Origin of the sequence: Microbacterium sp. 22303 (genome assembly GCF_052045265.1) — a bacterium.
Lineage (GTDB): Bacteria > Actinomycetota > Actinomycetes > Actinomycetales > Microbacteriaceae > Microbacterium.
In genome coordinates, this window is record NZ_JBQEOQ010000004.1 from 1 (window position 1) to 57,671 (window position 57,671).

45 protein-coding genes and 2 pseudogenes (1 of these 47 running past the window's edge) are annotated in these 57,671 nt (G+C 70.3%); 26 read left to right on the plus strand and 21 right to left on the minus strand.

The features are described from left to right. The 5 genes and pseudogenes from ACTJI8_RS11900 to nrdH form a co-directional block, all read right to left on the minus strand. Positions 1–354 (minus strand): annotated as a pseudogene (locus ACTJI8_RS11900) (hypothetical protein); the annotation flags it as partial. Positions 355–717: 363 nt separating this feature from the next. Then, positions 718–1,695, minus strand: coding sequence for a class 1b ribonucleoside-diphosphate reductase subunit beta (gene nrdF, locus ACTJI8_RS11905; RefSeq protein WP_440733657.1), 978 nt, complete (start codon positions 1,693–1,695; stop codon positions 718–720). A gap of 36 nt (positions 1,696–1,731) precedes the next feature. Then, a complete protein-coding gene (nrdE, locus tag ACTJI8_RS11910) occupies positions 1,732–3,909 on the minus strand; it encodes a class 1b ribonucleoside-diphosphate reductase subunit alpha (RefSeq protein WP_440733658.1) in 2,178 nt (725 codons plus the stop codon). Next, positions 3,891–4,328, minus strand: a complete 438-nt coding sequence (gene nrdI / locus ACTJI8_RS11915; RefSeq protein ID WP_440733659.1) for a class Ib ribonucleoside-diphosphate reductase assembly flavoprotein NrdI — start codon at positions 4,326–4,328, stop codon at positions 3,891–3,893. The genes nrdE and nrdI overlap by 19 nt, the downstream gene beginning before the upstream one ends. Before the next feature lie 19 nt (positions 4,329–4,347). Further along, entirely contained in the window at positions 4,348–4,581 is a 234-nt protein-coding gene (gene nrdH / locus ACTJI8_RS11920; protein WP_045273567.1) for a glutaredoxin-like protein NrdH, read from the minus strand. 458 nt (positions 4,582–5,039) lie between these two features. Between nrdH and ACTJI8_RS11925 the strand changes: the two genes are divergently transcribed. Both ACTJI8_RS11925 and ACTJI8_RS11930 read left to right on the plus strand, forming a co-directional pair. After that, positions 5,040–6,203 carry an MFS transporter gene (locus ACTJI8_RS11925; RefSeq protein ID WP_440734087.1) on the plus strand — a complete coding sequence of 388 codons (1,164 nt, stop codon included), beginning with the start codon at positions 5,040–5,042 and terminating at the stop codon, positions 6,201–6,203. A 124-nt stretch (positions 6,204–6,327) separates the two neighbouring features. Next, positions 6,328–7,695: an aspartate aminotransferase family protein gene (locus ACTJI8_RS11930; protein WP_440733660.1), complete on the plus strand. Its 1,368-nt coding sequence runs from the start codon at positions 6,328–6,330 to the stop codon at positions 7,693–7,695. A 100-nt stretch (positions 7,696–7,795) separates the two neighbouring features. Here ACTJI8_RS11930 and ACTJI8_RS11935 read toward each other — a convergent pair whose 3' ends face one another. From ACTJI8_RS11935 to ACTJI8_RS11965, 7 genes are all read right to left on the minus strand, one after another. Continuing rightward, positions 7,796–8,356, minus strand: coding sequence for a dihydrofolate reductase family protein (locus ACTJI8_RS11935; protein WP_440733661.1), 561 nt, complete (start codon positions 8,354–8,356; stop codon positions 7,796–7,798). 127 nt (positions 8,357–8,483) lie between these two features. Beyond that, positions 8,484–9,416 (minus strand): RNA polymerase subunit sigma-70, encoded by a 933-nt coding sequence (locus tag ACTJI8_RS11940; RefSeq protein ID WP_440733662.1) that lies wholly within the window; start codon positions 9,414–9,416, stop codon positions 8,484–8,486. 23 nt (positions 9,417–9,439) lie between these two features. Further along, entirely contained in the window at positions 9,440–10,363 is a 924-nt protein-coding gene (locus tag ACTJI8_RS11945; RefSeq protein ID WP_233311385.1) for an ABC transporter permease, read from the minus strand. Next, on the minus strand, positions 10,360–11,250 hold the full coding sequence (locus ACTJI8_RS11950) for an ABC transporter permease (RefSeq protein ID WP_440733663.1): 891 nt from the start codon (positions 11,248–11,250) through the stop codon (positions 10,360–10,362). The genes ACTJI8_RS11945 and ACTJI8_RS11950 overlap by 4 nt, the downstream gene beginning before the upstream one ends. Next, on the minus strand, positions 11,243–12,436 hold the full coding sequence (locus ACTJI8_RS11955) for an extracellular solute-binding protein (protein ID WP_440733664.1): 1,194 nt from the start codon (positions 12,434–12,436) through the stop codon (positions 11,243–11,245). The genes ACTJI8_RS11950 and ACTJI8_RS11955 overlap by 8 nt, the downstream gene beginning before the upstream one ends. Then, positions 12,436–13,596 carry an ABC transporter ATP-binding protein gene (locus tag ACTJI8_RS11960; RefSeq protein WP_440733665.1) on the minus strand — a complete coding sequence of 387 codons (1,161 nt, stop codon included), beginning with the start codon at positions 13,594–13,596 and terminating at the stop codon, positions 12,436–12,438. The genes ACTJI8_RS11955 and ACTJI8_RS11960 overlap by 1 nt, the downstream gene beginning before the upstream one ends. Before the next feature lie 158 nt (positions 13,597–13,754). Continuing rightward, positions 13,755–14,027 (minus strand): metal-sensitive transcriptional regulator, encoded by a 273-nt coding sequence (locus ACTJI8_RS11965; RefSeq protein WP_440733666.1) that lies wholly within the window; start codon positions 14,025–14,027, stop codon positions 13,755–13,757. A 52-nt stretch (positions 14,028–14,079) separates the two neighbouring features. Here ACTJI8_RS11965 and ACTJI8_RS11970 point away from each other — a divergent pair, with 52 nt between their 5' ends. From ACTJI8_RS11970 to ACTJI8_RS11985, 4 genes are all read left to right on the plus strand, one after another. After that, a complete protein-coding gene (locus tag ACTJI8_RS11970) occupies positions 14,080–15,354 on the plus strand; it encodes a DUF445 domain-containing protein (protein ID WP_440733667.1) in 1,275 nt (424 codons plus the stop codon). 332 nt (positions 15,355–15,686) lie between these two features. Continuing rightward, the gene (locus ACTJI8_RS11975) at positions 15,687–16,508 is read left to right on the plus strand and encodes a DUF559 domain-containing protein (RefSeq protein ID WP_440733668.1); all 822 of its coding nucleotides are present in this window, start codon (positions 15,687–15,689) and stop codon (positions 16,506–16,508) included. Positions 16,509–16,769: 261 nt separating this feature from the next. After that, positions 16,770–17,672 (plus strand): agmatinase family protein, encoded by a 903-nt coding sequence (locus ACTJI8_RS11980; protein WP_440733669.1) that lies wholly within the window; start codon positions 16,770–16,772, stop codon positions 17,670–17,672. A 7-nt stretch (positions 17,673–17,679) separates the two neighbouring features. Further along, the gene (locus tag ACTJI8_RS11985) at positions 17,680–18,054 is read left to right on the plus strand and encodes a DUF2568 domain-containing protein (RefSeq protein ID WP_440733670.1); all 375 of its coding nucleotides are present in this window, start codon (positions 17,680–17,682) and stop codon (positions 18,052–18,054) included. 13 nt (positions 18,055–18,067) lie between these two features. Here the strand turns inward: ACTJI8_RS11985 and ACTJI8_RS11990 are convergent, their stop codons facing one another. Further along, a complete protein-coding gene (locus tag ACTJI8_RS11990; protein WP_440733671.1) occupies positions 18,068–18,715 on the minus strand; it encodes an SDR family oxidoreductase in 648 nt (215 codons plus the stop codon). Positions 18,716–18,768: 53 nt separating this feature from the next. Beyond that, positions 18,769–19,764, minus strand: a complete 996-nt coding sequence (locus tag ACTJI8_RS11995; protein WP_440733672.1) for a LacI family DNA-binding transcriptional regulator — start codon at positions 19,762–19,764, stop codon at positions 18,769–18,771. 176 nt (positions 19,765–19,940) lie between these two features. On the opposite strand from ACTJI8_RS11995, the gene ACTJI8_RS12000 reads away from it, so the two are divergent. The 4 genes from ACTJI8_RS12000 to ACTJI8_RS12015 all read left to right on the plus strand — a co-directional run bounded on the left by ACTJI8_RS12000 (position 19,941) and on the right by ACTJI8_RS12015 (position 25,215). After that, positions 19,941–21,206 (plus strand): sugar ABC transporter substrate-binding protein, encoded by a 1,266-nt coding sequence (locus ACTJI8_RS12000; RefSeq protein WP_440733673.1) that lies wholly within the window; start codon positions 19,941–19,943, stop codon positions 21,204–21,206. A gap of 2 nt (positions 21,207–21,208) precedes the next feature. Then, positions 21,209–22,345 carry a carbohydrate ABC transporter permease gene (locus ACTJI8_RS12005; RefSeq protein ID WP_440733674.1) on the plus strand — a complete coding sequence of 379 codons (1,137 nt, stop codon included), beginning with the start codon at positions 21,209–21,211 and terminating at the stop codon, positions 22,343–22,345. Continuing rightward, positions 22,342–23,220, plus strand: a complete 879-nt coding sequence (locus ACTJI8_RS12010; protein ID WP_440733675.1) for a carbohydrate ABC transporter permease — start codon at positions 22,342–22,344, stop codon at positions 23,218–23,220. The genes ACTJI8_RS12005 and ACTJI8_RS12010 overlap by 4 nt, the downstream gene beginning before the upstream one ends. A gap of 135 nt (positions 23,221–23,355) precedes the next feature. Then, positions 23,356–25,215 carry a glycogen debranching N-terminal domain-containing protein gene (locus ACTJI8_RS12015; RefSeq protein WP_440733676.1) on the plus strand — a complete coding sequence of 620 codons (1,860 nt, stop codon included), beginning with the start codon at positions 23,356–23,358 and terminating at the stop codon, positions 25,213–25,215. A gap of 35 nt (positions 25,216–25,250) precedes the next feature. On the opposite strand, the gene hutI is transcribed toward ACTJI8_RS12015, so the two are convergent. The 3 genes and pseudogenes from hutI to hutH all read right to left on the minus strand — a co-directional run bounded on the left by hutI (position 25,251) and on the right by hutH (position 29,739). Further along, a complete protein-coding gene (hutI, locus tag ACTJI8_RS12020; protein ID WP_440733677.1) occupies positions 25,251–26,414 on the minus strand; it encodes an imidazolonepropionase in 1,164 nt (387 codons plus the stop codon). A 103-nt stretch (positions 26,415–26,517) separates the two neighbouring features. Next, a pseudogene (hutU, locus tag ACTJI8_RS12025) lies at positions 26,518–28,205 on the minus strand (urocanate hydratase). Next, positions 28,198–29,739, minus strand: coding sequence for a histidine ammonia-lyase (gene hutH, locus ACTJI8_RS12030; RefSeq protein WP_440733678.1), 1,542 nt, complete (start codon positions 29,737–29,739; stop codon positions 28,198–28,200). The pseudogene hutU and the gene hutH overlap by 8 nt, the downstream one beginning before the upstream one ends. 290 nt (positions 29,740–30,029) lie before the next feature. On the opposite strand from hutH, the gene ACTJI8_RS12035 reads away from it, so the two are divergent. From ACTJI8_RS12035 to ACTJI8_RS12070, 8 genes are all read left to right on the plus strand, one after another. Continuing rightward, a complete protein-coding gene (locus ACTJI8_RS12035; RefSeq protein WP_440733679.1) occupies positions 30,030–31,364 on the plus strand; it encodes a purine-cytosine permease family protein in 1,335 nt (444 codons plus the stop codon). Between the two features lie 86 nt (positions 31,365–31,450). Beyond that, positions 31,451–32,998 (plus strand): hydantoinase/oxoprolinase N-terminal domain-containing protein, encoded by a 1,548-nt coding sequence (locus ACTJI8_RS12040; RefSeq protein WP_440733680.1) that lies wholly within the window; start codon positions 31,451–31,453, stop codon positions 32,996–32,998. 1 nt (position 32,999) lies between these two features. Then, a complete protein-coding gene (locus ACTJI8_RS12045) occupies positions 33,000–34,103 on the plus strand; it encodes a DUF917 domain-containing protein (protein ID WP_440733681.1) in 1,104 nt (367 codons plus the stop codon). Further along, complete coding sequence (locus ACTJI8_RS12050; protein ID WP_440733682.1) at positions 34,100–35,194, plus strand: DUF917 domain-containing protein; 1,095 nt, start codon at positions 34,100–34,102, stop codon at positions 35,192–35,194. Before ACTJI8_RS12045 ends, ACTJI8_RS12050 begins: the two co-directional genes overlap by 4 nt. A 103-nt stretch (positions 35,195–35,297) precedes the next feature. Next, a complete protein-coding gene (locus ACTJI8_RS12055) occupies positions 35,298–36,305 on the plus strand; it encodes a DUF917 domain-containing protein (protein WP_440733683.1) in 1,008 nt (335 codons plus the stop codon). Beyond that, positions 36,302–37,891: a PucR family transcriptional regulator gene (locus ACTJI8_RS12060; RefSeq protein WP_440733684.1), complete on the plus strand. Its 1,590-nt coding sequence runs from the start codon at positions 36,302–36,304 to the stop codon at positions 37,889–37,891. Before ACTJI8_RS12055 ends, ACTJI8_RS12060 begins: the two co-directional genes overlap by 4 nt. A gap of 89 nt (positions 37,892–37,980) precedes the next feature. Then, positions 37,981–38,718, plus strand: coding sequence for an IclR family transcriptional regulator (locus ACTJI8_RS12065; RefSeq protein WP_440734088.1), 738 nt, complete (start codon positions 37,981–37,983; stop codon positions 38,716–38,718). A 58-nt stretch (positions 38,719–38,776) separates the two neighbouring features. Continuing rightward, entirely contained in the window at positions 38,777–40,240 is a 1,464-nt protein-coding gene (locus ACTJI8_RS12070; RefSeq protein ID WP_440733685.1) for a glycosyltransferase family 39 protein, read from the plus strand. Positions 40,241–40,368: 128 nt separating this feature from the next. Here ACTJI8_RS12070 and ACTJI8_RS12075 read toward each other — a convergent pair whose 3' ends face one another. Further along, positions 40,369–41,154: a helix-turn-helix transcriptional regulator gene (locus ACTJI8_RS12075; protein WP_440733686.1), complete on the minus strand. Its 786-nt coding sequence runs from the start codon at positions 41,152–41,154 to the stop codon at positions 40,369–40,371. 153 nt (positions 41,155–41,307) lie between these two features. Between ACTJI8_RS12075 and ilvD the strand changes: the two genes are divergently transcribed. Then, on the plus strand, positions 41,308–43,164 hold the full coding sequence (gene ilvD / locus ACTJI8_RS12080; RefSeq protein WP_440733687.1) for a dihydroxy-acid dehydratase: 1,857 nt from the start codon (positions 41,308–41,310) through the stop codon (positions 43,162–43,164). 124 nt (positions 43,165–43,288) lie between these two features. Here ilvD and ACTJI8_RS12085 read toward each other — a convergent pair whose 3' ends face one another. Beyond that, positions 43,289–43,954, minus strand: a complete 666-nt coding sequence (locus ACTJI8_RS12085) for a TetR/AcrR family transcriptional regulator (protein WP_440733688.1) — start codon at positions 43,952–43,954, stop codon at positions 43,289–43,291. 93 nt (positions 43,955–44,047) lie between these two features. Between ACTJI8_RS12085 and ACTJI8_RS12090 the strand changes: the two genes are divergently transcribed. After that, positions 44,048–45,532 carry an FAD-dependent monooxygenase gene (locus ACTJI8_RS12090; protein WP_440733689.1) on the plus strand — a complete coding sequence of 495 codons (1,485 nt, stop codon included), beginning with the start codon at positions 44,048–44,050 and terminating at the stop codon, positions 45,530–45,532. A gap of 18 nt (positions 45,533–45,550) precedes the next feature. Here ACTJI8_RS12090 and ACTJI8_RS12095 read toward each other — a convergent pair whose 3' ends face one another. Beyond that, positions 45,551–46,561: a LacI family DNA-binding transcriptional regulator gene (locus ACTJI8_RS12095; RefSeq protein ID WP_440733690.1), complete on the minus strand. Its 1,011-nt coding sequence runs from the start codon at positions 46,559–46,561 to the stop codon at positions 45,551–45,553. Between the two features lie 111 nt (positions 46,562–46,672). On the opposite strand from ACTJI8_RS12095, the gene ACTJI8_RS12100 reads away from it, so the two are divergent. Beyond that, on the plus strand, positions 46,673–48,118 hold the full coding sequence (locus ACTJI8_RS12100) for a purine-cytosine permease family protein (protein WP_440733691.1): 1,446 nt from the start codon (positions 46,673–46,675) through the stop codon (positions 48,116–48,118). A 34-nt stretch (positions 48,119–48,152) separates the two neighbouring features. Then, positions 48,153–49,808 carry an amidohydrolase gene (locus ACTJI8_RS12105; RefSeq protein WP_440733692.1) on the plus strand — a complete coding sequence of 552 codons (1,656 nt, stop codon included), beginning with the start codon at positions 48,153–48,155 and terminating at the stop codon, positions 49,806–49,808. Here ACTJI8_RS12105 and ACTJI8_RS12110 read toward each other — a convergent pair. Next, complete coding sequence (locus ACTJI8_RS12110) at positions 49,796–51,358, minus strand: glycosyltransferase family 39 protein (protein WP_440733693.1); 1,563 nt, start codon at positions 51,356–51,358, stop codon at positions 49,796–49,798. The two genes, ACTJI8_RS12105 and ACTJI8_RS12110, sit on opposite strands and share 13 nt — an antisense overlap. A 151-nt stretch (positions 51,359–51,509) precedes the next feature. On the opposite strand from ACTJI8_RS12110, the gene ACTJI8_RS12115 reads away from it, so the two are divergent. The 4 genes in view from ACTJI8_RS12115 to ACTJI8_RS12130 are tightly spaced (at most 25 nt apart) and all read left to right on the plus strand, a layout consistent with a single transcriptional unit that may run on beyond the window. Continuing rightward, on the plus strand, positions 51,510–54,041 hold the full coding sequence (locus ACTJI8_RS12115; RefSeq protein ID WP_440733694.1) for a CDP-glycerol glycerophosphotransferase family protein: 2,532 nt from the start codon (positions 51,510–51,512) through the stop codon (positions 54,039–54,041). Between the two features lie 25 nt (positions 54,042–54,066). Continuing rightward, positions 54,067–55,362, plus strand: coding sequence for a hypothetical protein (locus tag ACTJI8_RS12120; RefSeq protein ID WP_440733695.1), 1,296 nt, complete (start codon positions 54,067–54,069; stop codon positions 55,360–55,362). Next, positions 55,359–56,438, plus strand: coding sequence for a hypothetical protein (locus tag ACTJI8_RS12125; RefSeq protein WP_440733696.1), 1,080 nt, complete (start codon positions 55,359–55,361; stop codon positions 56,436–56,438). Before ACTJI8_RS12120 ends, ACTJI8_RS12125 begins: the two co-directional genes overlap by 4 nt. After that, positions 56,435–57,671 carry the 5' portion of a hypothetical protein gene (locus ACTJI8_RS12130; protein ID WP_440733697.1) on the plus strand. The gene runs 398 nt beyond the window's last position, so 1,237 of the gene's 1,635 nt are visible here — the first part of the coding sequence; its start codon is at positions 56,435–56,437; the stop codon falls past the right edge of the window. The genes ACTJI8_RS12125 and ACTJI8_RS12130 overlap by 4 nt, the downstream gene beginning before the upstream one ends.

Sequence of the window (57,671 nt, forward strand, 5' to 3'; positions counted from 1 at the left end):
GGTGGCCTCGCTTTCGCCCGTCACTATGGCCTCGTTTTCAACCATCGCCGACATCATCTCGACCCACCGCTCCGAGTACTCCTCGAACCCCATCGACCTCGCCTTCTCAGCAGCAGCTTCGGCACGATTCTGTGCCGCCACGACCGCCGGTGGCTTCCACTGGCCGAGAGAGATCTTGGTGTGCGCGGCAGCAAGCCATGTGCGAGCGTCCGTCTTTGTGACGAAGGTGAGCGCCTTGTCGTCGTCAGTCCGAGCCGTGTATATCTCTCCATCAGGCCCGGGATAGCGCGCTTGCCAGCGACCGGATGGGAGCCTGCGCAGACTGCCCCACGGCTCTCGCTTTGTTGCGCTCATCGTGCCCTCCCGTGGACTCGAATGGACCCCATTGGGCTGTCGTGCCACTCCGTGCCACTCGACGCCGCTGAGGCCCAGGATCCGCATGCTTCCGCGGATGCTGACGAGTCGCCTGCGACGCGTGTGGCACGAAGTGGCACGCCCGAGGCGTCGCGCTGACCCCAAATTTCGGGTGGCGGACCTCCTCGCTTCCATACGGAAGGTGCGCTCGTGCCACCCGCGTGCAGCGCCGAACGGATACTCCTGGTCATCTCTGTCCTCCTCTGTCTTGGTGAGGAAGGCACGGAAGAGGCCCGAACCCGCGAGATTTCGCAGATCCGGGCCTCTGACCAGCTGTTTAGCCGGAACCTCGGAGAAAGACTCTTAGAACTCCCAGTCCTCGTCCTCGGTGGCCTCGGCCTTGCCGATGACGTAGGAGGATCCGGATCCCGAGAAGAAGTCGTGATTCTCGTCCGCGTTGGGCGAGAGCGCTGACAGGATCGCAGGGTTCACGTTCGTCACGGTCGAGGGGAACATCGCCTCGTAACCGAGGTTCATGAGCGCCTTGTTCGCGTTGTAGTGCAGGAAGCGCTTGACGTCCTCGGTGAGGCCGACCTCGTCGTACAGGTCCTGCGTGTACTGCACCTCGTTGTCGTACAGCTCGTAGAGCAGCGAGAACGTGTAGTCCTTCAGCTCGTCCCGCCTGGCCTGGTCGAGGGTCTCGAGGCCGCGCTGGTACTTGTAGCCGATGTAGTACCCGTGCACGGCCTCGTCGCGGATGATGAGGCGGATGAGGTCGGCCGTGTTGGTGAGCTTCGCCCGCGACGACCAGTGCATCGGCAGGTAGAACCCCGAGTAGAACAGGAAGCTCTCCAGCAGGGTCGAGGCGACCTTGCGCTTGAGCGGCTCGTCCCCGCGGTAGTAGTCCATGACGATCTGAGCCTTCTTCTGAAGGTTCGGGTTCTCCACCGACCAGCGGAACGCCTCGTCGATCTCCTTCGTCGAGCACAGCGTCGAGAAGATCGAGGAGTAGCTTTTCGCGTGCACCGACTCCATGAACGCGATATTCGTGTAGACGGCCTCCTCGTGCGGGGTGATCGCATCGGGGATCAGCGAGACGGCACCGACGGTGCCCTGGATCGTGTCCAGCAGCGTGAGACCGGTGAACACCCGCATGGTGAGCGTCTGCTCCTCGGGGGTGAGCGTGTTCCACGACTGGATGTCGTTGGACAGCGGCACCTTCTCAGGCAGCCAGAAATTGTTCACCAGTCGGTTCCAGACCTCGAGGTCCTTGTCGTCCTGGATCTTGTTCCAGTTGATCGCCTGCACGCGGTCGACCAGCTTGAGCGGTTCGGGGGTCATGTCTCTTCCTTCAGAAATCCCAGATCGAACGACGGATCACAGCGTGCAGCTGACGCATTCAGCCATGTCGGTGCCCTCGAGGGCCATCTGACGCAGACGGATGTAGTAGATCGTCTTGATGCCCTTGCGCCAGGCATAGATCTGCGCCTTGTTGATGTCACGCGTGGTGGCGGTGTCCTTGAAGAACAGCGTCAGCGACAGGCCCTGGTCGACGTGCTGCGTGGCAGCGGCGTAGGTGTCGATGACCTTCTCGTAACCGATCTCGTAGGCGTCTTCGTAATACTCCAGGTTGTCGTTCGTCATGAACGCCGCCGGGTAGTAGACGCGGCCGAGCTTGCCTTCCTTGCGGATCTCCACTTTCGCCGCGATCGGGTGGATCGAGCTCGTCGAGTTGTTGATGTACGAGATGGATCCGGTCGGCGGGACGGCCTGCAGGTTCTGGTTGTAGATGCCGTGCTCCTGGATCGACGCCTTGAGCGCCTTCCAGTCGTCCTGTGTCGGGATGTGGTGACCGGCGAACATGTCCTTGACCTTGTCGGTCGCGGGCACCCACTCCTGATCGATGTACTTGTCGAAGAACTCACCCGACGCGTACGTCGAGTCGGCGAATCCGTCGAAGGTCTCGCCGCGCTCGATCGCGATCCGGTTCGACGCGGTCAGCGCGTGGAACAGCACGGAGTAGAAGTAGATGTTGGTGAAGTCGACACCCTCTTCGGAACCGTAGAAGACATGCTCGCGGGCGAGGTAGCCGTGCAGGTTCATCTGGCCCAGGCCGATCGCGTGCGAGCGGTCGTTGCCGTCCTCGATCGAACGGACCGAAGCGATGTGGCTCTGCTGGCTGACCGCGGTCAGTGCGCGGATGCTCATCTCGACCGTCTTGGCCAGGTCGCCGCCGTCCATCGCCAGGGCGATGTTGAGCGAGCCCAGGTTGCAGGAGATGTCCTTGCCGATCTGGTCGTACGAGAGGTCCTCGTTGAAGGTCGTCGGCGTGTTCACCTGCAGGATCTCGCTGCACAGGTTGGACATGTTGATCCGACCCTTGATCGGGTTGGCCTTGTTCACCGTGTCCTCGAACATGATGTACGGGTAACCCGACTCGAACTGGATCTCGGCGAGGGTCTGGAAGAACTCGCGCGCGTTGATCTTGGTCTTCTTGATGCGCGGGTCGTCGACCATCTCGCGGTACTTCTCGGTGACCGAGATGTCGCCGAACGGCACGCCGTAGACGCGCTCGACGTCATACGGGGAGAACAGGTACATGTCCTCGCCGTTCTTGGCGAGCTCGAACGTGATGTCCGGCACGACCACGCCCAGCGACAGCGTCTTGATGCGGATCTTCTCGTCGGCGTTCTCGCGCTTGGTGTCGAGGAACCGCATGATGTCGGGGTGGTGCGCGTTCAGGTACACCGCGCCGGCGCCCTGACGCGCGCCGAGCTGGTTCGCGTACGAGAAGGAGTCTTCGAGGAGCTTCATCACGGGGATGATGCCCGAGGACTGGTTCTCGATCTGCTTGATCGGGGCGCCCGACTCGCGGATGTTCGAGAGCAGAAGCGCCACGCCGCCGCCGCGCTTGGACAGCTGCAGGGCGGAGTTGATGCCGCGGGCGATCGACTCCATGTTGTCCTCGATGCGCAGCAGGAAGCAGCTGACGAGCTCGCCGCGCTGCGCCTTGCCGGCGTTGAGGAAGGTCGGGGTCGCCGGCTGGAAGCGGCCGGAGATGATCTCCTCGACCAGGCCCGTCGCGAGCTTCTCGTCGCCGTCGGCGAGAGCGAGGGCGGTCATCACGACGCGGTCCTCGAAACGCTCCAGGTAGCGCTTGCCGTCGAAGGTCTTCAGCGTGTAGCTCGTGTAGTACTTGAACGCGCCGAGGAACGTCTCGAAGCGGAACTTCTTCGAGTAGGCGAGATCGTTGAGCTTCTGGATGAACTCGAACGAGTACTTCTCCAGGACGGCGCCCTCGTAGTACTCCTTCTCCACGAGGTAGTCCAGGCGCTCCTTGAGCGAGTGGAAGAACACCGTGTTCTGGTTGACGTGCTGCAGGAAGTACTCCCGCGCCGCGCGCTTGTCCGCGTCGAACTGGATCTTCCCGTCCGCGTCGTACAGGTTCAGCATCGCGTTGAGGGCGTGATAGTCGAGCCCCTCGTACGCTGCGTTGGCCTTGAACGCGATCTCGCCCTTCACCGGCGCTGAGTCCTTCACTGCTGCTTCCACCATCGTTCCAATCCGTCGCTCACGCGATCGACATCGTCCTGTGTGCCGTAGATCTCGAGCCGGTACAAGTGGGGCACGTGGCACTTGCGGCTGATGATGTCACCGGCGGCGCAGAACGCGTCGCCGAAGTTGGTGTTGCCTGCGGAGATCACTCCGCGGATGTGTCGCCGGTTGCGCTCGTCGTTGAGGAACCGGATGACCTGCTTGGGTACGGCGCCCTTCTCGACGCCGCGACCCTGCCCGCCACCGTAGGTCGGCGTGACCAGTACGAAGGGCTCATCGATGACGAGCGGCTCCTCCGTGCTGTGCAGCGGGATCCGCCGCGCCTCCAGGCCCAGCTTCTCGACGAACCGGGCAGTGTTGCCCGAGATGCTCGAGAAGTAGACCAGCAGCGGCGCGGCGGTCGCGGTGGCGGCGTTCATGAGATCGCCTCCTCCGCGATTACGCCAGGCGAGCGGCGAGCTCGTCGATCTTGTCGGGACGGAAGCCCGACCAGTGGTCCTCGTCGGTGACGACGACGGGAGCCTGCAGGTAGCCGAGCGACTTCACGTGCTCGAGCGCCGCAGCGTCCTCCGAGACGTCGTGGATCTCGTACTCGATGCCCTTCGCGTCAAGCGCGCGGTAGGTCGCGTTGCACTGCACGCAGGAGGGCTTGGTGTAGACCGTGATGGACATGTATTGCGCCTCTTCTTTCCCCTCAGAACCCGACTATCGGGCAGGTGGCCCCGCCGGGAGTTCAATACTACATATAGGTACGGACATTCAGGTCGACCACAAGGGCTAGTAGTTACAACCCTGTAGTTTTCCACCGTATTCCACCGCTTCGCCACAGGTTCTCCACGCTTTTGTCCACAGCCCCGGGCGGCCGCGGAGCACCCCCGAACCGCGATTTCCTGCGGGTCGCCGACACCCCGACCGGATCCCTCCACAGATCCGACGCTAGGACGGGCCGCGGACATTCCTCAGCCTGTGGAAATCGCCCTCCGGCGTGTCGTCGGCGTGTCGCGCCGAGCCCTCCCTTAGCCGCGCTCGATCGGCCGGGAGGCCTGCTCTCCGCACCGCGAGACCTGTAGCGTTGGTCCGTGGCTGGATCGGGATACAAGGAGCTTCTGCGCGTACCGGGAGTCGGGCGCATCATCGCCGCACAGCTGACGGCGCGATTCCCGAACGGCATGGCGAGTCTCGCGATCCTGCTGCACGTGCAGCACGCGACCGGATCCTATGGAGCGGCCGGGCTGGTGCTCGCGGCGTCGTCGATCGGACAGGCCGTGTCCGGGCCCGTCACCAGCCGCTGGATGGGCCGGTGGGGCATGCGCCCCGTGCTCACGCTGACCCTGTCGATCTGCGTGCTCGCCTTCCTCGGGCTGGCGTTCTTCTCGTTCCTGCCGCTCGCCGGCTACGTGGTGCTCGGCCTGATCGCGGGGCTCTCGACCCCGCCGATCCAGTCCGCCGCGCGCACCATCTACCCGAAGCTCGTGAACTCCTCACAGCTCACGCCGCTGTTCTCACTGGACGCATCGCTGCAGGAGATCATCTGGATCGTGGCCCCGGTCGTGATCACGATCGTCTCCACGCAGATCGGCACCGTACAGGGCCTGCTGCTCGTCGCCGCCGTGCTCGTGGGCGGCGGCGCCTGGTTCATCCTCTCCCCCGAGGTCGGGCGCGTGCGCATCCCGCGCAGCCGCCGCGGTTTCGGCGCCGTCGTGCTGAAGCCGCCGGTGCTGCTGGCCACGGTCGTCGGGTTCCTCCTCATCGGCGCCTGCGCGGCCGTCGAGGTGGGCGTGGTGAAGACCTTCGACCACGGGGGACTTTCGGCAGGTCTGGTGCTCGCGGTCTTCTCGGTGGGAAGCCTCGTCGGCGGTCTCGCCTCGGGCCAAGTGCCGATGGGCCCCTGGGCCATGGCCCGCCGGCTCACCATCGTGACCGTCGGGCTCGCGCTCACGATGGTGTCCCTCAACGTGTTCTGGCTCGGCGGCACTCTGCTCGCCGCCGGCATCGGGGTCGCGCCGGCGCTCGCGGTGCTGTTCGCGATCACGTCGGCGAGCGTGAAGTTCTCCGAGACCGCCGAGGCGTACGGCTGGGTCGGCACCGGCCAGCTGATCGGCGCGGCCGCCGGATCAGCGATTGCCGGCTTCCTCATCGACAGCATGCACAGCCCCACCGGGGCCTACCTCGCAGCGACGTGCTTCGCCGCCGTCGCGCTGATCGTCTCGGTCGTGTTCGTGCGCTTCTTCCCCGACCTGCGCGGCCGCGACGCCGCGCCGATGCCGGACACCGAGGCCGTCTCCCTGCCCTGAGCGGTCGTCCGACCCACCACACGAGCCCTGCCGTCGGAGCCTCGACCTCGGAATCCGCAGGATCCGGGGATCCCAACCTTCGATATCTGTTGTCATTTCCGATTTCGAGTGACAAGATCGGAGCATGAGCGCCGATCTGCAACAGAAAGCACACGATCACCTCTGGATGCACTTCACCCGGCAGTCCACGATGGACCGCAACGGGGTGCCGATCATCGTCCGGGGTGAGGGACACCACATCTGGGACGACACCGGCAAGCAGTACATCGACGGGCTCTCGGGCCTGTTCGTCGTCAACGCGGGCCACGGCCGCAAGCGCCTCGCCGAGGCCGCGGCGAAGCAGGCCGAGCAGCTGGCCTTCTTCCCGCTGTGGTCGTACGCGCACCCCGCCGCGATCGAGCTGGCCGACCGCCTGGCCGACTACGCCCCGGGCGACCTGAACCGGGTCTTCTTCACCTCGGGCGGCGGCGAGGCCGTCGAGACCGCCTTCAAGCTCGCCAAGCACTACTGGAAACTGCAGGGCAAGCACACCAAGCACAAGGTGCTCTCCCGCGCGATCGCCTACCACGGCACCACGCAGGGCGCGCTTGCGATCACCGGCATCCCCGCGATGAAGGCCATGTTCGAGCCGGTCACCCCGGGCGGCTTCCGGGTGCCGAACACGAACATCTACCGCGCCACGGAGATGGGCGCGCCGACGGATCCCGAAGCGTTCGGCGTCTGGGCGGCCGACCGGATCGAGGAGATGATCCAGTTCGAGGGCCCCGACACGGTCGCCGCGGTCTTCCTCGAGCCGGTGCAGAACTCAGGCGGCTGCTTCCCGCCGCCCCCCGGATACTTCCAGCGCGTGCGCGAGATCTGCGACCGCTACGACGTGCTGCTCGTCTCGGACGAGGTGATCTGCGCGTTCGGCCGGATCGGACACATGTTCGCCTGCGACGCCTACGGCTACGTGCCCGACATCATCACCTGCGCCAAGGGCATCACGAGCGGATACTCCCCCCTGGGCGCCGCGATCGTGAGCGACAAGATCTACGAGCCGTTCGCGCACGGCGACATGTCGTTCCCGCACGGCTACACCTTCGGCGGACACCCCGTGTCGGCCGCGGTCGCCCTGGAGAATCTGGACATCTTCGAGGAGGAGAAGCTCAACGAGCGCGTGCGCGAGAACTCGCCGCTGTTCCGCGCAGAGCTGGAGACCCTGCTCGATCTGCCGCTCGTCGGCGACGTGCGCGGCGATGGCTACTTCTTCGGGATCGAGCTGGTCAAGGACAAGACCACGCGGAAGACGTTCGACGACGACGAGTCGGAGCGCCTGCTGCGCGGGTTCCTCTCCGGCGCGCTGTTCGATGCCGGCCTGTACTGCCGCGCCGACGACCGCGGCGACCCCGTGATCCAGCTCGCGCCGCCGCTCACCATCGGGCCGGCGGAGTTCCGCGAGATCGCCGGGATCCTGCGCGGCGTGTTGACCGAGGCCGAGTCGGTTCTGTAGTCGCTGGGGACGCGACAGGGGGAGGGCGGATGGGGATCCGCCCCCCCTTTCTTCTGCGCTCGCGCCGCGCTCGGCAGTCTGCGATCGTGCCGCGCGAGGCTCAGCGCGACGGCGTCGCGATCACCAGGCTCGTCGGGCCGACCTGCTCGACGCTCACGAGGTCGAGCGCCGCGCCGTCGGGGAACAGTCGCCGGCCGGCGCCGGTCGCCGTCGGGAATACGCGCAGACGGTACTCGTCGACGGCACCGGCCGCGACGAAGCGCTCGACGAGCGAGCCGCTGCCGATCACGATGACGTCGCGCTCCGCCGCGGTCTCCCGCGCCCAGCCGACCGGATCCGTCTCGACCCGCCGGGAGTTCTGCCACCGGGCGAGGTCGATGTCGCCGCCCGTGACGACCGCCTTGTCCGCGGCGTTCAGCGCTCGGGCGAACGGATCCGTCTCGTCGCGCGGCGGCCACAGGGCCGAGAAGGCCTCCCAGGTGCGGCGTCCGAACAGGAAGATCCCGGTCTGCAGGATCGGGCCGTAGTGGAACTTGTCCCCCGAGATCGCCTCGGGACCGTGCCGGAAGCACCACCCGCCGAACGGCGTACCGTCGGATCCGTCCGGATCCTCCACGATGCCGTCGAGAGTGATGAACTGCGCCACGATGATGCGTGCCATGTCGTGCTCCTCGCCTCGTGCCCCGATGCGGATCCTCCGCGGAGGGCTTCATGAGGGTGTACGGGCGAGAGCAGCCGAAGTCATCGGTGCGGGCGGAATCCGTGCGGGCGGGATCCGTTCGGACTCGTCAGACTGCGACGATGCCCTCGCGCTCGAACAGGGCGAACAGCGCCTCGTCGCGGTACACCAGCACGTGCCCGATCCGGGTTCCCGTCACGTCGGCTTCGAACAGCTGCACCGTGTGCGGGTGCGGGCCGTCGTCGTCGACGCGCAGGAGCAGGAAGCCGTGCTGCCCGTTGGCCGAGATCGGACGGGTCTGCCAGCCAGTCCCCTGCCAGTCGAACAGGTGCGCCATGAACGCGGCGTACGTCTCGCGCCCGATCGACCAGAACGGCACGGGCGGCATCTCGAACAGCACGTCATCGGCGACGAGCTCCGCGAGCGCGGCGACGTCGGCCTGCTCGATGGCGCGCGCATACCGCTCGACCGTCTCGCGCCGCAGCGGGGCGGGGCGGGAGGATCGCTCTGCGACAGCTGCCTTCGCGCGCTGCAATGCCGAGTTCACCGACGGCACGCTCGTCTCCAGGATCCGGGCCGTCTCCGCCGCGGAGTGCCCGAGCACTTCGCGCAGGATGAAGACCCCGCGCTGCTTCGGCGGCAGCGCCTGCAGCACGAGCGTCACCGCGAGCCGCACCCCGGAGGCTTCGGCGACCGCCCGCTCCGGCTCGGAGTCGGCCCACCAGCGGGTCGGCGCCGGCACCAGCCAGGGCACGTCCAGTGCCGGCACCAGGGGCGCGCCGACGTCGATGCCCGGGTCCGTGAGGTCGCGTGGGAGCGGGCGTCGCGGTGTCTCGCGGAGCCGATCCACGCACACGTTGCGCGCGATGCGGTACACCCACGTGGACAGCGCCGCCTTGTCCGGATCGTACGACGCCCGGCTGCGCCAGGCCCGCTCGAGCGCATCCTGCACCGCGTCCTCCGCATCGAACGGCGAACCCAGCATCTGATAGCAGAAGGCGAGCAGGCCGCCGCGGAGAGCGGCGAGGTCGGGGGCGTCCACGCAGCCGAGGCTAGCCGCCCCGATCAGCCTCCCGCCATCGTCCGAGCGATGTCGGCGGCGGAATCGCCCGCCTTCTTCAGGACCAGCGCCACCAGCGCGAGCGCCCCGAGCGTCAGCACGAGCATGATCGTGGACACTGCGGCGATCTCCGGGCGCAGGCCGCTGCGCAGCGCGCTCAGCACGTACACGGGCCAGGGCGTGGTGCCGGAGACCTGCACGAAGGCGGAGACGATCGTGTTGTCCAGCCCCAGCGTGAACGAGAGCAGGAAGCCCGCGAGGACGGCCGGCATCGCGAGCGGCAGCGTGACCTTCGCGAAGGTGGTGAACGGCTTGGCGTAGAGATCCGCCGACGCCTCCTCGAGCTTGGCGTCGAGGCCCACCAGGCGTGCCCGCACAATGTAGGACACGATCGCGATGGAGAACAGCGACTGGCCGATCACCAGGCGCACGGTGCCGTCGTTGAAGATCGACAACCCCAGATCCTGACCGAGGAACACGACCCAGGGCAGCAGCGCCACCGCGTCCACGATCTCGGGCGTCACCGAGATGAGCAGCAGCAACCCCAGGAACCACGGCACCCACTTGCCGGGTGTGCGCGCCATCGCGATGCCGGCGAGGGTGCCCAGCGCCGTCGCCAGCACGGCGGCGATGAGGCCGGTGCGCAGCGAGACCAGCACCGCGTCGCGGACGGCCGGCTTGGTGACGATCGCGGCGAACGAGTCGAAGCCGAAGTGGTCCCACGAGATCAGCAGCCGGCCGACATTGAACGAGTAGACGATCACGACGGCGATCGGCAGGAACAGGAAGACGAACACCAGCGTTGCCCACAGCGGCAGCAGCCAGCGGCTGACGTTGCGCGGCGCCTTCGCACGGCGACCGGATCCCGCCCGGGTCGTGGACGGTGACGGATCCGCCTGCTCGGCCGGGCGTTCTGCGACGACGGTCATCGTGCGTCCTCCAGCGTCAGTCGGTAGCTGCGGCGGATGGGGATCGTGACGAGCCAGCCGATCGCCGCCATGACCCCGATCGACAGGGCGATCGTGAGGATGAGCAGCACGGCCATCGCGGATCCGAGCGCCCAGTTCTGCGCGGTCTGGAACTGGCTGGCGACGATCTGACCGACCATGTTGCCCTTCGCGCCGCCCAGGACGGTCGCCGTGATGTAGTCGCCCATGAGCGGGATGTAGACCAGCAGCACCCCGGCGATGATGCCGGGCTGCGCGAGCGGGATCGTCACGCGGAAGAACGTCTGCCAACTGCCGGCCCCGAGGTCCTTGCTCGCCTCGCGCAGCGGTCCGCTGACCCGGTCGAATGCCACGAACAGGGGCAGGATCATGAGCGGCAGATAGTTGTAGACGACGCCGAGCAGCACCGCGCCGCGGGTGTTCAGGATCCCGAGAGGTCCCGGGATCACGCCGAGGAACTGCAGCGCGTGCGACAGCCATCCCTCCGGGGCGAGGATGATCTGCCAGCCGATCGTGCGCACCAGGAAGTTGGTCCAGAACGGCACCATCACGAGCGCGAGGAACATCCCGCGCCGGCTCGGCGCGCACTTGACGGCGATCCAGTACGCGACCGGTGCGCCGATCAGGAGGCACAGCGCGGTGCCGGCGATGCCCACCCAGAGCGTGTTCTGGAAGGTTGCGAAGAACGTGGGCGAGAGCGCCTCGACGTAGCGGTCGAAGGACAGCTTGTCGTTGGCATTGGTGGCGAAGATGCTCGGCTTGTAGCCGAAGCTGTACCAGACCACGACCCCGATCGGGACGACGAAGAAGACGAGCAGCCACACCCAGGCGGGCAGGGCCAGGCCGAAGCGGATCCTGAGCTTACGCACCGGCGGCCGCCTTCGTCGCGTACCAGATCGCCACGATCCGCTCCTGGGCCTTCGTGAACTTCCCCTCGTGCATCGTGGCGATCTGCTCCTCCGTGAAGAAGACCATGTCGAGGTTCTCCAATCCCGCCTCCTCGGCCCGCTGCTGATTGCCCTCGACGCCGGTGTCGTAGCCGATGTAGTCCATCTGCTTCACCTGCACGTCCGGCGCGATGATGAAGTTGATGAAGGCGTGCGCCGCCTCGGGGTGCGGCGCCCCCTTGGCGATCGACCAGTTGTCCATCCAGATCTCGGTCGCCGGGGCCCCCAGCACCCACTGCCAGCGCTCCGGATTCTTCGACGCCGCGATCCCGGTGCGCGCGTCGCCGTTGTACACCTGCACGAGCGCCGCGGTCGCCTGCGGGATGATCTGTCCGCCGGGTGCGGAGTCGAAGGAGATCACATGCGGGGCGATCTCCTTCGTCATGAACGCTTCGCAGTCCGCGAGGTGCTTCTCGTCCGTCGTGTTCCAGTCGATCCCGTGGGACCAGAAGTAGATGCCGCACATGGGCGCCGGGTCATCGAGGAGGGAGGTCTTCCCGGAGGCCTCGTTCTGCGCCGCATCGATGAAGTCGGCCCACCCGGTCAGTTCCCGCTTGATCACGGTCTTGTCGTAGGCGAAGCCCGTCGTGCCCCATGCCTTGCAGATCGAGTACTCGTTCTTCGGATCGAACGTGCGGTGGATGAAGTGGGGGTTCATCGTCTGGAAGTTCGGGATCAGGTCGAGGTTCAGCCGCTCCAGGAGACCGTTCTCGGCCATGGGGAGGATGAACGGACCCGTCGGGACGACGATGTCGTAGCCCGACGTGCCGCGTGCGGCGACCAGCTTCGCGACGAGCTCCTCGTTCGAGTTGAACGCGTCGACGACGATCTTCGGCCCCTTCTTCTTCGTGAAGGCGCTCAGCAGATCCGGATCGTCGTAGTCGCTCCAGGTGTAGATCGAGAGCTTGTCCTCGAGCGGACCGCCGTTCGCCTGGGATGCTGCCGACGCCTTCTGCGGGGCGCAGGCGGTGAACAGCACGGCGCCGGAAGCCGCAAGCGCGGTCGCGAGGAAGCCGCGCCGCGTCAGCTCGGCACCGATCTTGCGTGCGGAGGGAGCGTTCGCGAGCACCCGCACCGGGGGCTGGCTGTGAGCGCCGCCGTGCGCCATCAGGCCGCTTCCTTGGGCAGAGCGATCACGTGGGTGGCCGTCTCGGGGATCCCGTCGCCGGCGAAGATGCGCACGTCGGCGTCGCTCCAGGTGCAGCGCACGGCGTCGCCGACGGCCACCGCCGGCGCGCCGGGAGCGGGGATCCGCACCAGGAACGTCTGCTCGCGGCCCACGTCCACGGCGACCTGCAGGGTCTCGCCCAGATGCGAGACGCCCAGCACGGTGCCGTCGAGGCCGGGTTCGTCCGCACGTCCCGCAGGAGCGAGCCGCACGAACTCCGGGCGGATCGCGGCGACAGCGGAGGATCCCGGCGCGCTCTGCTCCCCGCCCCAGCGTCCGTACACGGTTCCTGCGAAGGTGTCGACGGCGTCGCCGCCGAGTACCGTCCCGTGCAGGAAGTTCTGCTGGCCGATGAACGATGCCACGTAGGCCGACGCCGGCTCGGCGTAGATGTCGGCGGGGGCGGCGAGCTGCTCGATCCGCCCCGCACGCATCACCGCGATCCGGTCGCTCATCGACAGCGCTTCCGCCTGATCGTGCGTGACGAACACGAAGGTCGTGCCGAGCCGCGACTGCAGCAGCTTCAGCTCGAGCTGCATCTCCTCCCGCAGCTGGCGGTCGAGAGCCGCAAGCGGCTCATCCAGCAGCAGCACGCTGGGCCGATTGATCAGGGCACGGGACAGTGCGATGCGCTGCTGCTGCCCGCCACTCAGCTGGGTGGGCTTGCGGTCCGCGAAGCGGCGCAGCTGCACCATGTCGAGGGCCTCGGCCACGCGTTCGCGCTGCTCGGCCTTGGGCACTCCGCGCTGCTGCAGTCCGTAAGCGACGTTCTCCGCCACCGTCATGTGCGGGAACAGCGCGTACGCCTGGAAGACCGTGTTCACCTCCCGCTTGTGGGGGGGAAGGCCGAGGACGCTCCGGCCGCTCAGGCGGATGTCGCCCTCGTCGGGGTGCTCGAAGCCCGCGATCATGCGCAGGGCCGTGGTCTTGCCGCATCCCGAGGGACCGAGAAGGGAGAGGAACTCCCCCGGCCGGATCGACAGCGACAGCCGGTCGACGGCCGTCGCCTCACCGTAGTACTTGGTGACGCCAGAGATCTCGACGCCGCCGGTGGGCGCATCGGTCGTGCTCTGAGCAGGTACGGACATGGGACCGCTCATGGAACCTCCACAGTGAGTTCTTCGCTGCGGAGAGTCTGGCACAGGATCTGCGCTCAGTACAGAGGAAAACGTAGGTTCATTGGATTCCGACGACGATATTCGTTGTCAATTGGATGCCCATCAACGAATATGCGTGTTTCGGTGTCGTTTCGCGCGAGCTACTTCGCCTGGAAGTCGAACGCCTTCAGGAGCTCCTCGATGGCCTGCTCGCGCTGCTCGCCGCCCTCGTCGAACATGTGCGCCACGTGCGTGCGCAGGTGGTTCTCCAGCAGCAGCTTGTTGAGGGATTCGAGAGAGCGCTGGATGGCGCGGGACTGCGTGATGATGTCCATGCAGTACTCCTCGCCCTCGATCATCTTCGCGACGCCGCGGAGCTGCCCCTCGAGGATGCTGGTGCGGTGCAGGGCGCGCTTCTTGATGTCTTCGATCACGAGGTAGAGAGTACCGCCCGCCTCGCGGGTGGGGCTCTGCAAGGATGGGCGCATGGCGCGCGCCCGTGAAGCACTGCTGTCCCCGGCGGATCTGGAGCGCCTGCGCGCCCTACGGCAGATGAAAGCCGTCGCCCTCGCCGCTCTCGGCGTGATGGCGGTCGCGTTCGTCGTGGCCTTCTCGCTGCAGCAGCGCTATCCGTGGCTGGAGTATGTACGCGCGGCAGCGGAGGGCGGCATGGTCGGCGCCCTGGCCGACTGGTTCGCCGTGACAGCCCTGTTCCGCCGCCCGCTCGGACTGCCGATTCCGCACACCGCGATCATCCCCAGCCGCAAGGACGAGATCGGCCGCACGCTCGGCGAGTTCGTCGAGACCAACTTCCTCTCCGCGGAGGTCGTGCGTACGAAACTGTCCGAGACCTCCATCGCCGCGCGACTCGGATCCTGGCTGCGCGTACCCGCACATGCGGAACGGGTTGCGACAGAGGGATCCACCATCGCCTCCGCTGTGCTGCGCGCCCTCAGCGACGACGACGTGCAGAGCGTGATCGCGGAACTCGCGCGCGAGCATCTGGTCGAACCGGAGTGGGGCACGCCGGCGGGGGCCTGGCTGCAGCGCATCGTCGAAGCCGACGCCCATCGCGACGCCGTGGACCTCGCCGTCGACAGCATCGCGACCTGGCTGGATGGCAACGCCGCAGCGTTCCAGGGTCTGCTCTCGCGCCGGCTGCCGGGATGGGTGCCGCGGCTGGCCCACCGCTTCGTGGACGAGGCCGCCTACAACGAGGCCGTGCGGTTCGTGCGAGCGGTGCAGGCCGATCCGCGCCATCCCGCCCGGCGCGCGCTGGACGGATACCTCGCCCGCCTGGCGAACAACCTGCAGCACGACTCCGCCACGCGGGCGCGCCTGGAGAACGCCAAGGCGGCCCTGTTCGACAGCCCGCGTGTGGGCGCCTTGGCCGCCGAGGCGTGGAACGCGGCGAAGACCGGGCTGCTGTCGGCGCTCGCGGATCCGGAGAGCGGGCTGCGCCGTCGCGCCGCCGTGGCGATCGGCGAGCTCGGCGATCGCCTGGCCACCGAGGACCCGCTGCAGCACCGTGTGGACGGCTGGGTCACGGACGCCGCGGTGTTCCTCGTCGACCGCTACCGGCACGACATCGCCTCGATCATCACCGACACCGTGGAGCGATGGGATCCGGCCGAGACCACGGAGAAGATCGAGCTCATGGTCGGCCGCGATCTGCAGTACATCCGCCTGAACGGCACCGTGGTCGGAGCGCTCGCCGGGCTCGCGATCTTCGCGGTGGCGCACGCCGTCATCCCCGTGTAGGACCCCGGGGCGGACACCCCCACCCGGGGTAGCCCCGGTCGTCGCCCGGCTCGACGGCGCCGGGCGGCTCGGGCGGCTCGGGCAGGGCGGGTTTGCGAGGCCGGGGCGCGGACGGCGAGGTGCGCCCGACAGCTGTTGTCGCCCGCGGGCTGTCACGATCTGCACACGCTGACACGATCGGCACACGGATCCAGCGTTTCGCTGTGCTGATCGTCGCATGGTGTGCTGATCGTTCCTGCCGATCGTCCTCCACAGATGGCTGCCGGCGAAGGTTGTGCACGGATCCTGTGATCTCGCGGCCATGGGTCCGTCGCGTTCGTCACGCTGTGGACATGCTCTCCCTGATCGATACGATCCGACGTCGCGGCGGTATCGCCCGGGGCTCGGACCTGCAACGACTCGGCTTCTCGCGCTCGGCGCTCGCCCGCGCCGTACAAGGAGGCGCAGTGGAGCGCCTGCGAGATGGCGTGTTCGCGGCCGGCCCCATCACGCCCGACATCCGCGCCGCGGTCGCGCACGGCGGCGCGCTCAGCTGCGCGAGCGTGCTGACAGCGCTGAGGATCTGGGTGCTGCCCGAGATCACCGGGCCGCACGTCTGGCTGGGCGCGGGGCGGCATGGTCACACGCATCCGCACTGCGACTGCGTGCCGCACTACTACCGTGGGACGCCGCCGCTCGGTCGGACGGATCTCGAGACCGCCCTGCTGCACCTGCGCCTCTGCGCCGGGGATGAGGCGTTCTTCGCCGCCTTCGAGTCCGCCTGGAGGCGACGCCTCCTCCCCTTGGCAGCGCGCCGACGAATCCGCGAAGCTCTGCCGTTCTCGGCCCGGTGGCTCGTCGATCTCGCGCGGCATGACGCGGACAGCGGACTCGAATCGCTCCTGCGGCTGAGACTGCACGTGATCGGCCTGCGCCTCGAATGCCAGGTGCGTATCGACGGAGTCGGCAGAGTCGATTTCGTGGTCGGTCGGCTCATCATCGAAGTCGACGGCAGGGAGAACCACGACGGAGAGACGAAGCGGCACACGGACCTCGTGCGCGACGCGGCCGCTGCTCGTCTCGGCTATCGCACCCTCCGGTTCGACTACGCGCAGGTCGTGCACGATTGGCCCTCCGTGCAGGCCGCAATCCTTGCCGCGATGAGCGAAGTGTGACGGCCTGCACACGATGCCACGATCTGCACACGGATCCGGCTCTTTCGTGTGCAGATCGTCACAGCATGTGCGGATCGCCGCGGGAGGACAGGCCGGGCTGACGCGGCGCGCCAGACGAGAGCCGTAGCCCCGCTCGCGACGTATAGACCACTCGCCCTGTCTCGGTTCTCAGACACTACGCAGCCCGGCACGGCGGTGCGGATCCCGGCGAGTGGCACGCTGGACAGCGGATGCGACCGCGCGTCCGGGAAGGGACTCCTCATGGCACTGTCGCACGATCCCCTCTGGCCCCGTGGAGGCGACTGGCCCGCGTTCGGCACGCACGCCGACGCCGTCCTGCTGGGCGTTCCGACCTGGCGGACCTCGCTCTCGCCGACCGGCGCGCACGCGACGCCCGCCGCGATCCGCGACGCACTGCTCCGCTACAGCCCGACCCTGATGGGTCCGCCCGTGGTCGATCTCAACGCCGTACTGCAGATCGCCGACGCCGGGGACGTGCACGAGCCGGACGGTGACGAGGGCGTGGCTCGGGCGATCGCGCGCGTGTCCGAGCTGTCCGCGGCATCGCGCCTCGTGATCGCGCTCGGCGGGGACAACTCCCTCACGTACCCTGTCGCGCTCGGATCCGGGTCCACAGGCCTCATCACGATCGATGCGCACTTCGACCTGCGCGACGGGGTGTCCAACGGCTCGCCCGTGCGTCGGCTCGTCGAGGACGCTCCGGACGGATCCGCGATCGATCCGCACCGGATCGTCCAGATCGGGATCGCGGACTTCGCGAACTCCGCCGCCTACGCCCAGCGTGCCGCGGACTGGGGCATCCGCGTGATCACCCTGGACGAGGTGCGCCGCCGCGGGATCGACGACGTCGTGGCCGAGGCGGTGGAGATCGCCGGCGCCGGAGACGCCTCACGCGTGCACCTCGATATCGACGTGGACGCCTGCGACCGCGCAGCGACCCCGGGATGCCCGGCGAGCGTGCCCGGCGGATTCGCGGCCTGGGAGCTGCGGGCCCTGGTGCGGGGCATCGCCTCCGACCCGCGCGTGGTCAGCGCCGACATCGCCGAGGTGGATGCCACCGCCGATGACGAGGATGCGCGCACCGTGCGCCTCGCCGCACTGTGCGTGCTGGAGCTGCTGGCCGCGCTGGCCGGCCGAGGCTGATCCGCCGATGACCGACCGTCCCGCACGCGATCCGTTCCTCGATGGCGGTCCCGCCCTGCGCACCGCCCTGGGGTTGCGGTTCCTGCTCGAGCTCGCGCTGCTGGCCGGTGCCGCGGTCGCCGCAGTGCGACTCCTTCCCGGCTGGCCGGGGTGGGTGGGCGCCATCGTGGCGATCGTCGTACTGGCGGTCGTCTGGGGCCTGCTGCTGTCGCCCAAGGCGCGCTTCGGCATCCGTTCCGCGGGCCGGGTGCTCCTGGAGACCGCGCTCTTCGGCGCCGTGGGAGCGGCGCTCTGGGCGAGCGGGCTCGGCATCGCCGGGGTCGCGCTCTTCGCCGCGTGGGCGCTGGACAGGATCGCCCTGGCCGTGCTCAACCGCGACTGAGCGCAGCGCGCGCTCAGAGTTCGCGCAGCGCCTCGTCGATCGGCCGGTCTCCCTCGTTGAAGCGGATCGTGCGGCGTATGGTCGCCGGCTCGAGCAGCGTCTGCGCGATGACGTGCGCGACATCGGCTCGGGATACGCTGCCCGAGGCCTCCGATGTGGCGTCGATCCGCCCCGTCGGCTCCTCCAGCGTGAGCCGGCTCGGCGCGAGCACGGTCCACTCCAGTCCGGACGCGCGCAGCGCCTCATCGGCCGCCGCCTTCGCCTCGGCATACGCGAAGAACGAGTCCGTCGCGGGTATGCCGTGCTCGGGCGAGGATCCGAAGTACGACACCATCACGTACCGTGCGACGCCCGCGTCGGCGGCCGCGTCCATGGACCGGACGGCGGCGTCGAGGTCGACGGCCCGGGTGCGCTCCGCCGAGCCGCCGCCGGCTCCAGCCGACCAGACGATGGCGTCGTGCCCGGCGATCAGCGTCGCCATCGCCTCCTTCGACGCCGACTCGACGTCGAAGACCACGGGATCCGCCCCTGTCGCACGCAGGTCGTCGATCTGCGCGGCGTCGCGGATCACCGCGGTCACCTGGTCGCCGCGCGCCGTGAGGAGGGGTTCGAGGAGAAGGGCGACCTTGCCGTGGCCGCCGAAGATCAGGATCCGTGCCATGCGTCCACGCTAAGCCCGAACCAGAGAGAACGGGTCGCTCGATCCGGATCCGCTCAGCGCACGACCAGACGCGGCTCGATCAGCGCGTGCGCCGTGCCCGCCAGAACGTCCCGCGGAGTGACCGTCTCGCCGGTCGGCCCCATGAGCAGTTCCACGGTCGCGGCTGCGACGTCCTCGGGACGCTGCTCGACGCTCGAGAAGCCGAGCGCCTCCGCGGTCGGCGTGTTGTCGAACCCGATCACCGGCACCCGTGCGGACCTGCCGGTCTCCGCGAGGAGCGCGCCGATCGCGAGGGAGTCACTCGCACAGACCACGGCGTCCACGTCCGCGCTCGCGGCGGCCACGACGGCTCGCGCCAGAGCGACGTCCTCCTCGCTCGTCCAGCGCGGCCCCACGGCCCCGGCCGCGGCCATCGCCTCACGCCAGCCGCGCTCCCGATCGTCGCCGGTGCCCGACCCCGTCGGCCAGCCGAGGAACGCGACCCTCGGGCCGAAGCCGAGGGCGTGCTCGGTCGCCGCCCGCGTGCCCGCGGCGCCGTCGACGTCGACCCAGAGATGCTCGGGCGCGGCGAGGTCGTCCTCGCCCCAGGGGCGGCCGAACGCGACGAAGGGCAGCCGCGCTTCACCGAGCCAGCGCGTGCGCGGGTCGCCGTGGAACGTGCCGGTGATGATGGCGGCGTCGATCTCGGAGCCCTCCCAGAGTTCGGCGAGGCGAGCGATCTCATCGTCCGCGGTCCGGGCGGCGTAGACGAGCATGCGCATGCCGCGCTCGCTGGCGCGCTCGGTGAGGGCGTGCACGAAACGGTCCAGGATTACGCCGGAGACGCCACCGACGTAGGGATCCAGGTGGATGCCGATCGTGGAGCTGCGGCGGGTGCGCAGCTGCCGAGCCGCCGCATGCCGGCGATAGCCCAGCTCGACGATCGCCTGCTGCACGCGCTCGCGCGTGGCGGGCTTCACGATCGCCGGGGTGTTCAGCACGTTCGACACCGTCTGCCGCGACACCCCGGCGCGCTCCGCCACATCCTCGACGGTCGGCGTCCTGGCCATGTCTCTCCCTCCCCGGATTCTTCACGGGATCCGGGACCACCTTCCCACCTTGACACCCTGCGCCCCTGCCGCCTAGCGTATTCGACACAGAGTTTGATCGTTCAAATTCTTGGGACGGCCTCCGTCGTCGCCGAGAAGCACACATCATCACGGATGCTCATCAAGGGAGAAGAGACATGACACGGCACAGCACGCGCGCCGCGATCGGGGCCGGAGCCCTCGTCCTCGCCGGCGCGATCGCACTCACCGGCTGCGGTTCGGGATTCTCCGGCGGCGACGCCGGCAGCAGCACCGGATCCTCGAAGCTCACATCGTCCGACAAGCCGCTGAACATCCTCATCGGATCCTCCGGCGACGCGGAGACCAAGGCCGTGAACGACGCCGTGTCCGCGTGGTCGAAGACCTCGGGCGTCAAGGCCACCGTGACCGCGGCGAGCGACCTGAACCAGCAGCTGTCACAGGGCTTCGCGTCCGGCTCCCCTGCCGACGTCTTCTACCAGTCCACCGACGCCCTGGCCGGATACGCCTCGAACGGATCCCTGCTCGCGTACGGCGATCTGCTCAAGAACAAGGACGACTTCTACCCGAGCCTGCTGAAGTCGTTCACCTACGACGGCCAGCTGTACTGCGCACCGAAGGACTTCTCGACGCTGCAGCTCGTGATCAACACCGACATGTGGACGAAGGCCGGCCTCACGGATGCCGACGTCCCCAAGACCTGGGATGAGCTCGCCGCCGTCTCGAAGAAGCTCACCGCCGACGGCCATGTCGGCCTGTCGATGAGCGGCGAGTACGCGCGCGTCGGCGCCTTCATGGTCGCCGCCGGCGGAGGGCTGATGAACGCCGACTCCACCAAGGCCACCGCCGACGCCGAGGGCAACGTGAAGGCGCTCGACTACCTCAAGGGCCTGCTCGGCGACGGCTCGATGAAGTTCGCCGCCGACCTCGGATCCGGCTGGGGCGGCGAGGCGTTCGGCACCCAGAAGGCCGCGATGGTCGTGGAGGGCAACTGGATCACCGGTGCGATGACGAACGATTACCCCACCGTGAAGTACAAGGCGGTCGAGCTGCCCGCAGGCCCCGACGGCAAGAAGGGCACGCTGCAGTTCACGAACTGCTGGGGCATCTCGGCCGACAGCAAGAACCAGAAGGCCGCCCTCGACCTCGTCGAGCACCTGACCAGCGCGGACAGCCAGCTCGCGTTCTCGAAGGCCTTCGGCCCGATGCCGTCGATCGCCTCCGCCGCAGACGCCTGGAAGAAGGACAATGCCGCTCTCGTGCCGTTCCTGAACGGGGCGGACTACGCCCAGGGCGTGCCGACCGCCAAGGGCGCCAGCGACGTCGTGACCGACTTCAACGGCAAGCTCGGATCGCTCGCGACGGGCGACCCGAAGGCGATCCTCGACGCCACGCAGAAGAACCTGGAAGCCCTGACCAAGTAATCATGGCCTCCTCCACCGTGCGGTCTCACCGTCCCGCGTCCCACCCTGGACTGCGGCGCGGTGAGACCGCATCGGGGTGGCTGTTCACCGCCCCGATGCTGATCCTGCTCGGCCTGTTCCTGGTCGTGCCCGTGCTCATGGCGCTCTGGGTGAGCGTGAGCGACTGGGGCGGGCGCGGCTCGCCCTTCTCCGGCGGCGTCTCGTTCGTGGGTCTGAAGAACTACGCCGCCCTGCTGCTCGGCGGCGGCCTCGCCGAGGCCGACTTCGGCATGAGCCTGAAGAACAACGCCTGGTACGTGATCCTCGTGGTGCCGTGCCAGACCGCGCTGAGCCTCTTCCTCGCCGTGCTCGTCAACCGGCAGATCCTCAAGGGCCGCGGGTTCTTCCGCACCGCGTTCTACTTCCCGTCGGTGACGAGTTCCGTCGCGATCACGGTCCTTTTCCTGTTCCTGTTCTCCACCACGGGGGCCGTGAACGCCGCGCTCGGCTGGCTCGGGATCAACGGACCGAACTGGCTCAACGACCCATCCGGGATCCTGCATTTCGGCGCCTCGTCCGGCCCTGCGGCCTTGACGGAGAACCACTTCCTCGGCGTCTCCTACTGGGACTGGATCGGCGGCCCCAGCGTCGCGATGTGCGTCTACATCATCATGGCGATCTTCACCACGAGCGGAACCTTCATGCTGCTGTTCCTCGCCGCACTGCAGAACATCTCCGGCGAGGTGCAGGAGGCGGCCATGATGGATGGCGCGAACGGATGGCAGCGGTTCTGGCGGGTCACGCTCCCGCAGCTGCGGCCCACGCTGTTCACCGTCCTCACGCTCGGACTCATCGGCTGCTGGCAGATCTTCGACCAGATCTACACCGGCACCCGCGGCCAGCCGGCGAAGACGACGATCACGCCCGCATACCAGTCGTACCAGTCGTCGTTCATCAATCAGGAATGGGGCCAGGGCGCCGCGATCGCGTTCATCCTGTTCGTGATCATCATCGTCTTCACGCTCGTGCAGCGCTGGGCGCTGCGCGAGCGAACCGTGTCCCGTCGCCGCAACCGGCCGTACGTGGAGGCCGCGCAACGCGCCGTCGCACGCGCCGCCGCCGACCGAGCACCCGCCACGAGTGAAGGAGCACCGCGATGACCGCCACCGCTCCCGCCCCGTTCGTCGCTCGGCGCAAGCGCTGGGGCACCGTGCGGATCGCCTCCACTTCGGTCCTGTACGCGCTGCTCATCGCCCTCGCGCTCGTCTACATCTACCCTTTCCTCATCCAGGTCGCGACGAGCTTCAAGACAGACCCGGACGCGGCGACGAACCCGCTCGCGATCGTGCCGCAGACGTTCACGACCGAGGCGTACACGCAGTTGTTCCTGCGCAGCGACTTCCCCACGTGGTTCAAGAACTCCGTGATCGTCACGATCGTGGTCACGGCGGGCAGGGTCTTCTTCAACTCGCTCGCGGGCTACGCGCTCGCCCGGCTCCGCTTCCGCGGGCGCAACGCCGTGTTCGCCGGACTCGTCGCCGTCATGAGCGTGCCGACCGTGGTGCTGCTGATCCCGAAGTTCCTCGTGATCAACACGCTCGGCATGTACGACTCCTACGCAGGCATGATCCTGCCGCTCCTCGTGGACGCTGCCGGGGTCTTCATCATGAAGAACTTCTTCGAGTCGATCCCGGCCTCGGTCGAGGAGCAGGCGCGGATCGACGGTGCGGGCACCTTCCGGGTGTTCTGGTCGGTCGTGCTGCCGATGGCACGACCCGCACTGATCACGATCGTGATCCTTTCGTTCCAGGGATCCTGGAACGAGCTGGCCCACTTCATCGTGTCGACGCAGTCCCCCGAGCTGACCACCCTCACCAAGGGCGTGGCGCAGCTCGCCAACGGCCAGCTCAGTCAGGGCCGGCAGTATCCGCTCAAGCTCGCGGCGGCGATCATCATGACGATCCCCGTGGCCGTGATGTTCTTCGTGTTCCAGAAGCGCATCATGAACTCCAGTGACGGGGCGGTGAAGGAGTGACCGCCGGCTCCCCCACGATGCTCGCGTCGTGCGGAGGCCCGGCTCTGCCCTCTCCTCCCCTCCGCTGAACCCGCCCTCATCAACGTCCGGCCACCGCACACCCGCACACCCGCCCGCCCCTCACGAAGGAGCCACATGACCGACACCCCGCTGCAGCCCCTCCTGAACGACGCCGTCATCGCACTCCAGGCGCCGACTCAGGTGTGGTCGGACGAGACCGGGGACATGGGCTCCGCGCCCATCCACGGTGTCTATCACGGCGACGTCCGGCATGTGCGGTCGCTGACGGTCGCGGTCGACGGCACCGCGATCGAAGCGATCGCGTCGTCCTCTCCGTCCCCGCAGCGCGCCGTGTTCACGAGCGTGCTGCGCGGCCTCGACGACGACCAGCCCGACCCCAAGGTGCGCCTCGAACGCACCCGCACGGTGCGCCCCGGCGGCGTCTCGGAGGAGATCCGGATCTCCTCGCACCGCGAGATTCCGGTACCGGTCGACGTCACCGTGCGCCTCGTGCCCGACTTCGAGCCCCTGCAGCGCGTCAAGGCGGGCCTCGCCGACGCCGGTGCATGGGGCTGGGACGGCGAGCGCGCATCCTCGGGCACCGGGTCGTTCGCCCTGACCGCGCCCGACGCGACGATCACGGCCGAGGAAGCCCTCGTGATCCGTTGGACCGCCGTGCTGCCGCCGCGCGCGGCGGTGGGCTTCTCCTTCGACCTGGCGCTCGAGGATCCGACGCTTGTCGTCACCTCGCCAGGCACCCCCGCCTGTCCTGCCGTGCCCGAGACCCGGGATCCGCGGCTGCGGCGCTGGCTGCACCGTGCTGCCGGCGACCTCTCCGCACTGCGCCTGGCCCTGCCCGCCCATCCGGACGACGCCTTCTACGCCGCCGGGGCGCCGTGGTTCTTCACCCTGTTCGGCCGCGACTCGATCTGGGCTGCGCGGCTCGCGCTCCGCCAGGATCCGGCGATCGCCGCCTCGACGCTGCGGGTGCTCGCCCGCCTGCAGGGCACGAAGAAGGATCCGGCCACGGCCGAGGCGCCAGGGAAGATCCCGCACGAGCTGCGCAGCGGTGCGCTGTCGCTGCCGAGCGAGGGCGTGCACCTCCCCCCGCTGTACTACGGCACAGTCGATGCCACCCCGCTCTGGGTGTGTCTGCTCGCCGACGCTCGCGATGCGGGCATGCCCGAGGCGGAGGTGCGCGAGCTGCTGCCGAATCTGCGAGCGGCGCTGGCCTGGATGATCGACCACGGCGACGCGAGCGGATCCGGGTTCATCGACTACGTCGACGAGACCGGGCACGGCCTCGCGAACCAGGGCTGGAAGGACTCCGGCGACTCGATCCAGTGGCGCGACGGGCGCCTCGCCGAGGGTCCCATCGCTCTCAGCGAGGTGCAGGCGTACGCCTACGAGGCGGCGGTGCGCGGCGCCGGCCTGCTCGATGCGCTCGGCGAGGACGGCGGGAACGCACTGCGCGCCTGGGCGGTGGATCTCCGCACCCGGTTCCGCACCGCGTTCTGGGTGACCACGCCCGAGGGCCGCTATCCCGCGATCGCTCTGGACGCCCACGGCGCCGCGGTCGATTCGCTCACGAGCAACATCGGGCACCTGATCGGCACCGGCCTGCTGGATCCCGACGAGGAGCGCGCCTGCGCGGCGCTGCTGCTCGGCGACTCGATGTCGAGCGGGTTCGGGATCCGCACGATGTCGTCGGGGGCGGCGGGATTCTGGCCGTTGAGCTACCACGGCGGCAGCGTCTGGGCGCACGACACCGCGATCGCCGTGCACGGATTGCTGCGAGCGGGTCTGCGGGCCGAGGCCGCCGACATCGCGCAGCAGCTCGTGGACGCCGCCGAGGGGTTCGGCTACCGGATGCCCGAATTGCATGCAGGAGATGCCCGTGTGCTCGGCGTCACCCCCGTGCCGTACCCGGCATCCTGCCGTCCGCAGGCATGGTCCGCCGCAGCGGCCGCCGTGTGCGCGGACGCGTTGGGCTGAGTCCGGACGCGTTGGGCTGAGTCCTACGGGGAGGATCAGACCGCGCGCACGCCGTCCTTCCACACCGCGTCGACGAGCGGCACGCCGGGGCGGTACGCGAGGTGCACCCGGCTCGGGCTCTTCAGGAGCACGAGGTCGGCGCGCATCCCAGGGGCGATGCGGCCGATGTCGTCACGGCGCAGGGCCGCGGCTCCTCCGGCGGTCGCCGCGTGGATCGCCTCGGCGACGGTCATGCGCATGTCCCGCACGGCGACGGCGATGCAGAACGACATGGACGAGGTGAAGCTCGACCCGGGATTGGTGTCGCAGGCGATCGCCACGGTCACCCCGGCGTCGATGAGCCGGCGGGCATCCGGATAGGGCTGCCGGGTGGAGAACTCCACGCCGGGCAGCAGGGTGAGGACCGTGTCGGATCCCGCGAGCGCGGCCACGTCCGCGTCGGTCAGGTAGGTGCCATGGTCGATCGAGGCCGCACCGAGCTCGACCGCGAGCTGCACGCCCTCGCCCGGACCCAGCTGGCTCGCGTGCACGCGCGGCTGCAGGCCGCGGGCGATGCCGGCCTCCAGCACCCGGCGGGACTGCGGCACGGTGAACGCGCCGGTCTCGCAGAACACGTCGATCCACTTGGCGTGCGGGGCGCAGGCGTCGAGCATCTCGCCGACCACGAGGTCGACGTAGTCGTCGCCGCGGTCGGCGTACTCGGCCGGCACGACGTGCGCGCCGAGGAAGGTGACCTCGCGGGTGACCTCCGCGGCGAGGCGCACGAGGCGCTGCTCGGTCGCGACGTCGAGGCCGTAGCCGCTCTTGATCTCGACGGTGGTGGTGCCCTGCGCGAGCATCTCGTCGAGGAAACCGCGCAGGCGGATCCGCAGTTCGTCGTCGGTCGCCGCGCGTGTGGCGGCCACGGTCGATCGGATGCCGCCGGCGGCATACTTCTGCCCCTGCATCCGCGCCTCGAACTCGGCAGCGCGGTCGCCGCCGAAGACGAGGTGGCTGTGGCTGTCCACGAAGCCGGGGATCACAGCGCGGCCCTCCGCGTCCACGATCTCGTCGGCCGCCGGCGCGTCGGCCGCCGAGCCGACCCAGGCGACCCGCTCGCCCTCGATGAGCACGGCGGCGTCGTGCAGGGTGCCGCAGAGGTCGTCGCCGTCCGCGACGTTCGTCGTGAGCTCGCCGATGTTGGTGATCAGGATCCGCATGTCCTCAGCCTTCCGCAGAGTGGTGCGTCCCGCCTTGTGTCGGACTCTTCGAAACGCCCGGGCACAGAAAAAAGGCGGGACGCGTGATGTGGGTCGGAACCGCTCAGAGCCCCATCGGGACCTTGAGGCCGCGCTCGCGCGCGATGTCCTTCGCGTGGTCGTAGCCGGCGTCGACGTGACGCATCACGCCGGTGCCCGGGTCGTTGGTGAGCACGCGCTCGAGCTTCTCGGCGGCCAGCGCGGATCCGTCGGCGACGGTCACCTGACCGGCGTGGATGGAGCGGCCGATGCCGACGCCGCCGCCGTGGTGCAGCGACACCCAGCTCGCGCCCGAGGACGTGTTCAGCAGCGCGTTGAGCAGCGGCCAGTCGGCGATCGCGTCGGATCCGTCCTTCATGGCCTCGGTCTCGCGGTACGGGCTGGCGACGGAGCCGGAGTCGAGGTGGTCGCGGCCGATGACGATCGGGGCGGACAGCTCGCCCGAGGCGACCATCTCGTTGAACTTCAGGCCCGCCAGGTGCCGCTCCTTGTAACCCAGCCAGCAGATGCGCGCGGGGAGTCCTTCGAAGTGCACCTTCTCGCCGGCCTTCTCCAGCCAGCGGTGCAGGGCGGCGTCCTCCGGGAAAAGCTCGGCGATGGCGCGGTCGGTCTTGTAGATGTCCTCCGGGTCGCCCGAGAGCGCAGCCCAGCGGAACGGGCCGCGGCCCTCTTCGAACTGCGGACGGATGTACGCCGGCACGAAGCCGGGGAACTCGAATGCGCGGTCGAAGCCGCCGAGGACCGCTTCGGCACGGATCGAGTTGCCGTAGTCGAACACCGCGGCGCCCGCGTCCTGGAACGCGACCATCGCCCGGACGTGCGCGGCCATGGCCTCGCGCGAACGGCGGGTGAACTCTCGGGGTCGCGCTCGGCCTCGGCCTTCCAGTCCTCCACCGAGATGCCGATGGGCAGGTAGGCGAGCGGGTCGTGCGCGCTGGTCTGGTCGGTCACGATGTCGATCGGCACGCCGCGGCGGAACAGCTCGGGGAAGACCTCGGCGGCGTTGCCGACGATGCCGACGGAGAGCGCCTCACCGGAGTCCTTGGCGGCGACGGCGCGGGCGATGGCCTCGTCGAGGTCGGTGTAGTACACGTCCAGGTAGCCGTGGTCGACGCGGCGCGCGAGACGCGACTCGTCCACGTCCACGATCAGGCATGCGCCGTCGTTCAGCGTGACGGCGAGCGGCTGCGCGCCGCCCATGCCGCCGGCGCCGCCGGTGAGCGACAGGGTGCCCTTGAGCGACTCCTTGCCGAGCGAGCGCGCGACCGCGGCGAACGTCTCGTAGGTGCCCTGCAGGATGCCCTGGGATCCGATGTAGATCCAGGATCCGGCCGTCATCTGGCCGTACATCATCAGGCCCTCGGCCTCGAGCTTGCGGAACTCGGGCCAGGTGGCCCAGTCGCCGACCAGGTTGGAGTTGGCGATGAGCACGCGCGGCGCCCACTCGTGCGTGCGGAACACGCCGACCGGCTTGCCGGACTGCACGAGCAGGGTCTCGTCGGGCTCGAGCTCGTCGAGGGTGCGCACGATCGCGTCGTAGGCCTCCCAGTTGCGCGCCGCGCGGCCGGTGCCGCCGTAGACCACGAGGTCCTCGGGGTGCTCGGCGACCTCGGGATCGAGGTTGTTCATGAGCATGCGCTTGGCGGCCTCGGCGCCCCAGCTCTTCGCGGTGCGCTCGTTGCCGCGGGGGGCGCGGATCGAACGGGTCGGGTCCGACAGGGTCGGGCCGGCAGTGGTGGTGGTGTCAGTCATTCGCGTGCTCCTTCGCAATCGCAGCGATCTGGCCGGACTGCACGAGCGCAGTCACGGCCTCCATGTCAGGGCTGAGGAATCGGTCCGGGCCGGGGCCGCCGGCCACGGTGCGGACGAGGTCGCGGACGGCGCCGGTGGCGGGTCCGGCCTCGAGCGGCGCGCGCAGGTCGAGCGCGCGGGCGCCGGTGAGGATCTCGATCGCGAGCACGCGGCCGAGGCCGTCGATCGCGCGACGGAGCTTGCGGGCCGCGGCCCATCCCATCGAGACGTGGTCCTCCTGCATCGCGGAGGACGGGATCGAGTCGACCGAGGCCGGCACGGCGAGGCGCTTGAGCTCGGAGACGATGCCGGCGGCCGCGTACTGCGCGATCATCAGGCCGGAGTCGACGCCGACCTCGTCCGCGAGGAACGGCGGCAGGCCGTGGCTGCGCGCGGGGTCGAGCGCACGGTCGGTGCGGCGCTCGGCCACCGAGGCCACGTCGGCGACCGAGATCGCGAGGAAGTCGAGCACGGCCGCGACGGGGGCGCCGTGGAAGTTGCCGTTGGACTCGATCCGGCCGTCGCTGGTGACGACGGGGTTGTCGACGACGCTCGCGAGCTCCCGCTCGGCGATCATGGTGGCGTAGGACGCGGTGTCCCGGGCGGCACCGTGCACCTGCGGCGAGCAGCGCAGCGAGTAGGCGTCCTGTACGCGGCCGTCGTCCGGACCCTTGTGGCTGGCGACCATCGGGGAGGATCCGAGGAAGGCGCGCAGGTGCGCTGCGGAGACGGCCTGGCCGATCTGCGGGCGCAGCGCCATGAGATCGCTCGCGAAGACCGCGTCGGTGCCGAGTTGCGACTCGATCGACATCGCGGCCGAGATGTCGGCGGTGATGAAGAGGTTGTCGAGGTCGTGCAGCGCGAGCGACAGCATGCCGAGCATGCCGTCGGTGCCGTTGATGAGGGCGAGGCCCTCCTTCTCCTGCAGTTCGAGGGGCGCGATGCCGGCGGCGGCGAGCGCGTCGGCGGCCGGGACGAGATCGCCGGCGGCGTTGCGGACGTCGCCCTCGCCCATGCTGGCGAGCGCCACGTGGGCGAGCGGGGCCAGGTCGCCCGAGCAGCCCAGCGAGCCGTATTCGCGGACGATCGGGGTGATGCCGGCGTTGAGCATCGCGGCGTAGGTCTCGACGACGACGGGGCGCACGCCGGTGTGGCCGGACGCGAGCGTCTGCAGGCGCAGCAGCTGCAGGCCGCGGACCACCTCGGTCTCGACCTCGGGTCCGGTGCCGGCCGCGTGCGAGCGGATCAGGCTGAGCTGCAGCTGGCGGCGACGCTCGGGGGCGATGAAGGTCGTGGCGAGGGCGCCGAAGCCCGTCGAGACGCCGTAATGCGGCTTGGGGTCGGCGGCCATGCCTTCGATGACGCCGCGGGAGGCGGCGACGCGGTCGAGCGCACCGGCGTCGATGACGACCGGTGCGAGGTAGCGGGCAACGGAGACGACATCCTCGGGGCGCAGGGGCGCCGCACCGATGGTGACGGGGGAAGTGTGGGGCATGAGACGATTTCACACCCTCGGCCGCCGCTCGGACAGTGCCCGGGACGACGTCCTGTCTGGAATCACAGACATGTAGACGAAGGCTGCGCACCGCCCTGATGGGCCCCGGGCGACCCGGGAGGGATCGGGATCGAGCGAGCCTGGATCCTCCCGCAACTCCCGACATCCGACGCACAAGATGTGCGAAATGTCGAACAGATGATGAGATCAGTGCGGATCGCACATGGTGGGTCGCGCAACGCGTCACTAGCGTGAGCGGCACCATCCTCTTCCGCCCGAAGGAAACCACCATGGCCCGTATCGCGCCGCACGACGACTTCGCCCTCTCCCGCGTGACTCCCGAAGCGCGAAAGCCCTGGTTCGGCATCGCCGTACAGCGCTTCGGCCAGGTCTCCGCCCTGTCGCAGTTCCTCCTCGGCGCGACGCTGGGATACGGGATGACCTTCGGGGAGGCCGCGCTCGCGTTCCTGCTCGGATCCGTCATCCTCGAGGTCATCATGTGCATCGTCGGATTCATCGGGCAGCGCGAGGGCCTGAACACGGCCCTCCTCGCCCGCTGGACAGGCTTCGGCGAGATCGGCGCGGCGCTCGTGGGCCTCGCGATCGGCATCAGCCTCATCGGCTGGTTCGGCATCCAGTCCGCGATCTCCGCGCAGTCGCTCGACGCGCTCATGCCCGGCGTGCTGCCGACCTGGCTGTGGAGCCTGCTGTTCGGCCTCGCCGTCACCGCGATCGTGGCCTTCGGCTTCCTCGGCATGCAGTGGCTCGCGAACATCACCGTGCCCCTGTTCCTCGTGCTCGTGGGCTGGTCCGTGATCTCGGAGCTCAGCCGTCACGACCTCGGCACACTGCTCACGAGCCCGGCACCGGGCCCGCACATCAGCGTCTGGGCCGGCACCGGCATCGTCGCCGGCGGCCTCATCGTCGGCGCCATCATCACCGGCGACATGACGCGCTTCAACCGCTCCCGCGCCGACGTCGTCAAGCAGACCGTCGTGGGCGTCACGCTCGGCGAGTTCGTGATCGGCCTGGCCGGCGTGCTCCTCGCGCACGCCGCGAAGTCCGGCGACATCGTCGCGATCGTCACGAGCTCGGTCGGCCTGGTCGGCCTCATCATCGTCATCACCGGAACGCTCAAGATCAACGACTGGAACCTCTACTCGTCGGCCCTGGGCCTGGTGAACTTCGTCTCGACGACGTTCGGCAAGAACCTGCACCGCGTGACGACGACGATCGTCCTCGGCATCGTCGGATCCGTCCTCGCCGCCGCGGGGATCCTCGGGCAGTTCACCCAGTTCCTCATCGTGCTGAGCGTGGCGTTCCCGCCCATCGCGGGCATCATGGTCGCCGAGTACTTCATCGTCCGCCGCTGGCGCGGGGACCTCGACGCCAGCCGTGAGGAGGGCGTGCTGCCCGCCTCCGCCCCGCGCATCGTCCCCGCCACGATCGTGGTCTGGGTGGTCTCGTCGCTCGTCGGCTACTTCGTGACCTGGGGGATCCCGTCCCTCGTCAGCCTGTTCCTCTCGATGGTGCTGTACATCGTGGCGGGCAAGCTGGGCCTCGTCCGCGGGGTCGGCGCCGTCCCCACCCGTCAGGCCGATCCTGCCGAGGCCGCGGCCGCCTGATCCCCAGACTCCGTCGCGGGGTGCGGCGCCTTCCGACGCCCCGCGACGGGACCATTCGTCCCAGAACCACCGAGAAAGCGAGAACCATGCACATCGGCATCGACGTCGGCGGCACCAACACGGATGCCGTCCTCATGGACGGCGCCCGCACCCTCGCCGGGGTGAAGCACTCCACCACCCCCGACGTGACCGACGGGATCGTGCAGGCGATCGAGGATCTGCGGGCGCACCACCCGTTCGAGGGATCCGACATCGAGGCCGTCATGATCGGCACGACGCACTTCATCAACGCGCTCGTGCAGGCCAGCCGCCTCGCGCCCACCGCGGCCCTGCGGCTCGGCCTGCCCGCGACCCGCGCCCTCCCTCCGCTCGTGGACTGGCCCGGTGAACTGCTCGAGGCCGCTCAGGCGCGCAGCTATCTCGCGCACGGCGGCTACGAGTTCGACGGCCGCCCGATCTCGCCGCTCGATCCCGAGGAGCTGCGCCGGATCGCCGCGGACATGAAGGCGCACGGGATCCGCTCTGTCGCGATCTCGGCCGTGTTCAGCCCGGTCAACCACGACCTCGAGGTGCGCGCCGCGGAGATCCTCGGCGAGGTCCTCGGCGACGACGTGGCGATCTCCCTCTCGCACGAGATCGGCCGGATCGGCATCCTCGAGCGCGAGAACGCGACGATCATCAACGCCGCCCTGCGCGAGCTCGCCTCCGAGATCGTCGACGGCCTCACCGCCGCCGTCCGGGCGCACGGCATCGAGGCGCCGATCTTCCTCAGCCAGAACGACGGCACGCTCATGGACGACGAGTACGTGCGCCGCTATCCCGTCGCGACCTTCGCCTCCGGCCCGACCAACTCGATGCGCGGAGCCGCGGCCACGAGCGGCCTGCAGGACTGCGCCGTGATCGATGTGGGCGGCACCACGGCGGACATCGGCCTGCTCGTGAACGGCTTCCCCCGCGAGACCGCGAACGAGGTGAAGGTCGCCGGCATCCGCACGAACTTCCGCATGCCCGACGTGCTCTCCCTCGGCATCGGCGGCGGGAGCATCGTGGACGAGGAGACCGCCGAGGTCGGCCCCGCCTCGGTCGGCTACCGCCTCGGCACAGAAGCGCTCGTCTTCGGCGGCTCGACCCTCACCGCGACCGACATCGCGGTCGCGGCGGGGCGCGCCGAGGTCGGCGACCCCGCGAAGGTCGCGCACCTCGATCCGGAGTTCGTGGCGCGCGTGCTCGCGCGCATCGCCGAGCGGGTCGCGGAGGCCGTGGACCGGATGCGCACCTCCCCCGACCCGATCGCAGTCGTCGCGGTCGGCGGCGGATCCATCCTGCTCCCCGACGTTCTGGAGCCGTTCGGCCCCGTGCACCGCCCGGAGAACTATGCGGTCGCGAACGCGATCGGCGCGTCGATCGCCCAGGTCGGCGGCGAGATCGACAAGGTCTACGCGATCGCCGCCGGCGCGCGCGACGAGACCATCGCGGCCGTCCGCGCCGAGGCCGTCGACAAGGCGATCGCCGCCGGCGCGAAGCCGTCCACGGTCGCGATCATCGACTTCGACGAGGTCCCGATCCCGTACCTGCCCGGCAACGCCACGCGCATCCGCGCCAAGGCCGTCGGCGACCTGGACATGGGGGCCTGAGATGGGCTGGCAGATCGACACCGCGCAGATCGAGGATCTCGCCCGCGGCGCCGCCGTGTTCGGCACCGGCGGCGGCGGCGATCCCTACATCGGATCCCTCCTCGCCCGGCAGGCGCTGTCGGACGGGCCCGTCCCCGTCCTCGACCTCGCCGAAGTCCCCGACGACGCGCACGTGCTGTTCGTCGCGATGATGGGCGCACCGACCGTCATGGTGGAGAAGCTCCCGAGCCTGGACGAGGTCGTCGAGCCCGTGCGCGCCCTCGGCTCGCATCTGGGACGGCCCGTCACCCACATCGCGTGCGCCGAGGTGGGCGGCGTGAACTCGACGATCCCCGTCGCGGCCGCCGCCGCGCTCGGACTGCCGCTCGTGGACGCCGACGGCATGGGCCGCGCGTTCCCCGAACTGCAGATGGTGCTGCCCACGCTCATCGGCGTCACCGCCTCGCCCCTCGCGCTCAGCGACGAGAAGGGCAACGTCGCGGTCCTGCAGACGATCGACAACACCTGGACGGAGCGGATTGCACGCGTCGCGACCGTCGAGATGGGCTGCTCCACGATGATCGCCGGGTTCTCCATGACGGGCGCACAGGCCCGCGCGGGCCTCGTCGGCGGCTCGCTCTCGCGGTGCATCACCGTGGGGCGGGCGATCGCGGAGGCCCGTGCAGCGAAGACCGATCCGGTCGAGGCCGCGGTCCGCGAGCTCTCCGGACGCGAGCTCTTCGACGGGAAGGTGATCGACGTGCAGCGCGCCACGACGACCGGCTTCGCCCGTGGTCGCGCCCGAATCGAGGGCGAGGGCGGTGCCGCGCTCACCCTGCAGTTCCAGAACGAGCACCTCGTCGCCGAGGCCGACGGGCGGATCCTCGCCACCACGCCCGACCTCATCATGGTCGTCGAGGGCGAGTCCGGGGAGCCGATCACGACAGAGGCCCTCCGCTACGGCCAGCGCGTGCGCGTGCTCGCGGCCCCGGCCGACGAGCGCTGGCACTCCGCCGAGGCGCTCGCGATGGTCGGTCCCGACTACTTCGGCTACGACATGCCGGCCCATCGCTACGACGGCACGGTCTCGACCGGAGAACCCCTCGTGACGGCGGGCGCGGCATGAGCTGGCAGCTCACGGCCGCTGATCTCCCCGACCTCGCCCGCGGCGCCACACTGCTCGGCACGGGCGGCGGCGGCGATCCCTACATCGGCAGCAAGCTCGTCGAACGGGTGCTCGGCGACGGGGCGATCACGATCCTGGATCCGGAGGAGCTTCCCGACGATCTCTTCGTGATCCCGACCGCGCAGATGGGCGCGCCGACCGTGATGGTCGAGAAGATCCCGGCGGGCACCGAGCCCACGCTGGCGCTCAGGGCGCTCGAGGCGCACCTGGGGCGCACGGCCGACGCCACCATGCCGATCGAGTGCGGCGGGATCAACTCGATGATCCCGCTCGTCGTCGCCGCGGAGACCGGGCTTCCGGTGGTCGACGCGGACGGCATGGGTCGCGCCTTCCCCGAGCTGTCCATGGAGACGTTCGCCGTGTACGGCGTGCACGGCTCGCCCCTCGCCCTCGCCGGCGAGCGCGGGGAGACCGTCATCATCGACACCGGCGACGACGACCGCCAGATGGAGTGGCTCGCCCGCGCGATCACCATCCGCCTCGGCGGCGTCGGGCACATCGCGGAGTATGCGATGTCCGGCGCGGACGTGCGCCGGACCGCCGTTCCGCGCACGATCTCGATGGCGCTCGCCCTCGGCCGCGCGATCCGCGAGGCCCGCGCAGAGCACCGCTCCCCCTTCGAGGCGATCGCCGACACGCTCTCCCGCACCCTCTACGCCCACGTACGCGAGCTCGCCGTGGGCAAGGTCGTCGACGTCGAGCGCCGCACCACCGAGGGATTCGCGAAGGGACGCGCCGTGATCGCGCCGCTCCAGGGCGACGGCTCTTTCGAGATCCTGTTCCAGAACGAGAACCTCATCGCCCGGCACGACGGCGAGGTCGTCGCCATCGTGCCGGATCTCATCTGCGTCGTGGATCACGAGACCGCCGAGCCCATCACGACCGAGGGGCTGCGCTACGGCCAGCGCGTGCGCGTTCTCGGCATCTCGACGCCGGACATGATGCGCACCGAGGGCGCCCTCGCGGCCTTCGGCCCCTCCGCCTTCGGTCTCGCCGAGCCGTTCCGCCCGGTCGAGCGGCTGGGCGTCTGAGCCTGATCCAGGAGCCGAACCCGAACCGGCCCCTGGATCCGATCCGGATCCGATGCGAGGCCTCTAGTCTGGGACGATGGCGTGGCGACTACGAGCCGGGGACGTGACCGCGCTCGCGCTGGGCTGCGCGCTGCTCGGCTCGGGCGGCGGCGGCACGACCACCATGCTCGAACTCATGCTCGCGGGTGACGATTCCGGCCCGCATCCGCTCGTCGACGTGGAGGAGCTGGATCCCGCCACTCCCTGCTTCGGCGCCGCGTTCGTCGGCTCCACGATCCTGCTCGGCGAACGCATGCCGGGACTCGCACCGTTCGGACGCCTGGTGGCCGCGGCGGAACGCTGGCTCGGCACGCGGATCCCCGCCGTCTGCTCGATCGAGGGCGGCGGCATGAACAGCCTCGTTCCGTTCATGTTCTCCGGCGAGCGCACGATCGTGGACGCCGACTGCACGGGCCGCGCCGTGCCGGAGCTCGACCAGATGTCGCTCTTCGTCGACCGGGTGCCGGGGCTCGTGTTCACGTGCGAGAGCGGTGCCGGCGGCGTCGCCCTCGTGGAGACGGACCGCGCCGTGGACGCGGAGCGCATCATCCGCTCGGCGATCATCCAGGCGGGAGGGAGCGGTGCGGCCGTGCTCGCGGGCTTCACGGTCGGCGATCTCCGTGAGCACGCCATGCCAGGACACCAGCGGCGCGCGCTCGCCCTGGGGCGCGCCTTCCTCGCGGCCCGGTTCTCGCCGACGGCCGAGCTCGCCGCGGGGCTCGGGGCGCGCCTGCTGACCGAGGGACGGATCGACCGGATCTCCTCGCACCACGCCGACCCCCACGTGCAGTCCGTCGAGATCGCCGGCCCCGGTGGGGCGATCGACCGTGTGGTGACCCGATCGGAGGCCCTCGCCGTGCTCAGCGACGGCGCGCTGCTCGCCTCCGCACCGGCGATCATCGTCATGCTCGACGCCGCGTCGCGCGAGATCCTCCAGGTCACCGATCTCGTTCCGGGACGGCGCGTCGTCGTCCTCTCGCTGCCCGCGCCGGACTGGTGGCTGGAGCGCCCCGAGCGCCTGCGCCGTGTGCTGCCGTCGACCTACGGTCTCGCCGAGCTGGACGCCGCATGACCGCCCGGCTTTCCCTCGCGGGCCTCCGGGCGCACCCCGAGAACGGGGGCCTGCGCCGGATCGCCGGCCCGGAGGACGCCGCGTGGGACGCGGTCGCCGTGGAGTCGGCGGAGGCGGACCTGCCGACGCTGCCCGACGGCGGCCTCGCCGCACTGCCTGACGGCGCCCTCGCGGTGCTGCTCGACGCCGCGCCCGAGACGCCCTGGCAACAGGACGCGATGCTGCGCCGGATCCGCGAGCGCGGCTTCCGCGGCGTCGCGCTGCCGGGCGCCGCCGGGTTCGACCCCGGCGCGCAGCGGCTCGCGGAGCGGCTGGGGATCTGCCTGCTCGACGTGGAGCGACCCATCGTGCTCGCCCAGGCGTGCTGGATGCTCGTGCAGGCGCAGGACGCGCTCACGCTCTCGCACGTGCGCAAGGTCGCGCGCTCCTTCGAGTATCCGGCCCGGGATCTGTCGGATCTGCTGCGCCAGATCTCCGCCACGCTCGGCCATCCGCTCGCCCTCGTGGACGGCACCGACGTGCTGCATTCCTCGGGCGGCGAACTCGATCCCGCCCTGCACGCCGCGATCGACTTTCGCCCCTGGATCGACATCGCCCGTGCGGGGAACCGCACCGCGGCCTCCGTCCGCGTGGACAGCCCGAGTCGGCCGGGCCTGCGCCTGGTCGTCTTCGGCGAGGGGCTGAGCGAGAGCCAGCTCGCCGCGCTCTCCGTCGCGGCCGAGGTCGCGATGCCGGCCGTCGCGGCGCGGATCCTCATCGACGAGGTCGCGGAGGTGAACGACGTCTCGGCCTCCTCCGCCCTGCTCCGCGACTTCGTCGACGCACGGGGCCTCGCCGATGACGACATCGAGCGCCGCATGGGCGAGCGCGGCTGGCGCACGACAGGACATCATCTCGGCTTCCGGATGGTCGGGCGCGGTCGGCTGGATCCGCTGCCGCTGCTCCGCGCCGTGCGCGCGGCGCTCGGCAGGATCCCCGCGGAGGCGCACGTCACCACCGCCGGGCGCGGGCTGAGCGGCTGGCTGGCGTTCTCCGAGGCACCGGATCCCGCGACCGTCGAACAGCTGGCGCGCGGGCTGCGCACTCTGCACCGCGAAGTGGGACGAGCCTTCGCGATCGCGACGGGCGTCGGTTCACTGCAGCGCGGCGCCGCAGGGCTCGCCGCGACCCTGGACGAGGCCGCGGATGCGGCCCGGATCGCGGGGTCGCGCTCGGCGACGGGCTGGTTCGTCCGTGTCGACAGCCTCGGGCTCGAGCAGTTGCTGCTGGCCTGGACCGGCAATGACACCTTCGTGCCCGCGGCGGAATCGCTCCTCGCGCCGCTGCAGGGCGCGACAGGGGACCTGCTGCGCACGCTCTCCGCCTACCTCGACCAGGAGTCGAGCCTGGTCGCGACCGCCGAGGCGCTGAACCTGCACCGCAACACGGTCGCGGTGCGGATCCGGCGGGTGCAGGAGCTCCTCGGCGTCGACCTGATGGATCCCGAGACCCGCCTCGCGATGCACCTCGCCTGTCGCGCCGTACTCGCGCCCGCGGCGGGCGACGGCGTCACGGCACGACGCGAGCATGGGATCCTGGGAGCGTGAACGCCGATCGCACGGACCACGGCGCCGGGACGGACTCGCCGACGAACGCCCGCGACGACAGGCCCCAGGTCCCCGCCGCCGACCACACGCTGCGGATCCTGCGTTTCCTGGCCCGCCGCGCCGGTCCGGTCGCCGCGTCCGCGCTGGCGCGCGAGCTCGACATCCCGCGCTCCACGGTCTACCACCTGCTCACCACGCTCGAGGCGCACGGGTTCGTCGTGCATCTGCCGCAGGAGCGCCGCTGGGGACTCGGCACCAGCGCCTTCGAGCTCGCCGGCGGCTACGCCCGGCAGGAGCCCCTTGCCCGGCTCGGGCGCCCGCTGCTGGCGGGTCTCGCCGACCGCCTCGGCGAGAGCGCGCACCTCGCCGTGATGACCGGCCGCGACGTGCTGTACATCGTCGAGGAGCGTGCTCTGCGCCGCCCCGCCCTCATCACCGACGTGGGAGTGCGCCTGCCCGCGCACCTCACCGCGACCGGCCGGGCGATGCTCGCCGCGCTGCCCCGCGAGCAGGTGCGCGCGCTGTATCCGGATGCGGCGGCGTTCGCGCAGCGCTCCGGCGGTGGCCCGTCTCGCCCCCGCGAGCTGAACGAGCTGCTGCGCGAGGTGCGTCGCGACGGCGTCGCCCGCGAGGACGGTGAGGTGACCCCGGGGTTCCGGTCGGTCGGCATCGCCGTGCGCGACCACGTCGACTGGCCGGTGGCGGCCGTCGCCGTCACCTGGTCGGAGGAGGGCTCCGTCGACGAGACGGCGATCGTCGATGCCGTGACCGAGACCGCCCGGCAGCTGCAGCGCCGGCTGGGCTACGGAGCGCGCGCCGGCTCCTGACGGACCGTCCGTTCGGCGGGCGCACAGCCCGGGCCGGGAGGATCGGCGAGTGCGGAGGATGACGGATCCAGCCCAGATTCGACGCGTCGCCGTGATCGCAGGCGTCGTCGGCCTGCTCGCGGGCGTGTGCGGATCCTGGATGCCCTCCTTCTGGGGCGACGAGGCCGCGAGCGTCATGTCGGCCTCGCGCACCTGGCCGGAGCTGGCGCGCATGCTGCAGACCGTCGACGGCGTGCACGGCGCCTACTACGCGTTCCTGCACGTATGGATCGATCTGTTCGGTGCGAGCGAGTTCTCGGTGCGCCTGCCGAGCGCGATCGCGGCAGGGTTCCTGGCCGCGGGCACGGCCGTGCTCGCCGGACGCCTATGCGGTCCGCGACTCGCCCTGGCCGCCGGCCTCATCGCGGCCCTGCTGCCCCGCACCGCGGTGATGGCGGCGGAGGCGCGATCGTACGCGATCGGATCCGCGATCGCGGCGTGGCTGACGGTGCTGCTGCTCGCTCTGCTGGCGCGACGGCATGCCTGGTGGGGCTGGGCGGCTTATGCCGTCGGCGCCGCAACCGCGATCTACGTCTTCCTCTACCTGGCCCTGCTGCTCGTGGTGCACGGCGTGTTCGTGTTGATCTTCCACCGCCGCTCGCTCGCGCGCTGGTCGGGCTGGGGTGCGCTCGCGACCCTGCTGGCGGTGCCGATTGTTCGGCTCGCCGCCGCAGAGCGGAACCAGATCGGCTTCCTCGCGCACCGCGACTACATCACGCCGCTGAACGTGCTGGCGCTGCAGTGGTTCGACCCGGTGACCGCCTGGCCGTGCGCAGCGCTGATCGCGATCGGCGTGGTGGCGGCGTTCCGTGACCGCCGACACGACGTCGAGCACGCCCGCCTCGCGCTGCTGGCGCTGATCTGGCTGGCGCTGCCGACCGCGGCGATCTTGCTCGCGAGTGTCACGATCGCCCCGATGTACACCGTGCGGTATCTGTCCTTCTGTGCCCCGGCCGCAGCGGTGCTCGTCGCGCTCGGTGCGCGCGCCGTCGCCCGGTGGTCAGCACGGGGAGCAGCGGCGCGCGCACCGCTGATCGCAGGGCTGGTGCTCGCCGCGCTGCTCGTGGCGTTCGTGCCGAATCTCGTGGTGCAACGCGGGCCCTACGCGAAGGACGGCAGCGACTGGCGCGAGGCGGCGGCGTATCTGCACGACCACGCCCGGCAGGGCGACGCCGTGGTCTACGACGACCGCCCCAAGGACTCCGAGGCTCCCCGGCTCATCGCCGCCGTCTATCCCTCGGACGTCGCCGCGCTGCGGGACCCCGCGCTGATCGCCCCCTTCCGCACGCAACCGGGCCTGTGGGACCGCACTCGCCCCAACGACGTGCTCACGGCCGCCGACCTCACACCCGACGTCTGGGCCGTCGAGCGCGGTCCCGATCCCGAGCGCTCCCCGGACGTGCGGCACCTGGAATCGCTCGGCTATCGGATCTCCTCCGTCCACCGGATCAACGTCACGACCGTACTGCTCCTGCGGCGCTGAACCGCCCGGGCGGTGGACCCGTCGGCCGCGCACCCGTCGCACCCCCCGCTCCCGTCGCAAAGGTTGCCGCTCTGATCCCGTCATAGCGGCAACTTTTGCGACGGGAGCAAGAACCGGACGGGGCCGCGTCAGACCGGAACATACATCACCACGGTCAGCCCCGGTGCGTCCGCCGGTACGAGGCTGTGGTGCTCGAAGACCAGCCGCCCGTCGGAGCGATGCTGGAACACGCGCTGGCGGGAGGCGAAGCGCTCGACCGCATGCTCGGCCCATTGGATCCGGAAGTCGGCGCTCGCCTCGATCAGCCGCTCGATGAGCGCGCGGTGCCGATCCGAGCTCAGCCTCACACCCGACTCCGCACGGAACTCGGCGAGGAAGCGGCGGCTCTCCTGATCCCAGTCCGGGAGCATGCGGCGCAGCCGCGGATCCGTGTAGATCAGCCAGAGCAGATTGCGATCCTCGGGGTCGACCGTGGCGATCCGATCGTAGAGCCGGGCGTACGGCGCGTTCCAGCCGACGATCGCCCAGTCGCTCGCGACCACGAAGGCCGGGAAGGCGAGCGCGTCGACGAGCCGCTGCAGATGGTCCGGGATGCGCTCGGGCTCCTCGGCGGCGCCATCCTCGTCGGGGCCCGCGAGCCGCACCACGTAGTCGATCTCGGCCGGGCTCAGCTGCAGCACACGCGCGACGGCGCCGAGCACCTGGCGGGAGACGCCGATGTCGCGGCCCTGCTCGAGCCAGGTGAACCAGCTCGCGCTCACCCCGGCGAGGGCCGCCACCTCCTCCCGGCTGAGACCGATGTCACCGCGTCGAGCGGCCTGCGGCAGGCCCAGCGCGGAGCGGCTCGCGGCACGGCGGCGGGAAGCGAGGAACTCCCCCAGCTGCTCGCGGCGGGGCGTGCGCGGGCGGATCATGTGCGCCGCCCTGTCCGACCCGTGCCGTCCTGCGCAGAAGATGCGTTTCCGCCGTGATCGCAACCCATATCGAAACAGTACTCGGAGTACTAGTACAAACCCTCCTCGCTCACGGACTCGGCAGATGCTCGCGGCAGGTCCACAATGGGTCCCATGGTCGCTTATCGCTCTCGCACGGTCACCCACGGACGCAACATGGCCGGCGCCCGCGCCCTCTTCCGCGCCGCCGGCGTCGACGGCAAGGATCTCGGCCGCAAGCCCATCATCGCCGTCGCGAACTCCTTCACCGAGTTCGTCCCCGGCCACACGCACCTCGCCCCGGTCGGGCGCATCGTGTCTGAGGCGATCAGCGAGGCGGGCGGCATCCCCCGCGAATTCAACACGATCGCCGTCGATGACGGCATCGCGATGGGTCACGGCGGCATGCTCTACTCGCTGCCCTCGCGCGACCTCATCGCCGACTCGGTCGAGTACATGGTCAACGCGCACTGCGCAGACGCTCTGGTCTGCATCTCGAACTGCGACAAGATCACCCCGGGCATGCTGCTCGCAGCGCTCCGCCTGAACATCCCCACGGTTTTCGTCTCGGGCGGCCCGATGGAGGCCGGTCGCGCCACGCTCGTGGACGGCACCGTGCGCTCGCTCGACCTCGTCGACGCGATCAGCGACGCGGTGAACGAGAAGATCTCCGACGCCGACATCCTGCGCATCGAGGAGTCGGCCTGCCCGACCTGCGGATCATGCTCGGGCATGTTCACGGCGAACTCGATGAACTGCCTCACCGAGGCGATCGGCCTCTCCCTGCCCGGCAACGGCTCGGTGCTCGCGACGCACACCGCCCGCCGCGCACTGTACGAGAAGGCTGGATCCCTGGTCGTCGACATCGCCCAGCGCTACTACGAGGGCGACGACGAGAGCGTGCTGCCCAAGAGCATCGCGACCGAGGCCGCGTTCGGCAACGCGATGGCGCTCGACATCGCGATGGGCGGATCCACGAACACGATCCTGCACCTGCTCGCCGCCGCGCATGAGGCCGGGGTGGACTTCGGCCTCGCCGAGATCGACGCGATCTCACGCCGGGTGCCGTGTCTCGCGAAGGTCGCCCCGAACTCCGCCGGTGGCAAGACTTACTACATGGAGGACGTGCACCGCGCCGGCGGCATCCCCGCCCTGCTCGGAGAGCTGCGTCGCGGCGGCCTCCTCGACGACCAGGTGCACACGGTGCACGCGGCGACGCTGGGCGAGTGGCTGGACGAGTGGGACATCCGCGGCGGATCGGCCTCAGAGGTGTCGCAGGACCTGTGGCACGCGGCACCCGGCGGTCGCCGTTCGTCCACCGCGTTCTCGCAGTCGGAGCGCTGGGCCTCGCTCGACACCGACGCCGAGGGCGGCTGCATCCGCGACGTCGCGCACGCCTACTCGAAGGACGGCGGCCTCGGCGTGCTGCACGGCAACATCGCCGAGAACGGCGCCGTGGTGAAGACGGCGGGCGTGGACGAGTCGATCTGGACGTTCTCCGGCCCCGCCGTGGTCTGCGAGTCGCAGGACGAGGCGGTCGAGAAGATCCTGAACAAGCAGGTGAAGGAGGGCGACGTCGTCGTCATCCGCTACGAGGGCCCGAAGGGCGGCCCCGGTATGCAGGAGATGCTCTACCCGACCTCGTTCCTGAAGGGCCGCGGGCTCGGCAAGGCCTGCGCACTGATCACCGACGGGCGCTTCTCGGGCGGCACCTCGGGCCTGTCCATCGGGCACGTCTCCCCCGAGGCGGCCGCGGGCGGCATGATCGCGCTCGTCGAGGACGGCGACATCATCTCGATCGACATCCCGACCCGCAAGCTCGAGCTCGACGTGCCCTGGGAGGTGCTGGAGCGTCGCCGCGAGCACCTCGAGGCCAATGGCGGTTACCGCCCCAAGAACCGCGTCCGCGAGGTCAGCCCCGCGCTGCGCGCCTACGCGCACTTCGCCCAGTCCGCTGACAAGGGCGCGATTCGCATCGTCCCGGAGCTCTGAGCCGGGCGGGGCCGCGACGCACGTCACGATTCCACAGGTCCTCTGCGACTCTGCAGGACGGATCCGCCCGGATCCTCCTGTGGAGTCGCAGGCCTCCTGGATTCCTGACGCCCATTCGCGGTGCTCACCTCGGCGCGCGAGCAAGCCCCTCCCGAAGCGCCGCGAACGCGCGCTCGCGCACCGCCACGCGCCCTGCACGGATCGACGCCGTCGATGCGCCTCGGGCGACCTGGTCGTAGGGCCACCAGTCGACGAGATGCACCGCCTCAGCCAGCATCCATGCGGTGACCGCGACATCGGCCGGCGCGAGCGACGACGGCAGCGCCGCAGCGATCGCGTCGCGGATGTCGAGGTAGTGGGCGTGGAACCGCAGCGACAGTGCACGGCTGCCCAGCACCAGTCCGGCGAATCCCTGCCAGGCGCCGGGCGTCCTGGCCGCCAGCGCCCGGGCCGTGCCTCCCGAGCGCTCGCGCTCCGCGCAGTAGCGCTCGACCGCGTCCACCGCCTGATCGAGCGAGCCGACCGATGCCATCTCGGTGCCGACGCGCCGCACGTCGTCGGCGAACTCGTCGAAGACCAGGTCCTCCTTGAGCGCGAAGTGATTCGTCACGGTCATCTTGGACACCTCGGCGGCCTCTGCGATCTCGGCGATGGAGACGGCATCGAAGCCTCGCTCGGCGAACAGCATCATGGCGGTGTCCGAGATGCGCGCCCGACGCCGCTCCTTGGCCGTGAGCGTCTCCCGGATCGGCGCGTTCCGCGGATCCATCGAATCGGTGGTTGACGTCATGCGATCACTCTAGCAATATTAGGTCAGACCTAAGTTAGGTCAGACCTAATTCATCGGCCGCTCACATCGGCCTGATCAGTGACGGGACGAAGCATGAACGAAGTGATCATCGTCGGCGGTGGACCGGTGGGCCTCATGCTCGCCCTCGAGCTCTCGCTGGCCGGCACGGATCCGGTGGTGCTGGAGCGCTGCGACACCATCGACCCCACGATCAAGGCCGGATCCCTCAACGCGCGTGCGGCGGATGCGCTGCGCCGTCGAGGCCTCGCCTTCGGCGGCGACGAGCCCCTGCTGCCGGCCGGCTCGATCGGCGCCCGCACCCCGCGGATCCCGGGCGCCGCACGTCCCGAGCCGGCGCCGTTCACTCCACCGCGCTTCGCCGGTCACGTAGCCGGCATGACACTGCGGCCCGACCTGGTGCGGTGGGACGAGCTCGGTCGCACCGCGGAGTCCGCGCTCGTGGCGCAGCAGCAGGTGCAGGCGGTGCTCCGCGAGCGACTCGCGCTGCGCGGCGTCGAGGTGCGACACGCAGTGACCGTGTCCGGGGTGACACCGCACGACGATCACGTCGTCGTGCACGCCGGCACCGGAGATCTCGAGGCACGGTGGGTGATCGGTGCGGACGGCGGCCGCAGCACGGTCCGCAAGAGCGCCGGGTTCGGCTTCGACGGGCTGGACGGCGTGATGACGGGCTACCAGGCGCTGGTGGGCGGCGATGGTCTCGACGTGATCCCGCTGGGCTGGCACGTCACCCCCACCGGCGTATTCCGGCGCATGCCGAACAACCTCATCCTCACCGCGGAGTTCGACGGCGCCCCGGCCGCACGGGGCACCGCGATCACCGCCGACGAGCTGACCGGAGCGATCCGCCGCGTCACGGGCGCTGACGCCACCGTCACCGACGTGCTCAGCGCGACACGGTTCACCGACAACACCCGCGCGGCCGACCACTACCGTCGGGGCCGGGTGCTCCTCGCCGGCGACGCCGCGCACGTGCACCCGCCCTTCGGCGGGCAGGGACTCTCGCTCGGCATGCTCGACGCCACCGCGCTGGGCTGGAGGCTGGGCGGCGTGATCACCGGGCGCCTGCCCGAAAGCGTGCTCGACGACTACGAGGCCGAGCGCCGTCCGGAGGCCGAGCGGATCCTGGACTGGAGCCGCGCGCAGGTCGCCGTGATGCGCACGGATGAGCGTTCCCGTGCCGCGGGCCGGCTGCTGCGCCGCCTCCTCGACACCTCCGACGGCGCGACGGAGATGGTGCGCGTGCTCTCGGGCGACGTGGTCGGATACGGTGCTCCTGGCGAACTCGCCGGCTCCTTCGCAGCCGACTGGGCAGGCGGCCCGGGCGAGGCGGGGTCGTACTTCGACGTCGCGTCCGACGGGGCCTTCGTACTGGCGTACGGCGCCGGCTCCGACATGCCCGAGGCAGCGCTGGGCGGCGACGTGCGTCCGTTCGCAGGGTGCGACCTGCCCGCGCCGCTCGTGCTGGTGCGACCGGACGGGGTGATCGCCTGGGCGGGCGACGACTCCGATGGGCTCCTCGATGCACTCCGCACAACGGGCGGTCGTACAACGTGACGGCGAGCGCCTGACGGTTCAGGCTCTGGTCGAGGTCCGCACGACCAGGGTGCCGTGCGCGGGCGGGGGCACCTCGAGCGTGAGAGCCGGTTCGAGCTGCCGCAGCAGCGCGGCCGCCGCCTGACGACCCAGCGCCTGCGGCTGCAGATCGACGGCCGTGATCTCCGGGGCCGAGTTGCGCAGCCCGTCCGCATCGGATCCGCACACCACGCGCACGTCCTCCGGGACGCGCACCCCGCGCGCGACGAGCCGATCCACGAGCGCCCGAGCGTGGTCGCTGGTCATGCAGTACACGCCGTCGGGCGGTTCTGGCAGGGCGAGCAGCTCATCGGCCGCCGCCGCGCCCTCCTCCGGATCCGACCGCTCCGGCACGTACCGCACGTACTGCGCCGCCGGCGGGGTGCGCTCCCGATAGCGCCGTTCGGTCGCGGTGTTCCACTCGATCGGATCCGTGCCCAGGATCAGTGCGATGCGTGTCGCCCCGGCGGCGGCGAGGTGATCGAGCACCCGATCCGTGATGGGCTCGGTCGCGATGTCGATGACGTGCGGATCGTCCGGATCCGCAGGATCCGACCCGACCAGCGTGTAGGGCATGCCGCCGACACGCAGCGCGGCGACGAGCGGATCGTGCTCGACCGGGTCGGTCACGATGATGCCGTCGCATGCCCAGGCGGTGGCCGGAGCATCCGGCACGCTGGGGTCGGCGACGAGCATGAGCGCGTACCCCTGACCGAGCGAAGTCAGCGCGGCCGCCCCCGCGAACCGCGGGAAGTAGTCGACGTCCTGGATCTGCTGCGGCTCGACGCCGACGGCGGGCCGCAGCACCAGCCCGATCACCCCGAGTCTGCTGCGACGCAGCCCGCTCGCCACGACATCCGGGTGATATCCCAGCGCGGTCGCCGCCGCGCGCACCCGCGCCTGGGTCGATGGATTCACGACGCCGTTGCCCGAGAACGTGTGCGACACCGTGGTCACCGACACCCCCGCGCGACGGGCCACGTCGCGGATCGTGGATCGCTGTCTGCGCATGCCGTGATGATAGTCGCGGATCCGCTTGTCCAAATCGTTTTGGATCCCTAGCGTTGCGTTTCGAGCGCGAACAAGGATGTCGCGCACCCGACCTTTCTCCCTGGAGGATCCATGTCGCAGACGACACCCCCCACGGCCGACGCCGCGCCCGCCCTCACCCATCCCGTGCCCACCGACAGCGCCGTGCGCGTCGAGACGCACGGCATCGACTACATCCCCGACACGGAGCGGCACGGCCGTGCCCGCGACCTGTTCGCCGTGTGGGCGGCGCCCAACGTGAACTTCCTCGCGGTCGTGATCGGCGCGACCCTCATGCTGCTGGGCCTGAACCTGTGGCAGGCGCTGCTCGTGATCGTGATCGGCAACCTGTTCTCGATCATCACCGGCATCGTCGCCGGATCCGGTCCGGCCGCCGGAACGCCGAGCGAGGTGATCACCCGCGCGATGTACGGCGTCATCGGCAACCGCTTCAACGTCGCGATCGCGGGCTGGCTGATCAGCGTCTGCTACCTCGCGATCAACTGGGCCGCGGCCACCACGGTCGCGGTCGGACTGCTCGGCCGGCTCGGCGTGCCCTCGTCGCCCTGGACCATCGCGCTCAGCGCGATCGTGATCGCCGCCGCCACCATGGTGATCAGCGTCTACGGCCACGGACTGATCATGCGCCTGTACCAGCCGCTCGCGGTCGCGCTCGCCGTGATCTTCGCCGTGATGGCGGTCTTCGTCGTCGGCGGCGCGCACTGGGGCTACACCCCCGCCGAGCCGCTGCACGGCCTGGACCTGGTGGCGATGATGGCCGCCGGCATCGCGCTGGTCGCCTCGAGCCCCCTGTCGTACACGAACAGCGCCGACTTCGCGCGCTACCTGCCCGCGAGCACCCGTGTGCGCGACGTCGCCCTGTGGACGACGCTCGGCATGGTCATCCCCGGCGTGCTCGCCACGTTCGTGGGCGCGCTCGCGGCGAGCGCCGTGGACATGTCGGATCCGGAGGCGGGCCTGGAGAAGTTCCTGCCGGGCTGGTTCGCGCCGGTCTTCCTCATCTCGGTCATCGTCGGCACGATCGCGAACAACGCCATGACCGCCTACAGCTCCGGCTTGGCCCTGCAGGCCGTCGGGATCCGCCTCCCGCGGTCGCGCACCGTGCTGCTGGACGGCACGGTCGGCGTGCTGATGACCCTGTTCGCGCTCCTCGTGTGGAACTTCCTGGACAGCGTCTCGAGCGCCCTGCAGCTCGCGGTCGCGATCCTCGCCCCGGTCATGGGCGTCTACCTCGCCGACATGCTGTGGCGCCGCAACCGCTACGACGGCGCGGCACTCGCAGACGACAGCCACGGCAGCCGGTTCTGGTTCAGCGGCGGCGTGCACATCGCCGGCGCGGTGGCCGTGCTCGTCGGCATCGGCGCCGCACTGCTGTGCAGCGCGACCCTCGTCTACGTGGGCCCGGTCGCCGCGCTCATCGGCGGGATCGACCTGTCGGTGCCGGTCGGCCTGATCGTGCCGTTCGTCATCTACCTGGCGCTGGTGCGCCGCTCGCCCCGCTCGCAGGCCTCGCTGTGAGTCCCCGGATCCGGACAGAGAAGGACCAGAACGCATGAGAACCCCCGGCACCTGCACGACCCACTACCGCGGCGGCGCGATCTTCACCTCCGACACGCAGCCGTGGGCCCAGTCCCTCATCGTCGAGGCGGGACGCGTGCTCTTCGTCGGAGACACGGCCGCGGCCGACGCGTTCGCCGCCGACACCGTGGTGGAGCTGGACGGCGCCCTGGTGATCCCCGGAATCGTGGATGCGCACACGCACCTCGTCGGCCTGGGCGAGTCGCTCGAGCAGGTGGATCTGCATGACGCGACCGATCTCGCCGAGATCCAGTCCCGCATCGCCGCAGCAGCCGCCGCCAACCCTGCAGCCCCGCGGATCCAGGGTCGGAGCTGGCTGTTCTCCAGCCTCCGTGGACAGGCTCCGCACCGCGAGATGATCGATGCCGCGGTCGCCGAGCGGCCCGTATACCTGCACGCGAACGACAACCACTCCGCCTGGGTGAACTCCGCCGCCCTCGCCGAGCTCGGCATCGACGACGAGACGCCGGATCCCCTCGGCGGCACGATCCAGCGCGACGCCGCGGGGCACGCCACCGGCATGCTGCTGGAGAACGCGGTGTTCGCGTTCCTGCGCGAGAAGCTGGATGCGCTCACGAGCGATGCCGACCGCGAGGCGCAGTTCGAGGCCGCGCTGCGCACCTACCTGGACGCCGGCGTCACGGCTGCCGTCGACATGGCGCTGGGTGAGCACGACCTGCGCGCCATGCTCGCCGTCCAGGAGCGGCACGGCGGCACGCTGCCGATGCACGTCGCCGCACACTGGGCCGTGTACCGCACGGGCACCGCGGAGGGCGACGCCGCCGCCGTGGACCGCGCGATCGCGCTGCACCGCGAGCACACCGGACCCGGCCTGCGGATCGCCGGCATCAAACTCTTCGTCGACGGCGTGATCGACAGCTGCACGGCGGCCATGCGCGCTCCCTTCGCCGACGGCTCGCAGCCGGAGGCGCTGTGGGATCTGCCCTCACTGACCGCGGTCGTCACCCGCGCGGACGCAGCAGGGCTGCAGATCGCCATGCACGCGATCGGCGACGCCGCCTCCGCGCTCGCCCTGGACGCGCTCGAGGCCGCGGTGGCCGCCAACGGCCCGCGCGCCGAGCGCCGTCATCGCATCGAGCATCTGGAGACCGTGGACCACGCGACGCCCCTGCGCCTGGCACGCCTCGGAGTGATCGCATCGATGCAGCCCGTGCACTGCGATCCCGCGATCCAGGACAACTGGCGGGCGATGCTCGGCGACGACCGTATCGAACGCGCCTACCCCTGGGGAGAGTTCGCCGAAGCCGGCGCCACGCTCGCGCTCGGCACGGACGCCCCGACCGCGCCGTTCGATCCACTGCCGAACCTGTTCATCGCCACGACGCGGCGGTCGGCCTTCGATCCCGCGCTCGAGGCGAACCTCCCCGGCAACGCGATGGCGGTCGCCGACGCGGTGCGCCGGGCCACCCGTGACGCGGCCTACGCCTGCGGCTGGGAGGGCGAGCTCGGCGTATTGCGCGCGGGAGCCGCAGCCGACTTCGTGATCCTGGACGCGGATCCGTTCCGCGACGGTCCTGAGACGTTCCTCACCACGCGGGTGCGCACGACGGTCGTCGCCGGCCTCGACCGCGCCGCGATCGCGGCCGCCGCCCCGGATCACCGCTCGTAGAGCAGGATCACGCTTCCCGCGCCGTCGACGCGGCGGGTCTCGTGGTAGCCCAGCGACCGCAGCTGCCCGAGACCCCAGGTGTCCTCGACGCCGTCGAACTTCAGCTCGACCACCCAGACCCGCTCGACGCCGTCGAAGCGCCCCATCCCGGCCGCACGCGGTATGCCGTAGGTCTGGTCGTACCAGGTGTAGGACTTCTGGAACGGCGTCCTGAGCAGCAGGTCCGTGACGTTCCGGAAAGCCGTCGGATCCGTCGCCTTCGCGAGCCGGGTGCGCTGGGACGGGCGGGCCCCGTCATCGAACACGATGCCGTCGCCGGGCGCGGCGTTCGTGCTGATGAAGGCGGCGATGTCGTTCCAGTCGGACTGGTTCTTCGAGTACGGTCCGCGCTGCAGGGCCGCCACGGGCACCGCCGCGATCACGACGACGGCGATCGAGACGGCCGCGAGCCGCGCCCCCAGTCGACGGCGCGGGAGACGGGCGAGCCGCCTCACCCCGAGCGCCATCACGATCGCGACCGCGGGCGCGGAGAACGAGCCGTACCGGGCGGTGTAGACCGCGACGAAGGGGGTGACCGCCAGCAGCAGTCCCATCGGCACGATCATCCAGCTCAGCGCCACCACCTCGAGGCGGATACCGGGCGTACGCCACCGTCCCGCTCCGGCGCGCCGCATCTGGATGAGCTCTCGCGCGAACGCGATCACGGCGACCAGGATGAGGGCCCAGGCGATCGCGGTGAACCACCACTCCTGGAACCACATGTTCTTCAGCACGACCTCGGCCGTGACCGACTCCCGCACGGCGAGGAACGCGATCTGTCGTCGCTGCAGGAATCCGAACCACGCCAGCGGCGTGCAGAGCACGAGGGCGATGCCGGTGCTGAGCATCCACGCGCGCCAGCGCCGCCGCAACGCCGGCGACAGCAGCACGATCACCAGGGCCGCGGGCACCATCAGCGCGACATAGAGGAAGAGCCAGATGCCGACCGTGAGCACGGCCGCGTAGGCGATCCAGCCGCCGACCGCGCGGGAATCACGGCGGCCGATCTCCACGAGGATTGCGATCAGCACTGCGGCGAGCGCGGCGGTCATCGCGTAGGAGCGGGCCTCCTCCCCCGCGAAGATCAGCCGCGGCAGGACCGCGGCGAACACGCCGGCGACCACGGCGAACCGCAGCGTGCCGAAACGTCCGCACAGCCAGACCACGGCGGCGGCGCACACGCCCACCGCGAGCGCCGACGGGAATCGGATGGAGAAGGCGCTCGGTCCGAACACATCGATCCACGCGTGCAGCCCGAGGTAGTACAGACCGTGCACCGCGTCGACGTAGCTCAGCATGTGGATCAGCGACGGCAGCGGCCGCGTCGCCGACATGAGGCTCGCAGCCTCGTCGCCCCACAGCGACGGGATCCAGGATCCCGCAGCGCTCGCGGCGACGGCGAACAGCCCGACCAGCGCCCCCCACAGACCGAGCCGGCGGGGATCGGCGGTCGGTTCCTCCGCATCGGGGATCTCCGAGCCGACCGCACGGGGCAGGGCCTGACTGGTCACGTCGCCCGAGCGTAGCCTGCGCGGCTTGGCGTCCCCTCCGAGGCGACGCGCCGGATCCGCGTCACGCCGTGGGACATCCGCGATCCGCCGCCGATCCTTCACCCATCGTTCTCCAAGTGTTCGCCGGGCACGCGCCTAATATCCTTGATCCGTGTCACTCTCCTCCTCCGCACGGCGCCTCCGCTCCACCGCCCGACGCCTGAAGCGCGCTGTCGAAGCCGAGCGGATCGCCTTCTGGCGCTCCCGGCCCGTCCGCCCCGATCAGGTGCTGTACGAGTCCTTCGCGGGCAATGGCATGCTGTGCAACCCGGAGGCGATCTTCCGCCACCTGCTGGCCGACCCCGACTACGCGCACCTCACGCACGTCTGGGCGCTCGCCGACGATGACGCGATCGCCCGGTTCCAGAACGAGTTCTCCGCCGACCGCCGCGTCTCGTTCGTGCATCGCGGATCCGCGTCCTACCGTCAGGCTCTCGCGGTGAGCGGCTGGCTGATCAACAACGCCACCTTCCCGACCTGGTTCGGCAAGAGGGAGGGCCAGGTGTATCTGAACACCTGGCACGGCACGCCCCTGAAGCTCATGGGCTTCGACATGCCGTCGGGGGCGGTGCAGTCGGCGAACACGCTGCGCAACTTCCTGATGTCGGACTTCCTGCTCGCGGCGAACCCGTTCATGGCCGAGACCATGTACGAGGGCGCCTACCGGCTCACCAACGTCTACCCCGGCACCCTCATCGAGGAGGGCTATCCCCGCATCGACCGGCAGCGCCTCGACAGCGCGGCCGAGGCGACCGTGCGCGCCGAGCTCGAGGGCAGCGGCGTCCTGCTCGGCGAGAAGCCGATCGTGCTGTTCGCACCCACCTGGCGCGGGAGCTCCTTCGACGATCCCGAGGACAACATCGACGAGCTCGCCGCCCAGCTCGCGGCCCTGCAGGCCGGCGTCGGCGACGGCCACGTCGTGGTGCTGAAGACGCACCAGATCGTGCACGCACACGCCTCGGCCCGTCCGGAGCTGGCGCGCTCGCTCGCGCCGAACTCGATCCCCTCCAACGTGCTGCTCGGGGCTTCGGCGGGCCTCGTCACCGACTACTCGTCGATCTTCTTCGACTACCTGGCGACGGGCCGGCCCATCGCGTTCTTCACCCCGGATGCCGACCTGTACTCCTCGGGTCGCGGCACCTACATGCCCCTGGATACCCTGCCCGGCCCTGTCGCCGACGACGCCGCCGGGACCGGCCGCGCGCTCAGGGCGCTGCTGGAGGGCGCCGATCCGCACCCGCAGTACGCCTCCTGGGCCGAACGCTTCGCCCCGTTCGAGGATGGCGGCGCGACCGCACGCGTCGTCGACATCGTGTTCGGCGGCGCCCGCGAGGGCTATCGGGCGCGTCCCACCGCGCACGACGGCCGCAAGCGCCTGCTCGTGTATCTCGGCGGCATGAAGCCGAACGGCATCACCACGAGTGCGCTCAACCTGCTGGGCGCGATCGACCACACCCGCTACGACGTGACGGCGCTGCTGCCGAAGCGACGGCTCAGCACGGATCCGCTGACGCAGGCCCGCATCCCCGCCGAGGTGCGGCAGGTGTTCCGCATCGGCGGGATGAACGGGTCCAAGGCCGTGCACCTGCGCCGCCGCATCGACGAATGGCGCGGATCCCCGCGCACCCCCGGCACCGAGCCGTGGCACGAGGAGCTGTGGAACGCGGAGTGGACGCGCGTGTTCGGCGACGCCCGCTTCGACTGGGTCGCCGACTTCAGCGGCTACGGCCCGCTGTGGACCAGCCTGCTGCTGCACGCCCCCGCGGTCACGGAAGGCGGGCCCGATCCGGTCCGGGCGATCTGGATGCACAACGAGATGGCCTCCGACCGCGAACGCACCGTGAACGGCAAGGCCACCATGAAGCGCGGCCTCAGCACGGTGTTCGCGATGTACTCCGAGTACGACCAGCTCGTCTCGGTCTCGCACCAGCTCACCGAGCTGAACCGCATCGAGCTCGCCGAATACGCCTCCGCCGAGCACTTCCGCACGGTGCGCAACTTCCCCGACGTCGAGCACGTCACACTCGGTGCCCGGCGTCCGCTCAGCGAGTTCTTCTCCGAATCCGACGCGCAGTACGAGGCCGCCGACCAGGAGATCCCGCCCCGCCCGGCATGGTACGAGACGCTCCAGGCCGACGAGGGCGAGCTCCGCTGGTTCGTCACGGTGGGCCGCCTGAGCCCCGAGAAGAACCATGCGCGCCTGATCCGCGCGTTCCACGACGTGCACCGGGCGCACCCCGAGGCCCGGCTTCTCATCGTGGGTGCGGGCCCGCTGCGCGCCGACCTGCAGCAGCAGATCGATGAGGCGGGGCTCTCCGATGCGGCGTTCCTCACCGGAGCGCAGCGCAATCCCTACGCCCTGCTCGCCGCCTCCGACTGCTTCGTCCTGTCCAGCCTCTACGAGGGGCAGCCGATGGTACTCATCGAGGCCGCCATCTGCGGTCTGCCGATCGTGTCGACCTCGTTCGGATCCGTGTACGGCGCCCTGCCCGAGGGCTCCATCAGGATCGTGGCGCAGGACGACGACGCGCTCGCGGCCGGGATGACCGCGTTCCTCGACGGCGAGGTCCCTGCGGCGACCCTCGACACGGACGCCTATCGCGCCGACGTCAAGGCCGAGTTCGAGGCTCTGCTGACCGACTGAGCGGCGCGCTCGATAGGATCCCGGCATGACCGCCGACGCACGACCGCCCGGTCCGCCGGTGCGCGGTGTGCCGCGCGGTCTCGTGATCGCACGCGCATGGGAACGGCTCTCCGGAGTGGATGCCCTCACCGGGCCCACCGGTACCCCCCTGGCCCGCACGACGAAGCTGGTGCTCGATCCCCTGGTGATCCGCCCGTCCGCACGCCCGCACCTGGCGTACGCCGTGCTCTCGGACGACGCCGCCGAAGAGCTGGAGGCGCTGATCGACGAGGCGCGGTCGGATCTCGCCGCGACGGCCGCCTGGTTCGTCGCGCTGAAGCGCGCGCGTCGTCGCGCCGGAATCACTGGGGGCAACCCCCAGGACCTCTATTTCCAGCGTGCGTTCGAGCTGGCCCGGCACCGCGGCGCTCCGGCGCACGACGCCGATGCCGTCGCCGCGGCGACCCTGGCGGAGGTGCACGACGGAGTCCGCCCCGGACTCGCCGAGCTGCGGGCGCACCTGAGCGACCCCGCGGTCGCGACACAGGTGAGCCGGGAGATCGCGGAGGCCTGGGCTCGTGCAGCGGCGCCAGCGGGCCCGGTCGTGCGCGACGCGTTGCGACGGCTGCTGGACGCCTGCGCGACCGGCGCCGGAACAGGCGACTTCGCCGCCCTCGTGGCGTCCCGCAGCGGATCCGCCGGCGCACCGCCGGCAGACCTCGCCGGTGCCGCGCGAGAGCTGGGGCTGACCGCGAAAGACCTTCCCTCGCCGCCGGACCCCGGCTCCAGAGCGACCAAGACCGCGATGCCACCGCCGTTCGACAGGTCGCTGTTCGAGCGGCTGTTCGCGTCGTTCGCCGCCGTCGCGGACAGCGGCGGTGACATCGGCGATGTCGTGCACGCCGAGATCCAGCGCACTGCCGGCGCGTGGCAGCTCACCGAAGAGGAGAGCCGCGTCGTGCTGCTCGCCGCGACGGAGGCGTCCGCTGCGCTCGGGGATCCGGCAGGATCGACCGGATCCGGCGTCACCCCCGCCGCCGCGGAATCGACACCTCACGCGATGACCGACGCCGCCCGGCGCCTGCGCGCACGGTGGCGACGCGAGCCTTTCGTTCATCGGGCTCTGCGCCTCGGCGAGAGCCCGACCGTGGCACAGGGTGCGCGCGAGGCCTTCGTGCGCCGCCTCTGGGCACGGCTGCACGGACGCGAACTGCGCGGCGACGCGATCCTGGCGGACGAGGTCTGGACCCTCCTCGACGGCGCGCTGCGCTCGGTGATCCTCGACCGACGCGGCCTCGTGAAGGCCTCGATCGGCCGCGATGCCCTCGAGGACGCGGCATGATCCTTCGCGCGGCACGCACCGCGGAGGGCCTGCGGATCGGGGCGACGCCCTCGAGTGCCGCCCACTCCGCGCTGCTCGAGACGGCCGGTGCACTCCTGATCTGGGATGTCGCTGATCCTGACGTTCCTCCGGCGGCGTCCGTCTGGGATCCCGCTCTCGCGATCGACGTCGCCTGGCAGGTGTACGGTCCCGAAGTGGTCCCCGCGCTCCTCGGCCAGACGGATGCGTTCGAGCCGACCCCGGCTCCCGCGCTCGACCATGCTCGGCGTGCGGCGCTGGCGGCGTGGGCGGCCGCGTGGTGGCCGGCCTCGACGCTCGCCGGCGTCCCCCCGCTCGATCCGCGGATCCTCTCCGTGGAGCGGGCGGACGCACTGCTCGCGGTGGAGCACCTGCTCGACGGCGATGAGCTCCTGCTCGCGGCGCTCGCCGACGGCCTGGTCGCCGGGCGGGCCCTCCGCCTCGCACCGGGGATCCACGCCGCGGTGCGCCCCGCACTGACGGCGCTCGAGGGCCGCCTCGAGGAGGCGGCCGCGGACCGCGGCATCACCGCCGGCAGCGCCGCAGCGACCGTGCCGGCACGAGCGGACCTCGCACTCGCCGCCTCCGCGACCGTGCGCTCCACCGCGGGCGTGCTCGCCGAGGGCACGCGGCCCCTGGACCTCTCCGCGTTCGCGCCCGGCACGGTCGATGCCGCCGGATCGGCACACTGGCAGGTGCGCTCCGGACAATCCGACGTCGTGCTGGAGGTCTCCGCACCGCGTGCGCCGTCGTCCTCCCCCACGGATCCGGGACCGCTCGACGCAGTGTTCGCGGGCATCGCGCTGACCCTGCGGCCCGAACCGGGTCGCTTCGCGGGCAGCATCTCCGTCCCCGTCACGATCCTGCTCACCCCGCCGGACGCGCGCACGCTCACACTCGCCTCGCCGGGATATCGCGGCCATGGAGATGTCGATGCGGAAGCGCTCCTCGCCATCGCCCACGCGCGACTCGACCGCGCACGGGAGACCGTGATCGACGACTCCGGGCTCCCTTCTCGAGCCGTGCTGCTCGCCGAGCAGGAGGCCGCGAGGCGATGACGGAGACCGAGGCGGCGAGCGGGACGGCGGGATCCTTCAACGCTCAGATCCTGAGCCTGCCCGGATCCGGCAGCCTGCCGGCCCGGTGGCAGCACATGGAGCCGCTCTTCGGCGAGCTGGCGTCCGCCTACGCATCCGGCGGCCCGATCGCGGCCGAGCCGGTCACTCGCCGCATCCTTGCGGCCACAGAGGTCGAGGACATCGACGGGGTCGGCCTCGACCTCCGCGGCCGAGCGCTGGCCAATCTGTCCGCGATCGCAGAAGCGCGCGGGGATCTTCCCGCGGCGATCGATCTCGTGTCGGAGGCGATCGCCGCCTGCACGGCCGCCGAGGCGATGATCGGATCCGCACGCCGCACCGCGGAGGTGCGTTTCGGAGCGGTGATCAATCGCGCGCAGACGCTCGCGCTGGTCGGTCGCTCGATCGAGGCCATCCACGACCTCGAGGTCCTCGGTGGACAGTTCGACGACGCCACACCGCCGCTGCTGGTCTTCGGACGCCACAACACGCTCGGCGGCATCCTGCTCGATCGGGAACGCTTCGGCGACGCCGAGGTCGCCTTCCGCGCAGCCCTGAACACGGCACTGTCGCACGAACCGCGCCTTGCCTCGTACGCGTACTCCGGCCTCGCCGCACTCGCCCACCGCACGGGCGATCCGCGTCTCGCCGCCGAGCAGCTGGAGATCTCGCGGCAGCTCCAGACGACCGGCCCGATCGCCGTGGCCCGCACCGAGGAGAACCTGGGACGGCTGCTGCTCGAGCGCGGCGAGGTCGATGCCGCCGAGGAGCGATTCGCCGCCGCGGAAGAAGGCTACCGGCGCGGCGGCGATCCTCGCTCGGCCTCGGTGTCCCGCCTCGGACGCGCCGCCGTGCTGCTCGCCCGCGGTCGGCTCGCCGCCGCACGGGGGATCGCGGAGCAGGTGTGCGCGGACGTGCTCGTCCAGGGCGACGTGTGGGCACAGGTCCAGGCCGAACTGCTGCGGGGCGACATCCTCGTCGCACAGTGGCGCTTCCCCACGGCGGACGCCGCATACCGACGGGCGCGCGCCGTGTCCGCGTCGACGGGTGCACTGCACGAGGCCGCACGGATCGACGTGCGCCGGGCGCTCGCCGCGCTCACCGCGGCCGACCGTTCGCTGTTCCGCGGCGAGAAGCAGCGCATGCGCCGTGCGGCGCTCGATCTGGCGCTGCCCGCCGCGCTCGCGACGGATGCGCTGCGCGAGCGATTCGCGG

What these genes read in the sequence shown, in the direction of transcription:
- ACTJI8_RS12005 (WP_440733674.1), top strand. Translation starts at nt 21,209, where the DNA reads ATGGCCTCCTCCACCGTGCGGTCTCACCGTCCCGCGTCCCACCCTGGA.
- ilvD (WP_440733687.1), top strand. Translation starts at nt 41,308, where the DNA reads ATGGTCGCTTATCGCTCTCGCACGGTCACCCACGGACGCAACATGGCC.
- ACTJI8_RS11995 (WP_440733672.1), bottom strand. Translation starts at nt 19,764, where the DNA reads ATGGCCAGGACGCCGACCGTCGAGGATGTGGCGGAGCGCGCCGGGGTG.
- hutH (WP_440733678.1), bottom strand. Translation starts at nt 29,739, where the DNA reads ATGCCCCACACTTCCCCCGTCACCATCGGTGCGGCGCCCCTGCGCCCC.
- ACTJI8_RS12095 (WP_440733690.1), bottom strand. Translation starts at nt 46,561, where the DNA reads ATGCGCAGACAGCGATCCACGATCCGCGACGTGGCCCGTCGCGCGGGG.
- ACTJI8_RS12050 (WP_440733682.1), top strand. Translation starts at nt 34,100, where the DNA reads ATGAGCTGGCAGCTCACGGCCGCTGATCTCCCCGACCTCGCCCGCGGC.
- ACTJI8_RS12125 (WP_440733696.1), top strand. Translation starts at nt 55,359, where the DNA reads ATGATCCTTCGCGCGGCACGCACCGCGGAGGGCCTGCGGATCGGGGCG.
- ACTJI8_RS11960 (WP_440733665.1), bottom strand. Translation starts at nt 13,596, where the DNA reads ATGAGCGGTCCCATGTCCGTACCTGCTCAGAGCACGACCGATGCGCCC.
- ACTJI8_RS12040 (WP_440733680.1), top strand. Translation starts at nt 31,451, where the DNA reads ATGCACATCGGCATCGACGTCGGCGGCACCAACACGGATGCCGTCCTC.
- ACTJI8_RS12120 (WP_440733695.1), top strand. Translation starts at nt 54,067, where the DNA reads ATGACCGCCGACGCACGACCGCCCGGTCCGCCGGTGCGCGGTGTGCCG.
- ACTJI8_RS12105 (WP_440733692.1), top strand. Translation starts at nt 48,153, where the DNA reads ATGAGAACCCCCGGCACCTGCACGACCCACTACCGCGGCGGCGCGATC.
- ACTJI8_RS12060 (WP_440733684.1), top strand. Translation starts at nt 36,302, where the DNA reads ATGACCGCCCGGCTTTCCCTCGCGGGCCTCCGGGCGCACCCCGAGAAC.
- ACTJI8_RS12070 (WP_440733685.1), top strand. Translation starts at nt 38,777, where the DNA reads ATGACGGATCCAGCCCAGATTCGACGCGTCGCCGTGATCGCAGGCGTC.
- ACTJI8_RS12100 (WP_440733691.1), top strand. Translation starts at nt 46,673, where the DNA reads ATGTCGCAGACGACACCCCCCACGGCCGACGCCGCGCCCGCCCTCACC.
- ACTJI8_RS11970 (WP_440733667.1), top strand. Translation starts at nt 14,080, where the DNA reads ATGGCGCGCGCCCGTGAAGCACTGCTGTCCCCGGCGGATCTGGAGCGC.
- ACTJI8_RS11955 (WP_440733664.1), bottom strand. Translation starts at nt 12,436, where the DNA reads ATGGCGCACGGCGGCGCTCACAGCCAGCCCCCGGTGCGGGTGCTCGCG.
- ACTJI8_RS11980 (WP_440733669.1), top strand. Translation starts at nt 16,770, where the DNA reads ATGGCACTGTCGCACGATCCCCTCTGGCCCCGTGGAGGCGACTGGCCC.
- nrdF (WP_440733657.1), bottom strand. Translation starts at nt 1,695, where the DNA reads ATGACCCCCGAACCGCTCAAGCTGGTCGACCGCGTGCAGGCGATCAAC.
- nrdH (WP_045273567.1), bottom strand. Translation starts at nt 4,581, where the DNA reads ATGTCCATCACGGTCTACACCAAGCCCTCCTGCGTGCAGTGCAACGCG.
- nrdE (WP_440733658.1), bottom strand. Translation starts at nt 3,909, where the DNA reads ATGGTGGAAGCAGCAGTGAAGGACTCAGCGCCGGTGAAGGGCGAGATC.
- ACTJI8_RS11990 (WP_440733671.1), bottom strand. Translation starts at nt 18,715, where the DNA reads ATGGCACGGATCCTGATCTTCGGCGGCCACGGCAAGGTCGCCCTTCTC.
- ACTJI8_RS12015 (WP_440733676.1), top strand. Translation starts at nt 23,356, where the DNA reads ATGACCGACACCCCGCTGCAGCCCCTCCTGAACGACGCCGTCATCGCA.
- nrdI (WP_440733659.1), bottom strand. Translation starts at nt 4,328, where the DNA reads ATGAACGCCGCCACCGCGACCGCCGCGCCGCTGCTGGTCTACTTCTCG.
- ACTJI8_RS11985 (WP_440733670.1), top strand. Translation starts at nt 17,680, where the DNA reads ATGACCGACCGTCCCGCACGCGATCCGTTCCTCGATGGCGGTCCCGCC.
- ACTJI8_RS11935 (WP_440733661.1), bottom strand. Translation starts at nt 8,356, where the DNA reads ATGGCACGCATCATCGTGGCGCAGTTCATCACTCTCGACGGCATCGTG.
- ACTJI8_RS12085 (WP_440733688.1), bottom strand. Translation starts at nt 43,954, where the DNA reads ATGACGTCAACCACCGATTCGATGGATCCGCGGAACGCGCCGATCCGG.
- ACTJI8_RS12075 (WP_440733686.1), bottom strand. Translation starts at nt 41,154, where the DNA reads ATGATCCGCCCGCGCACGCCCCGCCGCGAGCAGCTGGGGGAGTTCCTC.
- hutI (WP_440733677.1), bottom strand. Translation starts at nt 26,414, where the DNA reads ATGCGGATCCTGATCACCAACATCGGCGAGCTCACGACGAACGTCGCG.
- ACTJI8_RS12010 (WP_440733675.1), top strand. Translation starts at nt 22,342, where the DNA reads ATGACCGCCACCGCTCCCGCCCCGTTCGTCGCTCGGCGCAAGCGCTGG.
- ACTJI8_RS11945 (WP_233311385.1), bottom strand. Translation starts at nt 10,363, where the DNA reads ATGACCGTCGTCGCAGAACGCCCGGCCGAGCAGGCGGATCCGTCACCG.
- ACTJI8_RS11975 (WP_440733668.1), top strand. Translation starts at nt 15,687, where the DNA reads ATGCTCTCCCTGATCGATACGATCCGACGTCGCGGCGGTATCGCCCGG.
- ACTJI8_RS12045 (WP_440733681.1), top strand. Translation starts at nt 33,000, where the DNA reads ATGGGCTGGCAGATCGACACCGCGCAGATCGAGGATCTCGCCCGCGGC.
- ACTJI8_RS12035 (WP_440733679.1), top strand. Translation starts at nt 30,030, where the DNA reads ATGGCCCGTATCGCGCCGCACGACGACTTCGCCCTCTCCCGCGTGACT.
- ACTJI8_RS11930 (WP_440733660.1), top strand. Translation starts at nt 6,328, where the DNA reads ATGAGCGCCGATCTGCAACAGAAAGCACACGATCACCTCTGGATGCAC.
- ACTJI8_RS12000 (WP_440733673.1), top strand. Translation starts at nt 19,941, where the DNA reads ATGACACGGCACAGCACGCGCGCCGCGATCGGGGCCGGAGCCCTCGTC.
- ACTJI8_RS12090 (WP_440733689.1), top strand. Translation starts at nt 44,048, where the DNA reads ATGAACGAAGTGATCATCGTCGGCGGTGGACCGGTGGGCCTCATGCTC.